Origin of the sequence: Amycolatopsis arida (assembly GCF_900115565.1) — a bacterium.
Taxonomy (GTDB): Bacteria; Actinomycetota; Actinomycetes; order Mycobacteriales; family Pseudonocardiaceae; genus Yuhushiella; species Yuhushiella arida.
Genome location: NZ_FOWW01000002.1, coordinates 691,875 through 746,868 on the forward strand (window position 1 = coordinate 691,875; position 54,994 = coordinate 746,868).

At 73.2% G+C, this 54,994-nt stretch carries 59 protein-coding genes and 1 pseudogene (2 of these 60 only partly in view); 30 read left to right on the forward strand and 30 right to left on the reverse strand.

What is annotated here, in order from left to right:
* From BM051_RS08040 to sepH, 4 genes are all read left to right on the forward strand, one after another.
* A protein-coding gene (locus BM051_RS08040) for an L-lactate permease (RefSeq protein WP_092529364.1) crosses the window boundary here: on the forward strand, positions 1 to 540 show its final stretch. The gene continues 1,233 nt to the left of window position 1, outside the view; the window shows 540 of its 1,773 coding nt (coding positions 1,234-1,773); the start codon falls outside the window, past its left edge; the stop codon is at positions 538 to 540.
* Between the two features lie 4 nt (positions 541 to 544).
* On the forward strand, positions 545 to 1,906 hold the full coding sequence (locus BM051_RS08045; RefSeq protein WP_092529365.1) for a serine hydrolase domain-containing protein: 1,362 nt from the start codon (positions 545 to 547) through the stop codon (positions 1,904 to 1,906).
* Between the two features lie 35 nt (positions 1,907 to 1,941).
* Positions 1,942 to 3,069 (forward strand): phosphoserine transaminase, encoded by a 1,128-nt coding sequence (gene serC / locus BM051_RS08050; RefSeq protein WP_092529366.1) that lies wholly within the window; start codon positions 1,942 to 1,944, stop codon positions 3,067 to 3,069.
* Between the two features lie 234 nt (positions 3,070 to 3,303).
* Positions 3,304 to 4,179 carry a septation protein SepH gene (gene sepH, locus BM051_RS08055; RefSeq protein WP_092529367.1) on the forward strand — a complete coding sequence of 292 codons (876 nt, stop codon included), beginning with the start codon at positions 3,304 to 3,306 and terminating at the stop codon, positions 4,177 to 4,179.
* A 129-nt stretch (positions 4,180 to 4,308) separates the two neighbouring features.
* Here sepH and BM051_RS08060 read toward each other — a convergent pair.
* The 3 genes and pseudogenes from BM051_RS08060 to BM051_RS08070 form a co-directional block, all read right to left on the reverse strand.
* Positions 4,309 to 4,659 (reverse strand): annotated as a pseudogene (locus BM051_RS08060) (MmcQ/YjbR family DNA-binding protein); the annotation flags it as partial.
* Between the two features lie 53 nt (positions 4,660 to 4,712).
* Positions 4,713 to 5,270: a DUF2537 domain-containing protein gene (locus BM051_RS08065; RefSeq protein ID WP_092529369.1), complete on the reverse strand. Its 558-nt coding sequence runs from the start codon at positions 5,268 to 5,270 to the stop codon at positions 4,713 to 4,715.
* A gap of 40 nt (positions 5,271 to 5,310) precedes the next feature.
* Positions 5,311 to 6,120 (reverse strand): TrmH family RNA methyltransferase, encoded by an 810-nt coding sequence (locus BM051_RS08070; RefSeq protein ID WP_092529370.1) that lies wholly within the window; start codon positions 6,118 to 6,120, stop codon positions 5,311 to 5,313.
* A 189-nt stretch (positions 6,121 to 6,309) separates the two neighbouring features.
* On the opposite strand from BM051_RS08070, the gene BM051_RS08075 reads away from it, so the two are divergent.
* The 6 genes from BM051_RS08075 (at position 6,310) to BM051_RS08100 (ending at position 11,674) form a co-directional block, all read left to right on the forward strand.
* A complete protein-coding gene (locus BM051_RS08075) occupies positions 6,310 to 7,809 on the forward strand; it encodes a glutamate-cysteine ligase family protein (RefSeq protein ID WP_092529371.1) in 1,500 nt (499 codons plus the stop codon).
* A gap of 149 nt (positions 7,810 to 7,958) precedes the next feature.
* Entirely contained in the window at positions 7,959 to 8,561 is a 603-nt protein-coding gene (locus BM051_RS08080) for a TetR/AcrR family transcriptional regulator (RefSeq protein WP_092529372.1), read from the forward strand.
* 78 nt (positions 8,562 to 8,639) lie between these two features.
* Positions 8,640 to 9,338 (forward strand): biliverdin-producing heme oxygenase, encoded by a 699-nt coding sequence (locus tag BM051_RS08085; RefSeq protein ID WP_092529373.1) that lies wholly within the window; start codon positions 8,640 to 8,642, stop codon positions 9,336 to 9,338.
* Between the two features lie 178 nt (positions 9,339 to 9,516).
* Positions 9,517 to 10,140 carry a superoxide dismutase gene (locus tag BM051_RS08090; protein WP_092529374.1) on the forward strand — a complete coding sequence of 208 codons (624 nt, stop codon included), beginning with the start codon at positions 9,517 to 9,519 and terminating at the stop codon, positions 10,138 to 10,140.
* A gap of 91 nt (positions 10,141 to 10,231) precedes the next feature.
* Positions 10,232 to 10,993: an arylamine N-acetyltransferase family protein gene (locus BM051_RS08095; protein ID WP_092529375.1), complete on the forward strand. Its 762-nt coding sequence runs from the start codon at positions 10,232 to 10,234 to the stop codon at positions 10,991 to 10,993.
* Between the two features lie 456 nt (positions 10,994 to 11,449).
* A complete protein-coding gene (locus BM051_RS08100; RefSeq protein ID WP_092529376.1) occupies positions 11,450 to 11,674 on the forward strand; it encodes a hypothetical protein in 225 nt (74 codons plus the stop codon).
* A 296-nt stretch (positions 11,675 to 11,970) separates the two neighbouring features.
* On the opposite strand, the gene BM051_RS08105 is transcribed toward BM051_RS08100, so the two are convergent.
* A complete protein-coding gene (locus tag BM051_RS08105; protein WP_092529377.1) occupies positions 11,971 to 13,233 on the reverse strand; it encodes an MFS transporter in 1,263 nt (420 codons plus the stop codon).
* Positions 13,234 to 13,367: 134 nt separating this feature from the next.
* Positions 13,368 to 13,799: a MarR family winged helix-turn-helix transcriptional regulator gene (locus BM051_RS08110; RefSeq protein WP_092529378.1), complete on the reverse strand. Its 432-nt coding sequence runs from the start codon at positions 13,797 to 13,799 to the stop codon at positions 13,368 to 13,370.
* Positions 13,800 to 13,949: 150 nt separating this feature from the next.
* Between BM051_RS08110 and BM051_RS08115 the strand changes: the two genes are divergently transcribed.
* Both BM051_RS08115 and BM051_RS08120 read left to right on the forward strand, forming a co-directional pair.
* Positions 13,950 to 14,543: an RNA polymerase sigma factor gene (locus BM051_RS08115; RefSeq protein ID WP_092529379.1), complete on the forward strand. Its 594-nt coding sequence runs from the start codon at positions 13,950 to 13,952 to the stop codon at positions 14,541 to 14,543.
* On the forward strand, positions 14,536 to 15,393 hold the full coding sequence (locus tag BM051_RS08120; RefSeq protein ID WP_092529380.1) for a CU044_5270 family protein: 858 nt from the start codon (positions 14,536 to 14,538) through the stop codon (positions 15,391 to 15,393). Before BM051_RS08115 ends, BM051_RS08120 begins: the two co-directional genes overlap by 8 nt.
* Positions 15,394 to 15,445: 52 nt before the next feature.
* Here BM051_RS08120 and BM051_RS08125 read toward each other — a convergent pair whose 3' ends face one another.
* Positions 15,446 to 16,906: an NCS2 family permease gene (locus tag BM051_RS08125; protein ID WP_092529381.1), complete on the reverse strand. Its 1,461-nt coding sequence runs from the start codon at positions 16,904 to 16,906 to the stop codon at positions 15,446 to 15,448.
* Positions 16,907 to 16,956: 50 nt separating this feature from the next.
* Here BM051_RS08125 and BM051_RS08130 point away from each other — a divergent pair, with 50 nt between their 5' ends.
* A complete protein-coding gene (locus BM051_RS08130) occupies positions 16,957 to 17,229 on the forward strand; it encodes a DUF2530 domain-containing protein (RefSeq protein ID WP_424923223.1) in 273 nt (90 codons plus the stop codon).
* Positions 17,230 to 17,332: 103 nt separating this feature from the next.
* On the opposite strand, the gene BM051_RS08135 is transcribed toward BM051_RS08130, so the two are convergent.
* Both BM051_RS08135 and BM051_RS08140 read right to left on the reverse strand, forming a co-directional pair.
* Positions 17,333 to 20,176 (reverse strand): sacsin N-terminal ATP-binding-like domain-containing protein, encoded by a 2,844-nt coding sequence (locus BM051_RS08135; protein WP_092529382.1) that lies wholly within the window; start codon positions 20,174 to 20,176, stop codon positions 17,333 to 17,335.
* Entirely contained in the window at positions 20,173 to 20,937 is a 765-nt protein-coding gene (locus BM051_RS08140) for a DUF3027 domain-containing protein (RefSeq protein WP_092529383.1), read from the reverse strand. Before BM051_RS08140 ends, BM051_RS08135 begins: the two co-directional genes overlap by 4 nt.
* Positions 20,938 to 21,004: 67 nt before the next feature.
* Here BM051_RS08140 and BM051_RS08145 point away from each other — a divergent pair, with 67 nt between their 5' ends.
* From BM051_RS08145 to BM051_RS08155, 3 genes are all read left to right on the forward strand, one after another.
* The gene (locus BM051_RS08145; RefSeq protein ID WP_424923233.1) at positions 21,005 to 21,808 is read left to right on the forward strand and encodes a glutaminyl-peptide cyclotransferase; all 804 of its coding nucleotides are present in this window, start codon (positions 21,005 to 21,007) and stop codon (positions 21,806 to 21,808) included.
* A 41-nt stretch (positions 21,809 to 21,849) separates the two neighbouring features.
* Positions 21,850 to 23,778 (forward strand): MFS transporter, encoded by a 1,929-nt coding sequence (locus tag BM051_RS08150; RefSeq protein WP_092529385.1) that lies wholly within the window; start codon positions 21,850 to 21,852, stop codon positions 23,776 to 23,778.
* A gap of 68 nt (positions 23,779 to 23,846) precedes the next feature.
* Positions 23,847 to 24,362, forward strand: a complete 516-nt coding sequence (locus BM051_RS08155) for a DUF2771 family protein (protein WP_092529386.1) — start codon at positions 23,847 to 23,849, stop codon at positions 24,360 to 24,362.
* A gap of 277 nt (positions 24,363 to 24,639) precedes the next feature.
* On the opposite strand, the gene BM051_RS08160 is transcribed toward BM051_RS08155, so the two are convergent.
* Positions 24,640 to 25,026 carry a cold-shock protein gene (locus BM051_RS08160; RefSeq protein ID WP_092529387.1) on the reverse strand — a complete coding sequence of 129 codons (387 nt, stop codon included), beginning with the start codon at positions 25,024 to 25,026 and terminating at the stop codon, positions 24,640 to 24,642.
* Between the two features lie 155 nt (positions 25,027 to 25,181).
* Between BM051_RS08160 and BM051_RS08165 the strand changes: the two genes are divergently transcribed.
* The gene (locus tag BM051_RS08165; protein ID WP_092529388.1) at positions 25,182 to 25,445 is read left to right on the forward strand and encodes a hypothetical protein; all 264 of its coding nucleotides are present in this window, start codon (positions 25,182 to 25,184) and stop codon (positions 25,443 to 25,445) included.
* Here BM051_RS08165 and BM051_RS08170 read toward each other — a convergent pair.
* Positions 25,442 to 26,017 (reverse strand): HAD family hydrolase, encoded by a 576-nt coding sequence (locus BM051_RS08170; protein WP_424923234.1) that lies wholly within the window; start codon positions 26,015 to 26,017, stop codon positions 25,442 to 25,444. The two genes, BM051_RS08165 and BM051_RS08170, sit on opposite strands and share 4 nt — an antisense overlap.
* Before the next feature lie 148 nt (positions 26,018 to 26,165).
* On the opposite strand from BM051_RS08170, the gene BM051_RS08175 reads away from it, so the two are divergent.
* From BM051_RS08175 to BM051_RS08185, 3 genes are all read left to right on the forward strand, one after another.
* Positions 26,166 to 26,819 carry a TetR/AcrR family transcriptional regulator gene (locus BM051_RS08175; protein ID WP_092529390.1) on the forward strand — a complete coding sequence of 218 codons (654 nt, stop codon included), beginning with the start codon at positions 26,166 to 26,168 and terminating at the stop codon, positions 26,817 to 26,819.
* Positions 26,816 to 27,787: a R2-like ligand-binding oxidase gene (locus tag BM051_RS08180; RefSeq protein ID WP_092529391.1), complete on the forward strand. Its 972-nt coding sequence runs from the start codon at positions 26,816 to 26,818 to the stop codon at positions 27,785 to 27,787. Before BM051_RS08175 ends, BM051_RS08180 begins: the two co-directional genes overlap by 4 nt.
* A 118-nt stretch (positions 27,788 to 27,905) precedes the next feature.
* Positions 27,906 to 28,931, forward strand: a complete 1,026-nt coding sequence (locus BM051_RS08185; RefSeq protein WP_092529392.1) for an ion channel — start codon at positions 27,906 to 27,908, stop codon at positions 28,929 to 28,931.
* Here the strand turns inward: BM051_RS08185 and BM051_RS08190 are convergent.
* Positions 28,912 to 30,132, reverse strand: coding sequence for an MFS transporter (locus BM051_RS08190; RefSeq protein ID WP_092529393.1), 1,221 nt, complete (start codon positions 30,130 to 30,132; stop codon positions 28,912 to 28,914). The genes BM051_RS08185 and BM051_RS08190 overlap by 20 nt on opposite strands.
* 54 nt (positions 30,133 to 30,186) lie before the next feature.
* On the opposite strand from BM051_RS08190, the gene BM051_RS08195 reads away from it, so the two are divergent.
* Positions 30,187 to 30,930: an AraC family transcriptional regulator gene (locus BM051_RS08195; RefSeq protein WP_092529394.1), complete on the forward strand. Its 744-nt coding sequence runs from the start codon at positions 30,187 to 30,189 to the stop codon at positions 30,928 to 30,930.
* 206 nt (positions 30,931 to 31,136) lie between these two features.
* Positions 31,137 to 32,180, forward strand: coding sequence for a right-handed parallel beta-helix repeat-containing protein (locus tag BM051_RS08200; RefSeq protein ID WP_092529395.1), 1,044 nt, complete (start codon positions 31,137 to 31,139; stop codon positions 32,178 to 32,180).
* An 88-nt stretch (positions 32,181 to 32,268) separates the two neighbouring features.
* Here BM051_RS08200 and BM051_RS08205 read toward each other — a convergent pair whose 3' ends face one another.
* Entirely contained in the window at positions 32,269 to 33,927 is a 1,659-nt protein-coding gene (locus BM051_RS08205) for an AMP-binding protein (RefSeq protein WP_092529396.1), read from the reverse strand.
* Between the two features lie 103 nt (positions 33,928 to 34,030).
* On the opposite strand from BM051_RS08205, the gene BM051_RS08210 reads away from it, so the two are divergent.
* Both BM051_RS08210 and BM051_RS08215 read left to right on the forward strand, forming a co-directional pair.
* The gene (locus BM051_RS08210) at positions 34,031 to 35,038 is read left to right on the forward strand and encodes a hypothetical protein (RefSeq protein ID WP_092529397.1); all 1,008 of its coding nucleotides are present in this window, start codon (positions 34,031 to 34,033) and stop codon (positions 35,036 to 35,038) included.
* 26 nt (positions 35,039 to 35,064) lie between these two features.
* Positions 35,065 to 35,442, forward strand: a complete 378-nt coding sequence (locus BM051_RS08215) for a YccF domain-containing protein (protein ID WP_092529398.1) — start codon at positions 35,065 to 35,067, stop codon at positions 35,440 to 35,442.
* Positions 35,443 to 35,448: 6 nt separating this feature from the next.
* On the opposite strand, the gene BM051_RS08220 is transcribed toward BM051_RS08215, so the two are convergent.
* Positions 35,449 to 35,889 (reverse strand): winged helix-turn-helix transcriptional regulator, encoded by a 441-nt coding sequence (locus BM051_RS08220; RefSeq protein WP_092529399.1) that lies wholly within the window; start codon positions 35,887 to 35,889, stop codon positions 35,449 to 35,451.
* A 612-nt stretch (positions 35,890 to 36,501) separates the two neighbouring features.
* On the opposite strand from BM051_RS08220, the gene BM051_RS30470 reads away from it, so the two are divergent.
* Positions 36,502 to 36,855, forward strand: coding sequence for a Rossmann-fold NAD(P)-binding domain-containing protein (locus tag BM051_RS30470; RefSeq protein ID WP_341770751.1), 354 nt, complete (start codon positions 36,502 to 36,504; stop codon positions 36,853 to 36,855).
* Here the strand turns inward: BM051_RS30470 and BM051_RS08230 are convergent.
* The 9 genes from BM051_RS08230 to BM051_RS08270 form a co-directional block, all read right to left on the reverse strand.
* Positions 36,852 to 37,430 (reverse strand): snapalysin family zinc-dependent metalloprotease, encoded by a 579-nt coding sequence (locus BM051_RS08230; protein WP_092529400.1) that lies wholly within the window; start codon positions 37,428 to 37,430, stop codon positions 36,852 to 36,854. The two genes, BM051_RS30470 and BM051_RS08230, sit on opposite strands and share 4 nt — an antisense overlap.
* Positions 37,431 to 37,547: 117 nt before the next feature.
* Positions 37,548 to 38,363 carry a metallophosphoesterase gene (locus BM051_RS08235; RefSeq protein WP_092529401.1) on the reverse strand — a complete coding sequence of 272 codons (816 nt, stop codon included), beginning with the start codon at positions 38,361 to 38,363 and terminating at the stop codon, positions 37,548 to 37,550.
* Between the two features lie 21 nt (positions 38,364 to 38,384).
* Positions 38,385 to 39,194 (reverse strand): HAD-IIA family hydrolase, encoded by an 810-nt coding sequence (locus tag BM051_RS08240; protein WP_092529402.1) that lies wholly within the window; start codon positions 39,192 to 39,194, stop codon positions 38,385 to 38,387.
* Positions 39,195 to 39,239: 45 nt separating this feature from the next.
* Positions 39,240 to 39,644 (reverse strand): type II toxin-antitoxin system VapC family toxin, encoded by a 405-nt coding sequence (locus BM051_RS08245; RefSeq protein ID WP_166677570.1) that lies wholly within the window; start codon positions 39,642 to 39,644, stop codon positions 39,240 to 39,242.
* Entirely contained in the window at positions 39,641 to 39,931 is a 291-nt protein-coding gene (locus BM051_RS08250; protein WP_092529404.1) for a type II toxin-antitoxin system Phd/YefM family antitoxin, read from the reverse strand. The genes BM051_RS08245 and BM051_RS08250 overlap by 4 nt, the downstream gene beginning before the upstream one ends.
* A gap of 42 nt (positions 39,932 to 39,973) precedes the next feature.
* A complete protein-coding gene (locus BM051_RS08255; RefSeq protein WP_092529405.1) occupies positions 39,974 to 41,155 on the reverse strand; it encodes a sulfate/molybdate ABC transporter ATP-binding protein in 1,182 nt (393 codons plus the stop codon).
* Positions 41,146 to 41,943, reverse strand: a complete 798-nt coding sequence (locus BM051_RS08260; RefSeq protein WP_092529679.1) for an ABC transporter permease — start codon at positions 41,941 to 41,943, stop codon at positions 41,146 to 41,148. Before BM051_RS08260 ends, BM051_RS08255 begins: the two co-directional genes overlap by 10 nt.
* A 20-nt stretch (positions 41,944 to 41,963) precedes the next feature.
* Complete coding sequence (gene modA, locus BM051_RS08265) at positions 41,964 to 42,698, reverse strand: molybdate ABC transporter substrate-binding protein (RefSeq protein ID WP_092529406.1); 735 nt, start codon at positions 42,696 to 42,698, stop codon at positions 41,964 to 41,966.
* Positions 42,695 to 43,099, reverse strand: coding sequence for a TOBE domain-containing protein (locus BM051_RS08270; RefSeq protein ID WP_092529407.1), 405 nt, complete (start codon positions 43,097 to 43,099; stop codon positions 42,695 to 42,697). The genes modA and BM051_RS08270 overlap by 4 nt, the downstream gene beginning before the upstream one ends.
* Before the next feature lie 130 nt (positions 43,100 to 43,229).
* Between BM051_RS08270 and moaA the strand changes: the two genes are divergently transcribed.
* From moaA to BM051_RS08290, 4 genes are all read left to right on the forward strand, one after another.
* Positions 43,230 to 44,288, forward strand: a complete 1,059-nt coding sequence (gene moaA / locus BM051_RS08275; protein ID WP_092529680.1) for a GTP 3',8-cyclase MoaA — start codon at positions 43,230 to 43,232, stop codon at positions 44,286 to 44,288.
* A 1-nt stretch (position 44,289) separates the two neighbouring features.
* Positions 44,290 to 44,544, forward strand: coding sequence for a MoaD/ThiS family protein (locus BM051_RS08280; protein ID WP_092529408.1), 255 nt, complete (start codon positions 44,290 to 44,292; stop codon positions 44,542 to 44,544).
* Between the two features lie 87 nt (positions 44,545 to 44,631).
* Complete coding sequence (locus BM051_RS08285) at positions 44,632 to 45,540, forward strand: phosphatidylinositol-specific phospholipase C/glycerophosphodiester phosphodiesterase family protein (protein ID WP_092529409.1); 909 nt, start codon at positions 44,632 to 44,634, stop codon at positions 45,538 to 45,540.
* 400 nt (positions 45,541 to 45,940) lie between these two features.
* Complete coding sequence (locus BM051_RS08290; RefSeq protein ID WP_092529410.1) at positions 45,941 to 46,585, forward strand: LysM peptidoglycan-binding domain-containing protein; 645 nt, start codon at positions 45,941 to 45,943, stop codon at positions 46,583 to 46,585.
* A gap of 379 nt (positions 46,586 to 46,964) precedes the next feature.
* Here BM051_RS08290 and BM051_RS08295 read toward each other — a convergent pair whose 3' ends face one another.
* From BM051_RS08295 to BM051_RS08310, 4 genes are all read right to left on the reverse strand, one after another.
* Entirely contained in the window at positions 46,965 to 47,996 is a 1,032-nt protein-coding gene (locus BM051_RS08295) for a molybdenum cofactor biosynthesis protein MoaE (RefSeq protein ID WP_092529411.1), read from the reverse strand.
* Positions 47,993 to 48,481, reverse strand: a complete 489-nt coding sequence (gene moaC, locus BM051_RS08300; protein ID WP_092529412.1) for a cyclic pyranopterin monophosphate synthase MoaC — start codon at positions 48,479 to 48,481, stop codon at positions 47,993 to 47,995. The genes BM051_RS08295 and moaC overlap by 4 nt, the downstream gene beginning before the upstream one ends.
* Positions 48,478 to 49,884: an NAD-dependent malic enzyme gene (locus BM051_RS08305; protein WP_092529413.1), complete on the reverse strand. Its 1,407-nt coding sequence runs from the start codon at positions 49,882 to 49,884 to the stop codon at positions 48,478 to 48,480. The genes moaC and BM051_RS08305 overlap by 4 nt, the downstream gene beginning before the upstream one ends.
* Positions 49,885 to 49,981: 97 nt before the next feature.
* Positions 49,982 to 50,173 (reverse strand): hypothetical protein, encoded by a 192-nt coding sequence (locus BM051_RS08310; RefSeq protein WP_092529414.1) that lies wholly within the window; start codon positions 50,171 to 50,173, stop codon positions 49,982 to 49,984.
* 120 nt (positions 50,174 to 50,293) lie between these two features.
* On the opposite strand from BM051_RS08310, the gene BM051_RS08315 reads away from it, so the two are divergent.
* Positions 50,294 to 52,561, forward strand: coding sequence for a helicase-associated domain-containing protein (locus BM051_RS08315; protein WP_092529681.1), 2,268 nt, complete (start codon positions 50,294 to 50,296; stop codon positions 52,559 to 52,561).
* A gap of 384 nt (positions 52,562 to 52,945) precedes the next feature.
* Here the strand turns inward: BM051_RS08315 and BM051_RS08320 are convergent, their stop codons facing one another.
* The 4 genes from BM051_RS08320 to BM051_RS08335 form a co-directional block, all read right to left on the reverse strand.
* Positions 52,946 to 53,284: a DUF742 domain-containing protein gene (locus BM051_RS08320; RefSeq protein ID WP_243859227.1), complete on the reverse strand. Its 339-nt coding sequence runs from the start codon at positions 53,282 to 53,284 to the stop codon at positions 52,946 to 52,948.
* A 27-nt stretch (positions 53,285 to 53,311) separates the two neighbouring features.
* Positions 53,312 to 53,734 (reverse strand): roadblock/LC7 domain-containing protein, encoded by a 423-nt coding sequence (locus BM051_RS08325; protein ID WP_092529416.1) that lies wholly within the window; start codon positions 53,732 to 53,734, stop codon positions 53,312 to 53,314.
* A gap of 370 nt (positions 53,735 to 54,104) precedes the next feature.
* Positions 54,105 to 54,713: a GTP-binding protein gene (locus tag BM051_RS08330; protein WP_092529417.1), complete on the reverse strand. Its 609-nt coding sequence runs from the start codon at positions 54,711 to 54,713 to the stop codon at positions 54,105 to 54,107.
* Positions 54,694 to 54,994: the 3' portion of a DUF742 domain-containing protein gene (locus BM051_RS08335; protein ID WP_092529418.1), read on the reverse strand. Its footprint extends 446 nt past the window's final position; the window shows 301 of its 747 coding nt (coding positions 447-747); the start codon falls outside the window, past its right edge; its stop codon occupies positions 54,694 to 54,696. The genes BM051_RS08330 and BM051_RS08335 overlap by 20 nt, the downstream gene beginning before the upstream one ends.

Here is a 54,994-nt window from a genome sequence, read left to right on the forward strand (position 1 = left end):
GCCGTCGCGCTGCTGTTCGCGCTTCCGCTGGTGCGGATCTTCATCAACTCCGAGCTCAACGACGCCGGCTTCCCGAGCATGCCGCTGGCGCTGGCCGACGGCGCCGCCACGCTCGCCGGGGACGCGTGGCCGCTGCTGGCACCCTGGATCGGCGCGCTGGGCGCGTTCGTCGCGGGCAGCAACACGGTGAGCAACCTGATGTTCTCGCTGTTCCAGTTCTCCACCGCCGAGCAGATCGGGGTGCCGCCGGAGACCGTGGTGGCCGGGCAGGCGGTCGGCGGCGCCGCCGGCAACATGATCACCGTGCACAACGTCGTGGCCGCCTCGGCCACCGTCGGCCTGCTCGGCCGGGAGGGCGACCTCATCCGGAAGACGGTCTTCCCGATGACGTACTACTGCCTCACCGCCGGCGCGCTGACCTACGTGCTGGCGAACGGGTTCGCACCGAACGCCGGAACGGCCCTGCTGGCGGTGATCGTGGTCGCGCTCGGCATGATCGTGTGGTGGCTGCGCCGGCGCGCGCCGGCGGCGGCAGAATGACGGCATGCTGCCGACCACCCAGCTCGCCCTGCTCCGCCGCATCGCCACCGAACAGTCGACCAACCGCGCGCCGTCCCTGGTCGCCGGCGTCGTCCGGGACGGCGAGCTGGTCTGGTCGGGCAGCCGCGGCTTCCTCGACGGCACCACCGGCGAGACCCCGGACGACGACACCCAGTACCGGCTCGGGTCGATCACCAAGTCCCTGGTCGCCGCGATGGTCCTGCGGCTGCGGGACGAGGGCGGGGTCGACCTGAACGACCCGGTGGGCGAGCACGTGCCGGGCACCGCACTCGGCGACTGCACGGTCGCCCAGCTCCTGGCGCACACCGGCGGGATCACCGCCGAGTCGCCGGGCTCGTGGTGGGAGCGCAGCCCCGGCGGCGACTGGGACGCGCTGGCCGCCACCCTCACCGCGGAGCAGCGCAAGCACCGGCCCGGCCGGCGGTTCCACTACTCCAACGTCGGCTACGGCGTGCTCGGCGAGCTGGTGGCCCGGCACCGCGGCACCGGCTGGCTGGAGGCGCTGCGGGCGGAGGTGCTCGAACCGCTCGGCATGTCCAGGACGAGCCCGCACCCGCGGGGCCGGCACGCGCCCGGCTGGGCGGTGCACCCGTTCGCCGACGTGCTGCTGCCGGAGCCGTCGCCCGACGCCGGCGCGATGGCCCCCGCCGGGCAGCTGTGGTCGACCGTGCGCGACCTCGCCCGCTGGACCGCGTTCGTCGGCGGGCACACCGGCGAGGTGCTGAACCCGGACACCGTCGCGGAGATGCGCGAGGTCATCATCGTGGAGGACGGCCCCCAGTGGACCGCCGGGTACGGGCTCGGCCTCCAACTCGTCCGCGCGGGCGGGCGGATGCTCGCCGGGCACACCGGCTCGATGCCCGGCTTCCTCGCCTGCAACCTGGTCGACACCGGCACCGGGACGGGCGCGCTGGCGATGACCAACACCACGTCCGGGGTGGCGATCCTCGGGCTGGTGGTGGACCTGATCTCGATCGTCGACGACTACGAGCCGAAGCTGCCCGAGGAGTGGCGGCCGAGCGCGGTCGACCCGGCGCTGCTGCCGCTGACCGGGCTCTGGCACTGGGGACCGGCGCCGTTCCACCTGCGGCTGCTGCCCGGCGGCTGGCTGCACCTCGGCCCGGTGAGCGGCAACGGGCGGGCGTCCCGGTTCCAGCCGGCGGGCACCGACGAGTGGGTCGGTCTGGACGGCTACTACGCCGGCGAGACGCTGCGCGTGGTCCGCGCCGCGGACGGCACGCCGAGTCACCTCGACCTGGCGACCTTCGTCTTCACCCGCACCCCGTACGACCCGGCCGCGCCGATCCCCGGCGGGGTGGACGAGGACGGGTGGCGCACCGGATGAGCGCCACGAGCGGCGCACCTGAGAGACTGCGCCCCATGACCGACGCCGCTGAGTTGACCATCCCCGCCGAGCTCAAGCCCGCCGACGGGCGGTTCGGCTGCGGACCGTCGAAGGTCCGCCCCGAGCAGATCGCGAACCTGGCGAAGGACGGTGCCGCGCTGATGGGCACCTCTCACCGGCAGCAGCCGGTGAGGTCCCTGGTCGGCCGGGTGCGCGAGGGGCTGGGCGCGCTGTTCTCCCTGCCCGACGGCTACGAGGTCGTGCTGGGCAACGGTGGCACGACGGCGTTCTGGGACGCGGCGGCGTTCGGCCTGGTCCGGGAGCGGGCCCAGCACTTCACCTACGGGGAGTTCTCCGCGAAGTTCGCCGCGGTGACCGCCGGCGCGCCGTTCCTCGCCGACCCCATCGTGGTGAAGGCCGAGCCGGGCAGCGCGCCGGAGATCACCTACCAGCGGGACGCCGACCTGGTGGGGTGGGCGCACAACGAGACGTCGACCGGGGTGGCCGTTCCGGTGCGCCGGCCGGCCGGCAGCGAGGGCGCGCTGGTGGCCATCGACGCCACGTCCGGCGCCGGCGGTCTCCCGGTGCGCGCCGAGGACTTCGACGTGTACTACTTCGCGCCGCAGAAGTCGTTCGCCTCCGACGGCGGGCTGTGGCTGGCGCTGATGTCGCCCGCGGCGCTCGACCGGGTCACCGAGATCGGTGCGTCCGACCGCTGGGTGCCGGAGTTCCTGTCGCTGAGCACCGCGCTGGACAACTCGCGCAAGAACCAGACCTACAACACGCCCGCGGTGGCGACGCTGTTCCTGCTGGCCGACCAGATCGAGTGGATGCTCGGCAACGGCGGCCTGGACTGGGCCACCCGGCGGACCGCGGAGAGCTCGGCCCGGCTGTACGAGTGGGCGGAGAAGACGAGCTACACCACCCCGTTCGTCCGCGACCCCGAGCTGCGCTCCCAGGTGGTCGGCACGGTCGACTTCGCCGAGGAGGTGGACGCCGCCGCGGTGGCGAAGGTGCTGCGCGCGAACGGGATCGTCGACGTGGAGCCCTACCGCAAGCTCGGCCGCAACCAGCTGCGGGTGGGCCTGTTCCCGGCGATCGACCCGGACGACGTGACCGCGCTGACCCGCTGCGTGGAGTGGGCCGTCGAGCGGCTGGGCTGAGTCCACCCCGGCAACGCCACTCCCAGCGACGGCACACCCAGCGACGGCACACCCGGCGGTGCCGCCGGGCGCGCCGCCCGACCGGGCGACGTCCGCCGTGTCGGCGTGCGTGTTCCCCGCCCCGTCCGTCATGATCACATCGGATGGGTGAAGGCTCGGCGCGCCTCGGACGTCAAGGCGACGCGCCGTCCTAACGTAGACACCCACAAAGGTGAAGTAACCGGGAGGACGGGCATGCGGACGCTACGGGTGGTCGGGCTGCACGAGGACGGCAAGTCCATCGTGTGCGAAGACCCGGCGCGCCGCGAGCGGTTCCTCCTGCCCGCCGACGAGCGTTTGCGCGCGGCCGCCCGCGGTGACGTGACTCGCCTCGGCCAGATCGAAATCGAGCTGGAGAGCCAGATGCGCCCACGCGAGATCCAGGCCCGCATCCGGGCGGGGGAGTCCGTCGAGCAGGTCGCCACGTCGTCCGGGGTGCCGATGCCCCGCGTCGAGCGGTTCGCCTACCCCGTGCTGCTCGAACGGTCCCGTACCGCGGAGCTGGCCCAGCAGGCGCACCCGGTGCGCGAGGACGGCCCCGACGTGCAGACCCTCGGCGAGGTCGTCGCCTACGCGTTCGGCGTGCGTGGCCAGGACTACTCGCAGGCCGAGTGGGACGCCTGGCGCGGCGACGACGGCCGGTGGGTGGTCGCGCTGCGCTGGCGCGCCGGCCGGTCGGACCTGCGCGCGCACTGGTGCTTCTCCCCCGGTGCGCATGGCGGCACCGTGACTCCGCTGGACGAGCACGCCGAGGCGCTGCTCGACCCGCACGCCCAGCGCCCGCGGACACTGCGGGCCATCGGAGGGGCCACTGGAGGGGCCACTGGAGCCCCGGCCTCGGCGCAGCCCACGCTGGAGGAGGGCGCCGAACCCGACGGCGACGGGACGGTGATCGAGGCGCCGCTGCGGGAACCCGCCGAGGACGACACCACCGAGTTCCCGAAGGTGCCGAGCGAGGACCGCGGCACGGCGCCGGAGCAGCCAGGCCGTCCGGTGAAGGGCAGGAAGGGTCACCCGGTGGTGCCCGCGTGGGAGGACGTCCTGCTCGGGGTGCGCTCCCAGCGCGGCTGACCCGCCGGCTCGGCCGGCACCCCACACCGGTCACCGCGCCTCCCCCGCCCGACCACCCCGCCGAGCGTCCGGTGGCGCGCTGTCCGGGTGGACGCTCTCCGGATGGGCACTGTCCGGATGGGCGCTCTTTAGCTGCGCGACCAGGCGCTTCGGCGCGACCTGCCGGTAGGCGTCGGTGATGATCTCGGCGACCTCGGTCCAGTCGACGTCCACGTCGAGCCGCACCCCCAGCCACCCTCGGTACCCCACATAGGGCGGGCGGAAGAACCGCTCCGGGTCCTCGGCCACCATCTCCTCCTGCACCCCCGGCGGTGCGGCGCACCAGAAGCCCAGCCGGTCGTCGTGATGGTGGTCGGCGTACATCACGAACGTCTTCTTGCCGCGGACGAACCACGTCGGCTCGCCGTGGCTGATCCGCTCCGTCGTCTCGGGCAGCGCCAGGCAGACGCGCCGCAGCGCCTCCAGTGGGTCCTCGGCCATGCCGGCATTGTCCCGCGGGGTCCGACAGTTCCGGGGTACGCGACCGATCCCGCTCACCAGGCGATGGTGAGCACCCCGATCCACGACAGCGCGACCCCGGCGGTCGCGCCGAGCACGATCCAGCGCACCACCGGCAGCCCGCGCGCCAACCACAGCGACGGCGCCATGCCCGCGGTGACCACCGCGGTCGCGACGATCGCCACCCACCCGCTGGTCGAGGCGGCCAGGGTGTGCGCCAGCGCGAGCACGGCCACCACGACCACGACGCCGGCGAACCCCGCGACGACCAGCCCGGTGGCCCACGGCGTCGGCTCCGGCGAGCCCGCGGTGCCGCCGGCGGCCGGCGGCACCGTGGAGGGCCGATCGGTCACCGGGTCCCGGTAGCGCACCGGCTGGCCCAGTGCCGTGGCGACCCGAGCGGCCAGCTGCCGGCCACGCCGGGACACCACCGCGGCGGCCTCGACGTCCGGTCCCGCGCCGGACCTGCGCACCGCGGCGGCGACCCGCGCCCACTCGTGCAGCGCCTCAACCAGCTCCCGGTCGAGCCGGCGGCCGGTGGACCGGACCGCGCCGGACAGCACCGCCCGCTCGCCCTGCACCCGCAGCTCCACCGCGCCGGCTCCCGCCCTTCGACCTACCTTTCCGGACAACTTACCCACGCCCGGTCAGCTCGTGGAACGCGATCGCCGCCGCGGTCGCGACGTTGAGCGAGTCCACGCCCGCGGCCATCGGGATCCGCACCGCGACATCGGCGGCGGCCAGCGCCGCCGGGGACAGCCCGGGGCCCTCCGCGCCGAGCAGCAATGCCACCCGGTCCGGTGCGGACCGCCGGAACGCGCGCAGGTCCAGCGCGTCCGGCCGCGGGGTGAGCGCGGCGAGCCGGACGCCGTCCGCGCGCAACCGGTCGAGCCCGCCCGGCCACTCGCGCACCGGCGCGAACGGCACCCGCAGCACGTTGCCCATCGAGACCCGCACGCTGCGCCGGTAGAGCGGGTCGGAGCAGCCGGGCCCGAGCAGCACCCCGCCCACACCGAGCGCGGCGGCGTTGCGGAACAGCGCGCCGAGGTTCTCGTGGTCGCCGACGCCTTCGAGCACGGCGAGCACCCGCGCGCCCGCGGCCACCTGGTCGGCGGTGAGCGGTTCCGGCCGGCCGGCCACCGCCAGCACGCCCCGGTTGAGGTGGAAGCCCACGACCCGCGCCATCGTGTCGGCCGAGGTGACGTAGGCGGGCACCGCCATGTCGGCCAGGTCGGCGGCGAGCTCGTCGATGCGCCGCCGCACGCCCAGCACCGCCCGGACCGGGTAGCGCGAGGCCAGCAGCCGGCGCACCACCACGGTGCCCTCGGCGATCACCAGTCCCCGCCCGCCCGGCCGATCGGGCCGGCGGTCGGCCGTGGTCAGGTCGCGAAAGTCGGTCAGCCGCGGGTCGCCGGCGTCGTCGGTGAAGATCAGCTCGGCCACGCGACGAGTCTGCCACCCGCCCTGCCCGCCGCCACACGGGTCGGCATTGCTCAGAGTTAGGTGCGAGTGACACAGAGCACCAGTTTGGCCGCTAGCCCCATGGGCATCACTGTGTAACCGTTGTCCGCCGGGCAACGCAGCGCCAAGGCCCTCCGGTGAGCCGAGGCCGACGAGAAGCGGGGATGCGCCGTGGGCAAAGACGTGTCGTCGTCGGATCCGATCGAGCCGCGGGACCGAGGCCGGTACCGCCGCAAGGTGCAGCGCTGCCTGGACACGCTGGCCAGGATGCTGGCCGATGGCAGCTTCTCCTTCCCGCGCAAGCACATCGGCCTCGAGCTGGAGCTGAACCTCGTCGACACGTCGATGCGCCCGTCGATGACCAACGCGATCGTGCTGGAGGCGCTGGACAACCCGTCGTTCACCACCGAGCTCAGCCAGCACAACATCGAACTGAACGTGCCACCCCGGCCGCTGGACGGCGACTCCGCGCTCGAGCTGGAACGGGAGCTGCACCGTTACCTGGACGAGGCCGGCGCCAAGGCGCGGGAGACCGGTTCGACGCTGGCGATGATCGGCATCCTGCCGACGCTCACCGAGGACCACTTCGACCAGAAGTGGCTGACCAACAGCGCCCGCTACTCCCTGCTCAACGACCAGATCTTCGCCGCCCGCGGCGAGCAGACCGTGCTGTCCATGGAGGGCACGGCACTGCCGGGGCGCAAGCCCGAGCGGTTGCGCGCGCTCGCCGAGTCGATCCTGCCGGAGGCGGCGTGCACCTCCGTGCAGCTGCACCTGCAGGTGGCGCCCGAGGAGTTCGCCCCACACTGGAACGCCGCGCAGTGCCTGGCCGGCGTGCAGGTGGCGCTGGGCGCGAACTCGCCGTTCCTGCTGCGCAGGGCGCTGTGGCACGAGACCCGCATCCCGCTGTTCCTGCAGGCCACCGACACCCGGCCCGAGGAGCTGAAGAACCAGGGGGTGCGGCCACGGGTGTGGTTCGGCGAGCGGTGGATCACCTCGATCTTCGACCTGTTCGAGGAGAACGTCCGGTACTTCCCCGGGCTGCTGCCGGAGACCGACTCGGAGGACCCGATCGAGGCGCTGGACGCCGGCAAGGCGCCGAAGCTCACCGAGCTGCGGCTGCACAACGGCACGGTGTGGCGGTGGAACCGGCCGGTGTACGACGTGGTGGACGACCAGCCGCACCTGCGGGTGGAGAACCGGGTGCTGCCGGCCGGCCCGACCGTGGTGGACATCATGGCCAACGCGGCGTTCTTCTACGGCGCGCAGCGCGCGCTGGCCGATGCCGAACGTCCGTTGTGGACACAGATGTCGTTCCAGGCGGCCGAGGAGAACCTCTACGCCGGCGCGCGCAACGGGTTCGACGCGCAGCTCTACTGGCCGGGCATCGGCTGGATCCCGCCGGACGAGCTGGTGCTGCGGGTGCTGCTGCCGCTCGCCCACGAGGGACTCCGGCAGTCCGATGTGTCCGACGCGGCGCGCGAGCGCTACCTCGGGGTCATCGAGCAGCGCTGCCTCACCAAGCGCACCGGCGCGGCCTGGCAGCGCGAGGTGGTGGCCGCGGAGGAGGACCGCGGCGCCGACCGGGAGGCCGCGCTCACCCGGATGCTCGCCCGCTACCTCGAGCTGTCCCGCACCGGCGACCCGGTCCACACCTGGCCACTCGACTGACGCGAGATCGACGTTCGGTACCGCGAGTTCCACGCTCGGCGTGCCCTGCCGGCCCCTCCGGGGACGCGCTCGACATCCCGAACGTGGATCTCGTCGTCTCGAGCGTAGATTTCGTGGTCTCGGACGTAGATCTCGCGAGGGGTGCGCACATGCCGAAGATCATCGGCGGCTCGCTGGCCGGACACCGGGAGGAGGTGCGCGCGCGGGTGTTCGCCGCGCTGCGGCGCCAGCTCTACGAGCGCGGGTTCGACGCGGTGACACTGGCCGGCGTGGCGGCCGAGGCGGGGGTGGGCCGCACCGCGATCTACAACCACTTCACCGACAAGGAACACCTGCTGGTGGCGTTCGTGGAGGAGGAGGCCGACCGGTACGTGCGGCGGCTGCGGGAGGCGGTGGCGGCGGTCGGCGACCCGGTGGAACGGCTGGCGACGTTCGTCCGGCTGCAGCTGCGCGCGCTCGCCGAGCACCACCTGCCCCCCGGCGGCGCGCTGGCCGGCACGCTCGCGCCGGCCGCCTACCAGCGGGTGGCCGCGCACGGCGACCCGATCGCCGAGCAGCTACGGGAGATCGTCGTCGCCGCCATCAGGGCAGGGCGGATCGAGCCGGAGGACCCGGACGTCCTGGTACCGATGATCACCGCGGCGTTGGCCGTCCGGCAGGTCGTCGACGTGCCACCCGACCGGCTCGACCAGGTGGTGGAGGCCGCGGTGCGGTTCGTGCTCCGCGCCGTCGGGGTGAAATCCTCGAATTAGGGTAGCCTTACTCAAGGATCTGGCCTACGCTCTTTCTGACAGGCTGTCATATCCACGGCAGGTCAGGGAGGCGGCGCAATGGCGGCACCCACGACGAACCCGGCACTCGACCAGGTCCCGTTCTCCCAGGCGTTGCGGGAGTCGACCCGCGAGGCGCACGACCGGGCCCACCACTCGGCGTACATGGAGGCCCTGCTCGCCGGGTCGCTCACCCTCGCCGAGTACGCCCGGCTGGCCACCCAGTACTACTTCATCTACGAGGCGATTGAGCGGGCCAGCGACGCGATGGTCGACGACCCGGTCGGCGGGCCGTTCGTCATCGACGAGCTGCGCCGGCTGCCCGCGCTCACCCGCGACCTGGAGTTCCTGCTCGGCCCCGACTGGCGGGCCGAGCTGCGCCCGGTGCCGGCCACCGAGGAGTACGTGCGGCGGATCCAGGCCGCGGCGTTCGACTGGCCCGGCGGGTACGTGGCGCACCACTACACGCGCTATCTCGGCGACCTCGCCGGTGGCCAGGTCGTCCGGTCGCTGCTCGCCCGCACGTACGGCATCACCGGACCGGGTGCCCTGTTCTACGACTTCGGCGCGCTCGGCAGCCCGTCCGCGTTCCGCAGGCGCTACCGGTCGCGACTGGACAACGCCGACTGGGACGCCGCCGAGCGGGTGCGGATCGTGGCCGAGGTGCTGCTGGCGTTCGAGCTGAACATCGCGGTGCTCGCCGACCTCGCGGCCACACTGGACGGCCGATCGGGTGTGGGGCGGCTTACACCGCGTTGACTTCGACCAAGCTCCAACTTGCAGGATGATCATGTGACACCGGGCCGATCCTCGCCGGACTTACGGAAGACCTCATTCGGTTTTTCGGCTCGGCGAAATCTCTCCCGGGTTCGCCCGGGTGTGCCGGTGCGACTAAGTTTGGTCCCGCAAGACTTGCGTCGAAAAAGAGGGAAGGCTGATGGCCCGCTACGAGCTTCCGGATCTCGACTACGACTACGGCGCGCTCGCCCCGCACATTTCGGGGGAGATCAACGAGCTGCACCACAGCAAGCACCACGCGACCTACGTGAAGGGCGCGAACGACACGCTGGAGAAGCTCGCCGCCGCGCGTGACGCGAACGACTTCGGCAGCATCGTCGGCCTGGAGACCACGCTGGCCTTCAACCTGGCCGGGCACGCCAACCACGTGGTCTGGTGGAAGATCCTCTCGCCCAACGGCGGGGACAAGCCGACCGGTGAGCTGGCGGCCGCGATCGACGAGGCGTTCGGCTCCTTCGACAAGTTCAAGGCGCAGTTCACCGCGGTCGCGACGACCATCCAGGGCAACGGCTGGGCGGCGCTGTCCTGGGACCCGATCGGCAGGACGCTGATCACCCAGCAGCTGCGCGACCACCACAACAACCTGATCCTGCCGACCACCCCGATCCTGCTGGTGGACGTCTGGGAGCACGCGTTCTACCTGGACTACAAGAACGTCAAGGCGGACTACGTCAAGGCGCTGTGGAACGTCTTCAACTGGGACGAGGTCGCCAAGCGCTTCGACAACGCCCGGTCGGGCGGCAACGGCCTGCTGCTGTCCTGACTCCTCGTGCCGTCGATCGGGGCCTCCCACCGCGGGAGGCCCCGATTTTTCGTGTTGACCTCCAGTTCGCTGGAGGTGGCATGGTCGGGGGATGGACGTGGACGCCTACCTCGCGCGCATCGGCGCGACCCGACCCGCGGCGCCCGACGCGGCGGCGCTGCGCGAGCTGCACGCCCGGCACCTGGAGTCGGTGCCGTTCGAGAACCTGAGCATCCACCTCGGCGAGCCGATCGTGCTGGAGTCAGAGGCGCTGGTGGACAAGATCGTGCGCCGGCGCCGGGGCGGCTTCTGCTACGAGCTGAACGGCGCGTTCGCGGAGCTGCTGCGGGCGCTGGGGTTCCGGGTGACGCTGCTCGCCGCACGGGCGTACGGCGACGAGGGGTGGGGGCCGCCCTTCGACCACCTGGCGTTGCGGGTGGACCTGGCGGAGCCGTGGCTGGTGGACGTCGGGTTCGGCCGGCACGCGCGGTACCCGTTGCGGATGACGGCCGTCGAGTCGCAGCACGACCCGGAGGGTGAGTTCCTGGTGCTGGACGCGCCGGGCGGGGACCTGGAGGTGCGCCGCGACGGGCGACCGGTGTGCCTGCTGGAGGCGCGGCCGCGGGAGCTGGCGGACTTCCGGCCGACGTGCTGGTACCACGCGACGTCGCCGGAGTCGCACTTCACGCGGCGCCTCACGTGCTCGCTGCCGGTGCCCGGCGGCCGGGTGACGCTGTCGGGAGACCGGCTGATCGAGACCACCGGCGACGCGCGCACCGAGCGCACCCTGTCCCCGGACGAGATCCTGCCGGCGTACCGGAAGCACTTCGGCATCGAACTGGACCGTGTCCCCGAGCTCCGACCTCGGGCCTGAGCGCGGGCTGGGAGCCGGCCGTCGAGATTCCCCGGGTTCAGCCGACCGAACCAGGACGGCGGGTGCGAGTGGTGCCACCTCGTCCGGGTGAAGTTGAGACCCAGGTGCCCTGTCGGTCGCGCCTGCCCCGGCGAGTTGTCCACAGATTTCCGCATCCCCTTCCGGAGGCCCACCCTCGGGATACGCTGGAAATCGGGGGACGATCCCCGGGTTGGTGGTGGCCCCCTGGGAGGGTGGGCTCTGCCCGGGCCGCTCTGCTCCAACCCGGTGACAGTCCAGCCCGGTGACAGTCCAGCCCGGTGACAGTGCAGCCGGTGACAGTGCAGCCGGTGACAGTACGGGAAGGGAACTGGACGAGGCGGGCGTCTTTCGAAACCGACGGCCGACCCGCGTCGTGATGAGCATGGACGAGGAACGCGTCGGGATCGGCGGTCACGTGCGTGCCGCTCGCACACCGTGGTTCCCGCGCTGCGGCGCGAGTTCGCGGCCTACCGGCTGCCACCCGTCGAGGGCGCACCGCCGCGCCCGGTGCCCGAGTTGACCGCCGCCGTGGCGCGAGCCTCGCGGTTACGGCACTCGGCGACGCTGGACACCCTCGGTGCCGAGCTGCCCGGCCTGCTCGCCGAGCTGCGCGCGGCCACCCACCACCAGACCGGCCACGACCGGGAGCGGGTGTTCTGACTCCTCGCCGAGGCCCACGTCGCCGCTGCAGACCCGCTACCACCCCCAGGTGCGCGAGACCGTGGTGACGCTCGCGGAGCAGGACCGCCACCGGGACGGCACCCTCGCCGGCTTCGCCCGGTGGGCGGGCATCCGCATCTGATCGAGCCCCGACAGCCCTCGGTGCCATCAAGTGAACGGGGCCCCGCATCGGTTGCCGATGCGGGGCCCCGTCCGTTCCCGAACTGACTGCCGCTCCCACCACGAAGCGGACAGGTATTAAGTTAGCCTAACCTCAGTTGGAGCGCAAGGCCGCCTCACCCTTCTGAGCTAGGGGCCCGCAGGACGCGGAGCTGGCCGCGCGGCCGCCGGGCCAGCCGAACACCACCTCGCCGGGCCAGGACCACCGCGCACACCACCACGGCCAGCGCCGAGAGCGCACCCCCGATGTAGAACGGCGACCGGCCGCCGAACAGGTCGGCCATCCACCCGGTCATCGGCCCGCCGATCGGGTTGCCACCGATCAGCACCAGCACGTACAGCCCCATCACCCTGCCCCGCATCTCCGGGCTCACCGCGGTCTGCACCAGCGCGTTGGCCGTGTTCAGGAACGTGATCGTGGCGAACCCCAGCGGCACCAGCGCGATCCCGAACGCCAGGTAGGTCGGCATGAACGCGGTCACGAACTCGAGCGCGCCGAGCCCGAACCCGGACACCAGCAACACCCGCAGCCGCGGCCGCCCGCGCGACCCTCGCCGCGCCGCCATCAACGCGCCGGTGAACGTTCCCACCGCGAGCATCGTGGACAGCAACCCGTACCCGTCCGCCCTGGTGCCGAACACGTTCCCGGCCACGATCGCCAGCGACGTGAAGAACGTGATCCCGAACGTGCTCACGAAGAAGACCAGCACCATCAGCACCGACAGGTCCGCTCGGCACCGCACGTACCGCAGTCCCTCGCGCAGCTGCCCCTTGGCCCGTCCCACCGCGGGCGCCCGGAACAACCGCTCCGGGTCCATCAGCGCGAGCCCGACCAGCACCGCCACCGTGCTCGCCGCGTTGGCCAGGAACAGCCAGCCGGTGCCCACCCAGGTGATCACGAACCCGGCCACCGCCGGCCCGACGATGCGCGCCATGTTGAAGATCGACGAGTTGAGCGCGACCGCGTTGGCCACCTGGTCCCTGCCGACCATCTCCGCCACGAACGACTGTCGCGTGGGCACCTCCAACGCGGACAGACAGCCGAGCGCGAAGCACAGCAGGTAGACGTGCCACAGGGTGACCACGCCGGTGACGTCGAGCAGCCCCAGCACCACCGCCTGCCCGGCCACCCCGCTCTGGATGGCGATCAGCAGCCGCCGCTTGTCCACCCGGTCGGCGAGCACCCCCGCCCACAGCGACAGCAGCAGGGTCGGGGTGAACTGCAACGCCACCGCGACGCCGAGTGCCACCGGGTCGTAGCCGCTGAGCGTGAACACCAGCCAGTCCTGGGCGATCCGCTGCATCCAGGTGCCGATGTTCGAGACGACCTGGCCGGAGAAGAACAGCCGGTAGTTGCGCACCCGCAGCGAGGAGAACATGCCGCGCCGGGTCGTCGCACCGGTGTCGCGGGCAGGCTCGGCCGGGGGTGCCGGTGTCCGGGTTGCGGTCGGTCGTGGTGTCCCTCTCGCGTCGCTGCCCGGTTTCGTCGGCATCCCCCGTTACCGCCTCCTCGTCAGCTCTCCGCCATCCGGTCGATGATCTCCGCGGCGCGGGAGAGCACCGCGCGCTCGTCGTCGGTCAGCTCCGCCAACCGCTTGTCCAACCACGCCTCGCGCGCGGAGATCGTGGCGTGGATGTAGTCCAGCCCCCGCCCGGACAGCTCCACGATGGCCTGCCGGCCGTCGGTGGGATGCGGCCGCCGCTCCACGTACCCCAGCTCCTCGAGCGCGGCGATCACCCGCGTCATCGACGGCGGCTGCACGCCCTCCTTCGCAGCGAGCTGCCCCGGCGTCATCGCCCCACATTTGTGCAATGTGGACATCGCCGAGATCTGCGTCAACGAGACGTCCGAGCTGGTGCGCTGTGCCCGCAACCGGCGGTTGAGCCGCACCACGGCGAGCCGCAACCGGCTCGCCAGCGATCGCTCGTGCGCACAGTCGGACACATCGTTAGCATAACTTACGATCTGCCATCCTCGCGGGTGAACTTCACCACCGCTCGAGCTCGGTTCGAGTCAAGATCCACGAAGCCGCGTGAACCCGATTCCCGCCAGTCGCGGACAACAGGGTGTACGACCCCAGTCGAAAGGTGGTCAATGAACCCGTCCGAACCCGACGACGACGCGGCGGTGATCGCGCAGTCGCTGCGCGATCCCGACCGTTTCGCCGTCCTCTTCGACCGGCACGGCCCGCACATCCAGCGTTACCTGGTGCGCAGGCTGGGCCGGGACACCGCCGACGACCTGCTGGCGGAGACCTTCCTCACGGCGTTCGCCAAGCGGCGGCAGTACGACCCACGCCGACCGCACGCCCGGCCGTGGCTCTACGGCATCGCCACCAACCTTGTCAGCCGGCACCGGCGGGCCGAGGCCCGCGAGGGCACGCTGCTCGGCACGCTGACCGCCGTCGGGCACGAGGACGGCCACGCCGACCGGGTGGCCGCGCGGGTCACCGCCGAGGCGATGGGCCGGCTGCTCGGCACCGCGCTGGCCGAGCTGGCCGACGGTGACCGCGACGTCCTGCTGCTCATCGCCTGGGAGGGGCTCGCCTACGACGAGGTCGCCGAGGCGCTGGACATCCCGATCGGCACCGTCCGCTCCCGACTCAACCGCGCCCGCCGCAAGGTCCGGCAGGCCCTCGACACCCCGCACCCCACCACCCTCCGGGAAGGAGTTCACCACCATGGATGAGCTGCAGCTGGTTCGCGAGCTGACCAAGGACACCCCGCTGCCCGAGCCCACCGAGATCGCCCCGGCCCGGGAACGGCTGCTCGCCGCGGCCAGCGCCGAGGCCCGCGACGAGCTGGCCCCGCGCCGGCGGTTCACCCGGCTCGGCCTGGTCGGCGCGGGCGTCGCCGCCGCGGCGGTGGCCGCCGTGGCGATCATCAGCCCGTTCGGCGGGTCGGCACCGAGCGCGCACGCCGAGGCCGTCCGGGTGCTGCACCAGGCCGCCGACGCCGCCCGCACCCTGCCCGCGGTCGACCCGCGACCCGACCAGTTCCTCTTCATCAAGGAGCGGTACCCGACGACGGTGTCCGAGGAGTGGCTGTCGGTCGACGGCACCCGGGACGGCCTGATCCGCCGGGACGGCGAGGAGATTCGATGGCCGGGCTGCCGGGACGGGCGGCGGGAGATGGTCAAGGGCGACGAGGTGCTCGGCACCGAGGAATGCGAGCCGCAGCCGGCGGTGCGCACCGACCTGCCCACCGACGCCGACGCCATGTACCGCTACCTCACCGAGGGCCGGGACGACGTCAACGCGATCGCCAAGGAGGCGAACGTCGTCCTCCAGGAGGCGGCGACCAGCCCCGAGGCGCGTGCCGCGGTGTTCGAGGCACTGGCGAAGGTGGACGGCGTCGAGCTGGTGGACGGCGTCAGGGACGCCGCGGGCCGCACGGGGGTCGGGGTCGCCTGGGCCCACGCCGGTGAGCCGGCGGCCGTGAAGTTGATCTTCGACCCGGAGACGCACGCCTACCTCGGCTCGCCGGAGACCAGCCTGGTCGAGCTGGCCCTGGTCGACGAGGTCGGCCAGCGTCCCTGAGTGCGGACAGGGTGGGGCGGGCGTGCTCGGGGGCGCCCGCCCCACCGACGTGTCAGCCGAGCAGTGACTCCAGCGGGCCCACCACGAAGTACGCGACGAACGCCACCGCGACCGCCCACATCAGCGGGTGCACCTGCCGGGCCCGCCCGGTCGCCAGCCGAATCAGCACGTAGCTGATGAAGCCGACGCCGATGCCGTTGGCGATCGAGAAGGTGAACGGCATGACGATGATGGTCAGGAACGCCGGAAGGGCGATCGAGAAGTCGGCGAAGTCGATCTCGGTGATCTGCCGGATCATCAGCGCCCCGACCACCACCAGCGCCGGCGCGGCGGCCTCCACCGGCACCACCTCGTACAGCGGGGTGAAGAACATCGCCGCCAGGAACAGCAGGCCGGTGACCACGTTCGCCAGCCCGGTCCGCGCGCCCTCGGCGATCCCGGCCGCCGACTCGATGTACACCGTGTTGGAGCTGGCCGAGGCCGCCCCACCGGCGACCGCGCCGACCCCGTCGACGAACAGCGTCCTGCCGACGTTCGGCAGCTGGCCGTCCCTGCCGATCAGCCCGGCCTCCTTGCCCAGTCCGGTCATCGTGCCGATGGTGTCGAAGAAGTCGGTGAGCACCAGGGTGAACACGAGCAGCGCCGCGGTGATCGCCGGCACCTGCGTCCACGCGTCGAACGACACCTGCCCGAGCAGCGAGAGGTCGGGCAGGTCGGCCACGTCGTCGGGCAGCGCCGGGTAACCGAGGTTCCAGCCGCGCGGGTTCACCCCCTGCGAGGGGCCGACCCCGACGATCGCCTCGACCACGATCGACAGGACCGTGGTGGCCAGCACCCCGATGAGGATCGCGCCCTTGACGTTCCGCGCGACCAGTACGGCCATGATGATCAGCCCGGCGACGAACACCGCCGTGGGCCACGAGGCGATGGAGCCGTTGATCCCGAGGCTGACCGGCACGGTCGTGTTCGCCGCGTCCGGCACCCGCCGGACGAACCCGGCGTCGACGAGGCCGATCAGCGCGATGAACAGTCCGATGCCCACCGCGATCGCCGCCTTGAGCTGGGGTGGCACCGCGTTGAACACCATCGTGCGTACCCCGGTGACCACGAGGATCAGCACCACGATCCCGTTGACCAGCACCAGGCCCATCGCCGCGGGCCAGGTCATCTGCGGGGCGATGGTCACCGCCACCAGCGCGTTGATGCCCAGCCCGGCGGCCATCGCGAACGGGTAGTTCGCGACGACTCCCATGAGGATGGTCATCACCCCGGCGACCAGCGCGGTGACCGCGGCCACCTGGCCGACCGGGAGGATGTCGCCCAGCGCGTCCCGCTTGGCGCCGGTGTCGTCGGCCGAGAAGCTGCCGAGGATCAGCGGGTTGAGCACGACGATGTAGGCCATGGTCACGAACGTGACCAGCCCGCCGCGCACCTCCCTGGACACGCTCGACCCGCGCTCGCTGATCCGGAAGTACCGGTCGATCCCGCTCCGCTCACCGGTCCGCTCCGCCATCGTCACCCGCCTTCTCGCTCCTCGCTTCGGCCGGGGGTAGCCTCCCTGACGTGGTCGAACCGAGCAACGACGGGTCCGGATCGGACGGGCTGCGGCCCCCGCCGCCACTGCCGAGGTCGCTGCTCGACATGTGGCCGGTGGTGGTCGTCGGCACCGCGGTGTGGTTCGCCGCGTTCGTGGTGCTGCTGCTCGTCGGCGTCGACGGCGTGTGGCGGTGGACCGCACTGGCCGGCGGAGCGCTCGGGGTGATCGGGATGGGCGTCCTGGCCTGGCAGGGCGCCGCCGCCCGGCGCGGCTCCCGCGGCGCCCAGGACGGCCTGTAGCCCCACCCCAGGGTCCACTGCTTGCCATGAAGGCCACCTTGATTGCGCTCACGCAATGAAGGTGGCCTTCATGGCGTGAACCGGGTGGGGTCAGGCGAGGTGGTCAGGCGAGGTAGATGGTGGGGTCCGGGTCGTCGAGGAGGGCGGCGATCTCGTGCCGGCGCGGCCACACGCCGGCGACCCACGCGAACGCCCTCGCCAGGCCCGCCGCGCTGTCCTCGGCGTGCACCCGGTCCGCCGACCACCAGCTCACCCGGTGGGTCCGCGCGTTCACCCTGACGGTCAGCCGCTCGTGCACCTCCACCCCGCCGGCCGGCAGCGGCACGTCCAGCAACTCGGCCACCAGCCGCACCGCGCCCAGCTCGGCCCACGGCACGTACTCGCCGGCGCCGGTCACCTCGCCCGCGGTGCGCTCCCCGGCCAGCGGCAGGTCGAGCACCGCGGCCAGCGCGGGTGCCCTCGCGATGTCGGGCACGGCCACCACCCGGTCGGCCGGCCACACCCCGAGCAGCCACGGCGCGTCCAACACCACGGCGTCCTCGGCGTCGGCCACCCCGGCGAGGGTGCGCACCCGTGCCGGCGGCTCCGGCTCGGCGCCGGTGCCGGCGAGCGCGGTGTACGCCCGGTTGAGCAGCCCCGGCGGCACGTTCCGCCGGTCGTCGGCGAGCCGGTCGAGCAGGTCGGCGACGTCCTCGGCATCCAGCACGGCCAGCTCCGCGCGGACACCGGCGGCCCGCAGCACCGGCTCCGGCAGGCCGCCGAGGAGATGGCCGGGTACCGGATCGTACAGGCCGGCCAGCCCCTCGGCGGCGGGCAGCCGCCATTCCAGCGGCGGCCGGCCGGCGAGCAGCGCGTACCGGGCCACCCACCACCCGGTGTGCCCGCCCGGCTCGGTGAGCGCGCGCCAGGTCCGCGGGTCGCCGGCGAGCAGCCGCAGCGCGCCCGGCCACGCGTCGTCGGCCACCAGGTCGAGGTCGCGCACCGCGTGCACCCGGCGCGGCGGCTCGGGCCCGGCTTCCCACCACTCCGCCTCGTCCGGAAGGTCGTGGTCGGGCTCGGCAGGGTCGTCGTCGACCACCACGGCGAACCCGGCGAGCACGCCGACCCGCTCCAGCACCGTCGCCGGCCACCGCTCGGCGACGTCCGCGGCGAGCACGTCCAGCGGCGCGTCCTCGCCCAGCGCCTCGGGGTCGAGCACGTCGAGCAGCACGGCGCCGGGCAGCACCAGCTCGTCGGCGCGCCGCCAGCCGTGCTCGCCCGGCAGGGCCAGCGCCCCGAGCCCGGGGTCGGCGCCGACCTCGGGAACCAGCCGCAGCACGACCTCGGCCAGCGGCCGCACGTCCACCCCGGCGTGCGCGTCGGCGACGCTGCTCCGCACCGCCTCCCGCAGCTCGGGGGCGTCGAGCAGGGCGGTCCCCTCGGCCCGGACGGCGCCCAGCCGCTCCAGCAGCGGGTGCGCCGCCGCGGGGTGCACCAGCCGCAGGCCGGAGACGTCCAGCTCGGTCAGCCGGTCGGCCAGCTCGGGGTCCAGGTCGGCGAGCAGCAGCGCGCCGCGCGGCCCGGGCATGGTGCGCCCGTCCAGCAGCGGCACCGGCAGGGCGCCCAGCTCGCCGGCGGCGAACCCGTGCGCCTCGACGACGTCCAGCAGCGCGGTGTAGAGCCGGTGCCACCACTCCGGCGGGCGGTCCAGCCCGGTCACCGCGTCCACCAGCTCCGCGGCCCCGACGACCCTGGCGCCGAGCGGCGCGAGCGCGCGGGTCGCCCGCGGACCGCACAGCGGTGCGGCGAGCAGTCCGGGCAGCACGCCGGCGAGTTGCTCGACCAGCTCCGGCGCGTCCACGGCCAGCACACCGGCGCCGCCGGCGGGCACCTCCCCGCCGTCCGCCGCCGGCAGCCACGCGGCGGTCTCCAGCGCGCGGCGCACCAGCTCGCGCAGCTGCTCGTCCACGTCGGACAGTGGGAAGTCGGCGGTGGGGACCATGGCCAGCCGGTGCGCCGGGGCGAGCCGGGTGGCCAGCTCGGGGTAGCCGGCGGCGGCGCGCTCGAGCACCCTGGTCAGCTCCGGCCCCGGCAGCGCCCTGCGGCGGGTCGGCTCGACCGGCACCGCGGCGAGCAGCCGAGCCGGCAACGACAGCCGCTCGTCGGTCGGCGTCGGGGTGTGCAGCACGTCGGCGGTCCGGGGCCGGGGCTCGCCGCCGTCGTCCACCGGCACGGCCCACACCCCGCCCTCGGGCAGCTCGGCGGTCAGCCACCGCTGCCGGTCGCCATCGGGGCCGGCGAGCTCCACCACCCCGCCGGCCTCGGTGCGCGTCCACACCGCCCCGGCGACCTCCACGCGGCCCAGCCAGCGCAGCGCGAGCAGCAGGTCGGGCACCTCGCGGGCGACCTCGGCGAGCAGGTCCGCCGGGTCCACCCCGGCGCCGAGCGGGAGCCGCACCTCGCTGTCGTACCCGTCGGGCACGGGCGCCTCACCCGGCGGCAGCGGCCAGGGCAACCGCAGCACCGGCACGTTACCGCCACGCCCGACGGCCTCGGCGGTGCGCTCCGCGGAGAACGCCACGCCGCCGGTGCCGGACACGATCCTCGGCGCGCTGGTCACGGTGAGCACGGCGGCGAAGCCGACCCCGAACCGGCCCACCGTGCCGCCCCGCTTGGCGGACGCGCGCAGCGAGGCCAGCGAGGCGACCCCCGCGGCGTCGAGCGGCGCGCCGGTGTTGGCCACCCGCAGCTCGCCGTCGACCACCGTCACCCGCAACCGGCCGGGCACGCCGGCCAGCGCCGCGGCGTCGGCTGCGTTCTGCGCCAGCTCGACGAAGAGCCGGTCCCGGTAGCCACCGACCCGCAGGTCGCGCTCGGCGTTGGTGTCCTCGGTGAACCGGGTCGGCGAGTCCCGCCAGGCCCGCAGCGTCGCGGCGCGCAGGGCGTCGGCGCCGAACGGCTCGCTCACCCTTCGATCGGGACCATGTCGAGCAGGGAGTCGTCGTAGACCAGCTCGGCCACCGGCACCGAGGACGACACCTCGACCTCGATCTCCGAGTGCGCGCCGCAGCCGTACTCCACGTGCACGACGTGACCGTCGGCGGGCGCGATCTCGTTGCCGCACACCCCGAACGCCGCGCGCAGCGAGCCGGCGAGCTGCAGGTAGAAGCCGCAGGTGCCGCAGACGTCCGGTGCGGCGCGGGCCATGTCCGACCGCGGGCCGTACTCGCCCGCCCGCCACCTGGCCGCCGCGTCGAGCCGGCCGTAGCGGGACATGACCCGCTGCCGGCCGAGGCCGACCTCGTGCGCGGCCTCCTCCACCTGCGGGTCGTCGGACATCAGGTACGCCGGCGCCAGCCGCAGGTCGTCCTCCTCCGCCGGGAAGATGTCCCCCACGCCGAGGTCGCCGGCGCGCACCCGACGCTCCCACGGCACCCACCTCGGCGCCACCACGGCGTCCGGGCCGGGCAGCAGCACGACCTCGCTGACCGTCACCGGGTGGTCCCGCCCGGCCGTGGCGACCGTGACCGACCAGCACCAGCCGCGGTAGCCGGGAACGCGCGCCTCGAACAGGTGACTGACCGTGACGGCGTCCTCGGGCACGACGCCGACGTGGTCGCCGACCTGCCCCGGCTCGGCGTCCTCCATGGCGGCCGCCCGGGCGATCTCGACCGCGCCGAGCAGCGCCTCCCGGGTGGCGCCGTCGTCGAGGGTAAGCAGCAGGGTCATGACTAGTGATTGTGCCCCACCATGCCGCGCCGCAGCAGGCCGGTCGTGCCAGGCTGGACGGGTGCGCGTGCTCACCGGACTGCTCGCCGTGGCCGCCGTGCTGGCCGGCTGCGGCGCCGTCCCGGGCCAGGACGCCGTGCTCGGCGCGGAGGCCGGCACGGTCGAGCGGCTCGGGGTGGAGGTGCTCGAGGTGCTGGCGCACGACCCCGCGGCGTTCACCCAGGGCCTCGAGCTGGCCGACGGTGTGCTGTACGAGGGCACCGGCCTGGTCGGCCGCTCGTCGGTGCGCGCCGGTCCGCCCGGCGGGGAGCCCACGGTCCGGGTGGACCTGCCGCCGCCGCTGTTCGGCGAGGGCATCACGGTCGTCGGATCGAGCGTGTGGCAGCTCACCTGGAAGGCCGGCATCGCGATCGAGCGCGACCGTGCCACGCTCGCCGAGCGCCGCCGGGCGACCTACCGGGGCGAGGGCTGGGGGCTGTGCCACCAGCCGCACCGCGACCGCCTGGTGATGAGCGACGGCAGTGCCCGGCTGACCTTCCGCGACCCGCGGACGTTCGCCGAGGTCGGCGCGGTGACCGTCGCCAGTCCTGACGATGGAGCCGGCAGGGAGCGGCGCGGGCTGAACGAGCTGGAGTGCGTCGGCGACACGGTGTACGCCAACGTCTGGCAGAGCGACCGGATCCTGCGGATCGACCCCGACCGCGGCGCGGTGACCGCGGAGATCGACGCGTCCGGTCTGCTCACCCCCGACGAGCGCGCCGAGGCGGACGTGCTCAACGGGATCGCCGCCGTGCCCGGCACCGACCAGTTCCTGCTCACCGGCAAGCTGTGGCCCTCGATGTTCCGGGTGAAACTCGTCCCGTCCGGCTGAGCGGCCAGCGGGAACCAGGTGCGGTACGGCAGGATTGACGCATGATGCGCTCGGGTTCACGGTCGGAACCGGACGGCCCCCGGTTCGGCCGGCTGGGGAAGGGGCGTGCCGGCCGGAAGGGCAAGCGGAAGTGGACACCCGAGCCCGGCGCGCACCCGCACCCGACGCGCAGGTTCGGCGGGCCGCCTCCGGATGGTGCCGGCGGGCGCGGCCCCGAGTCGCACCGGCAGCCCGCTCCGCCCGAGCCACCGCCCCGGTACCCGCCCGGGGTGCCCACCGCGGACGAGGCGCCCACCGGTGCCGCGCCGATCCCGCCCCGCCAGGGTGCCCGGCCCTACCCGCCGGGATCGGACCAGTGGCGGACCCAGCCGGTGCGCCGCGAGCCGGCCGGCGAGGACCGGGCCGGGTACGAGCGCTACGACACCGGCGGCTACGTCAACACCGACCAGCGAAGGCTCTTCGAGGGCACGGAGGCCGACGCCGAGTCGGCCACGCGGTTCGAGTCCCCGCCCTCGCCGCGGGGCGGGGTGCCGAAGCTGCCGAAGAAGCTCACCGTCACCAGGGTCGCCGCGCTGCGCGGGCGGCAGCTCACCGGGCAGGCGGTGGACGCCTTCCACCGCGCCACCAAGGCCGACGGCGCGGACAAGTCCGGGCTGACCTCGCTCACCTACGCGACGATGCTGAACTACGCCAGCGACGCGGCGATGGCCGTGGCACTGGCCAACACGCTGTTCTTCGCCGCGACCAGCGGGGAGAGCCGCGGCAGGGTCGCGCTGTACCTGCTCATCACGATCGCGCCGTTCGCGCTGGTGGCGCCGGTGATCGGGCCGGCGCTGGACCGGATCCAGCGGGGCCGGCGGCTGGCGATGTGCGTGGCGTCGGCGGGCCAGGCGTTGATGTGCGTATTCATGGCGTTGCACTTCGACGACTGGGGGCTGTACCCGGCGGCGCTCGGCAAGATGGTGCTGTCCCGGTCGTTCATGGTGTTGAAGGCGGCGGTCACGCCGAGAGTGGTGCCACCGGAGATCACCCTGTCCAAGACCAACGCGCGGCTGACCGTGTTCGGCCTCGCCGCCGGCGGCGTGTTCGGGGTGTTCGCCAGCGGGTTCAACTGGGCCTTCGGCTCGGCCGGCGCGCTGTGGTTCGCCGCGGCGATCTGCGTGACCGGCGCGGTGCAGGCGATGCGGATCCCGTCCTGGGTGGAGGTGACCGAGGGCGAGGTGCCGGCGTCGCTGTCGGCGCACCCCGAGCGGGGGATGAAGCGCCGCCGGCAGCCGATGGGGCGGCACGTGGTCGTGGGGTTGTGGGGCAACGGCACGGTCCGGGTGCTCACCGGCTTCCTGATGATGTTCGCCGCGTTCGCGGTGAAGGCGCACACGGAGAGCGCGGGGCAGAGCCCGTTCGTGCAGTTGCTGATGCTCGGCGCGATCGGGGGCGCGGCCGGGGCCGGCGGGTTCCTCGGCAACGCGCTCGGGTCGCGGCTGCACTTCGGCCGGCCCGACCAGGTGATCCTCGGTTGCCTCGCCGGCGCGCTGGTGGCCACGGTGGTGGCCGCCGTCCTGGCCGGGTTGGCCACGGCCGCGCTCGTCGGCCTGGTCGGCGCCACCGCGAGCGCACTGTCGAAGGTGAGCCTGGACGCGCTGATTCAGCAGGACCTGCCGGAGGAGTCGCGGGCGTCGGCGTTCGGCCGTTCGGAGACCGTGCTGCAGATGTCGTGGTGCTTCGGCGGAGCGGTCGGGCTGCTGCTGCCGCCGACGTACTGGATCGGGTTCCTGGTGGTGTCGGTGCTGCTGGCGCTCGGGCTGGCGCAGACGTGGTTGGTGCGCAAGGGCGGGTCGCTGATCCCGGGGCTCGGTGGGGACCGTCCGCTGCGGCCCGGCCCGGTGGGCGCGGCCGCGGCGGAGCCGGCTGGCTCCCGCTTCCGGGCCCGCTCGTACAGTGCCGGTCGATACCAATCCGACGGGAAGTAGACCGTTTCGGCAGGTCAGCACCTCGCCGTTGGCGGCCTACCTCCAGTCTCCTTGGTATGTTTGCCGGCATGCCCTCGCGCCCGCTCGCCCGTGTTCGCCCGCGGCTGCTCGCCGTTCTCGGGGTCGCCGCGTTCGCCGTGGTCGGTTGCTCCGCTCCGCCCGAGCCGGCGGTGACCTTCTACGCCGACGGCGACACCGTCCGGACCGAGCCGCTGATCCACTGCGACGCGCTGGTGCGGCAGTGCGAGCAGGGCGGCGAGCCGGCGCGGCTGGCGGTGCGACCCGGCCGGCCGGTGCAGATCTCGGTGCCGGCCGACGTCGCGGAGGCGCCGTGGGTGGTGAACGTCCAGTACCTGGACGCGGCCGGCGAGCCGCGGCCGGTGCGGCAGGAGTTCTTCTCCCCCGGCACCCAGCACGCCCACACCGTGACCGCCGGCCCCGGCGACCAGCTGCTGGTGGTGGAGGTGCAGCAGCTCGGCGCGGCCTTCGCCGGTGACGAGGAGGGCAATCCCATCGTCGACGAGGAGGGCAACCCCCAGCTGGTGGCCAGGGCCATCTGGTCCCTCCAGGTGGAGCCGGCCTGACCGTCCCGGCTCGGGGACGGTCAGGCGGTGTGCCGCTGGTCGTCCAGAAGTGCCTCGTCCTCCAACTCGTCCGGCAGGCGAGTGAACCCGGTTGGATCGAGCCCGGGTCGCACGGCTGACTGGTGTGGCGTCAGCCGGTAGGGCCACTGGCGACTCATCCGAGGAGCCAGGGCATGCCGAGACGCGTCGTTACCGATGGGTTTCACGGGATCGGTGCTCTCGAATCCGGGCGCGGTGAGCCGGGCCACGGTCCTCCCGACTCACCGCGGACAACGGTTCACGGGTCGAGGTCGCGGGCGACGGCGCGCATGACCTCCGCGATCCGCTTGGTGTGCTTGCGGTCCGGGTAGCGGCCCCGGCGCAGGTCGGGCTGCACCCGCATCTCCAGCAGCTTGATCATGTCCTCGATGAGGCCGTGCAGCTCCTCGGCGGGCCGGCGCCGCGCCTCGGCGACCGACGGCGGCGGGTCGATCAGGCGGACGGACAGCGCCTGCGGCCCGCGGCGGCCGTCGGCGACCCCGAACTCCAGCCGCTGGCCGGCCTTCAGCCCCTCCACTCCCCGGGGTAGCGCGGCCTTGCGGATGTAGACGTCCTCGCCGTCGTCCTGGGTGACGAAGCCGAAGCCCTTCTCCGCGTCGTACCACTTGACCTTGCCGGTCGGCACTGCCCTCACCGTTCCTTCACTGTGCCCATGTCGGTGGCCCGCCGGGCCCCGCACGACGAACGCGCCCCAGGGCGTACCCAGGACGCGCGTCCACCAAGCCTATCTCCCTCGAGGTCGTGACGAGAAGCAGATACCGCGCGACCTAGAATGACCGCATGGGATCCGCCGTCCACGAGCGCGCCGGCAGGGCCGCGCGCAAGTCCGTGCTGATGCGCCTCGGCATCGCGCTGTTCGCCGTGGGGATGCTCGCCGTGGTCGCGGTGTTCGTCCTGTTCGCCGCCGGTTTCCAGGACCTGCCCGTCTGGCTGAGCGCCGTCGCCGGGGTGGTCACGCCCGCCGGCCTCGCCCTCGGCCTGATCGCGCTGGTGCGGGAAGCCCGCCGCGCCGGCGACACCGAGGCCAAGGGCGGCACCGCCTAGCCGAGCTCCACGGCCAACCAGTCCGGGAACTCCTCCAGCGACGCCAGCACCACGTCCGCGCCCGCGGCGAGCAGCTCCGCCCGGCCGCACGGCCCGGTGGTCACCCCCACGGCGAGCGCACCCGCGGCCTTCGCGCCCAGCATGTCCCCGCGGTGGTCGCCGACGTACACCACCGCGCCGTGCCGCCGCAACGCCTGCGCTTTCCCCGCCGCCCACAGCTCACCCACCAGGGAGTCGACCTCGAGGCCCAGCGTACTCAGGTGCAGCGCCGCGTTCGGCGCGTACTTCCCGGTGACCACCAGCGCCCCGCCGCCGGCCCGCGCGGCGCGCACCGCGGCGTCGGCACCGGGCAGCGCGACGGTCCGCGGAACGACGAGCTCGGGGTAGATGGCCCGGAACCGGTCGACCAGCGCGGGGATCCGCGCCTCGGGCGCGCCGAAGTCGCGCAGCACGTGGTCCAGCGGCGGCCCCAGGTTGGCCGCGAAGTGCTCGCCGTCGAGCACGAGCCCGCTCTCCACGGCGAGCGCGTCCATCGCCGCGACCATCCCCGGCCGCGGATCGATCAACGTCATGTCCAGGTCGAACCCGATGGTGATCCGCACGTCAGCCACGGTAGCCGCGGCCAGTGGCGGCCGTCCCGAATGGCGAACGCGCTCTGTACACGAGACGTCCACTCGTCCAGGTGGTTGACACAAGACCGCCCTGTGTCAAGCTGGTCGTGTGGCCGAGATCACCACCCGCACCTCGTTCCAGCAGCGGGCGCGAGCGTCGCTGCGCGAGGAGCTGCTGGACGCCGCCACCGAGCTGCTGGCGGACCACGGCTACGCCGGGCTGCGCATGGCCGACGTGGCGGCCAGGGTGGGGGTGAGCCGGCAGACCGTCTACAACGAGTTCGGCGGCAAGGCCGCCCTCGTCCAGGCGGTCAGCCTGCGCACGGCCGCCGAGTTCCTCGACGGTGTCCACCAGCGCCTCGACGACGCCTCCGACCTCGTCGAGGGCATTCGCGCCGCGGTGCGCTACACGGTCGAGCACGCCAGGGAGAACCGGTTGGTGGCCGCCGTGCTGGGCACCGAGGCCGGTGCGGACCTGCTGCCGCTGCTCACCACCCGGGGCGAGCCGATCCTGCGGGCGGCCAGCGAGCAGGCCGCCACCCGGTACCGCGCCCGCCTTCCCGTCCTCGACCGAAAGACGGCGGACCTGCTCGCCGAGACCGTCGTGCGGCTCACGCTCAGCCACCTCCTGCTGCGCACCCATACCGCCGCCGAGGCCGCCGACGCCGTCTGCGCGGTGATCGGCCCCGCCATCGTCCACTTTGCGTCCACTCCGGACAGTGAGGTCCGGGGTACGGAGCCGACCGGAGAGGCACGCCGATGACCGCCATCACCACACCGCACCGCACCGGCTTCCACTCGCTGCGCCACGGCGGGCTGAACTGGGACTCGTTCCCGCTGCGGCTGTTCGTCAAGGGCAACCGGAAGTTCTGGAACCCCGCGGACATCGACTTCGACCGCGACGCCGAGGACTGGGCCACCCTCGACGCCGAGGAGCAGCGCTCGGCCACGTTCCTCTGCGCCCAGTTCATCGCGGGCGAGGAGGCGGTCACCGAGGACATCCAGCCGTTCATGCGGGCGATGGCCGCCGAGAGCCGGCTGGCCGACGAGATGTACCTGACCCAGTTCTGCTTCGAGGAGGCCAAGCACACCGAGGTGTTCCGGCGGTGGATGGACGCGGTGGGGCTGACCGGCGACCTGCACCCGTTCGTCGCGGAGAACCCGCACTATCGCACCCTGTTCTACGAGGAGCTGCCCGAGTCGCTCGGCGTGCTGGCCGACGACCCGAGCCCGGTCAACCAGGTGCGCGCCAGCGTGACCTACAACCACGTGATCGAGGGCAGCCTCGCGCTCACCGGGTACTACGCGTGGCAGAAGATCTGCACGAAGCGCGGGATCCTGCCGGGGATGCAGGAGCTGGTCCGGCGGATCGGCGACGACGAGCGCCGGCACATGGCGTGGGGCACCTTCACCTGCCGCCGGCACATCGCCGCCGACGACTCGCTGTGGGAGGTGGTCCAGCAGCGGATGGGTGAGCTGCTCCCGCACGCGCTGGGCATGATCGAGTGGGTCAACGCGCAGTTCGAGGAGCCACCGTTCGGGGTGGACAACGCCGAGTTCGTACAGTACGCCGCCGACCGCGCGCGGCGCCGGCTCGGCGCGATCGAGTCGGCCCGCGGCATGCCGGTGGAGAAGATCGACCTGGACTACTCGCCCGAACAGTTGGAGGAGACCTTCGGCGAGGAAGACGCCAGGGCGTTCGCCGAGGCCGGGGCCCAACCCGAGCGCTGATCCCTCCGCGCCCAGCCAGCGACCAGCCACGCCCCGAGCCGGGTGACCCGGGGATGCGGCCGGCCGGCGGGCACTAGTCTGACCGCTGCCGTGTCACCGTGTCGCGTGAGGAGGGACAGTGCCGATCTTCCTCGCCCGGCTGCTCGCCCGCCTGACGGTCCTGCGGAGCTGGGCGACGCCGGTGCTGGTGATCGTGTTCGTGTTCGTCACCAGTTGGCCGCTGATGGCACTGGCCGAGCCGCCGGGCAGCGAGCTCGTCGAGCCGGAGAACTACTGGTGGTACTTCGTGGTCACCGCGGCGACCGTCGGCTACGGCGACTTCTTCCCGGAGACCGGCGGCGGGCACGTCGTCGGCGCGTACGTGATCGTCGGCGGGATCGCGACGCTCACGACGCTGTTCACCAAGCTGGCCAGCGTGCTCGAGCAGGCGAAGGGACGACGGATGCAGGGTGGGATCACCGTGGACGCCAGTGACCACGTCGTGTTGCTCGGCTACACCCCGGGCCGGACGGAGCGGATCGTCGGGGAGCTGCTCGCCGACGGAGGCTGCCGGGTGGTGCTGTGCGGCTGGGAGGACGTCGCCGCGCACCCGATGCCCGACCAGCCGGTCGACTTCGTCCGGGGCAACCTCACCGAGCACGACGTGCTGCGCAGGGCGGCGGTGCACCGGGCGCGCAGCGTGCTGGTCGACGCCCGCGACGACAACGAGGCGCTCGCGCTGGCGGTCACCGTGGACCACATCGTCGAGGGCGCGCACGTCGTGGTGACGCTGCGGGACATGGCGCAGGCGACATTGGTCGGCTACGTCAACGAGCGGATCCGCTGCGTGCAGTGGCACACCCCACGGATGATCACCGAGGAGCTGAAGTCGCCGGGGATCGCGGAGGTCTACGCCGAGCTGATGACCCACGGCGGCACCAACACCTACTCGGCACCGCTGCCGGAGTCGGTCGGGCCGGTCCGGGTGGGCGACTGCCAGTCCGCGCTGGGCCGCTCGCACGGCGCCACGCTGCTCGCCGCCCGCGCCGGCGGCCGGCTGCTGGTCAACCCGAGCTGGGACACCGAACTGCCCGCGGGCGCGGTGCTGTACTACCTCAGCCCCCGCCGGCTCACCCCCGCCCAGATCACCCAGGCCCTCGACTAGGCGCCGCTCGCCAGCGCCGGCTCGGCCGCGGGGCCGGCGGGCTGGGTGAATCCAGCGGGAGGTTCGGCGTGGCCGGCTCGGACAGTGTGCGGATCACGAGCCAGCTCAGGGCGGGCAGGACGATCAGTGGGACGAGTGCGACCCGCAGGGAGGTGTGGTCGGCGAGGGTGCCGATGAGCGGGCTGGCGATGCCGCCGACGCTGACGGCCAGGCCGAGGGTCACGCCGCTGGCGGTGCCGACCCGCGTGGGCAGGTAGTCCTGGGCGAGGGTGACCTGCAACGAGAACGGGACGTAGAGGCCGACGGAGGTCAGCACGACGAACGGGTAGAGGGCTGGACCGGGGACGAACACGACACCGGCGAGGGCGCCGGTGGCGGCCAGGTACGACCAGCGCACGATCGAAACCCGGTCCCAGCGGATGGCCAGCCTGCTGCCCAGGACGGTGCCCACGGCCCCACCGAGGTAGAGCAGGAACAGCGCGGCGCCGCCCGCCGCGGTGCCGCCGGCGGTCCGCTGCTGGGCGTGCAGCGCGATGAACGCGCTCAGGCCGACGAACACCACGGACCGGAAGACCACGGCGAGGGACAGCCTCAGGAACGATGCCGTGTCGTCGCCGCCGTGGGTGCCGGCCGTGGTGGAGGCGGTGCGCACACGCGTGGCGAGCGCGCGCAGGACGGGCAGGCACAGCACGCTGCCGGCGAGGGCCGGCACGAGGAGCAGCGGGGACAGCCGAAGCCCGCCGGCGGCCATCACGCCGGTGACCATGATGGGCGCGGCGACGTAACCGAGGTTGCCGCCGAGGGAGAACCAGCCCATCGCGGTGTGCCGGTGGCCACTGACGAGTCGGGCGACCCGGGCGGACTCGGGGTGGTAGGCGGCGACGCCGAGGCCGGACAGCGCCACGAAGGCCAGCGTCAGCGCGTAGGATCCGCTGATGCCGCTAAGCGCGATGCCGAGCCCGCCGAGAACCGTGCTCACCGGCAGCAGCCACGGCATGGCCCGCCGGTCGGTCAGCGCGCCGAACAGCGGCTGTGCCACCGAGGACAGCAGCGACGCGGCGAGCACGATGCCCGACGCCGCGGCGTAGCCGTAGGCGCGCTCGGCGACGAAGAACGGCACGAGCGCGGCCACCGCGCCCTGGTAGACGTCCACGCAGGCGTGCGAGACCGACAGCAGGATGATCGACTTGTTCCGCGACACCAGGCCATGCTCGCGACCCGACGACGTGTCGCGCTTCCGATAAAAGGCCATTCGATGACGAAGATCCGCCACGAACCGGCCGCGCCGACCCGGGTTCGGACCCTGCCCTCCGGCGCGGGCATCGACGCGCACCGGCACGACGACCACCAGATCGTCTACGCCGCGCGGGGAGTGCTGGCGATCACGACCGACCGTGGTTCCTGGGTCGCCCCGGCCACCCGTGCCATCTGGGTACCGGCCGGGACGGCGCACGCGCACCAGGCACACGGTGAGCTCGAACTCCACCTGGTGGGCCTGCCCGTCGGCGACAACCCGCTGCGGTTGGCCGAACCGAGCGTGCTGGCCGTGGGGCCGCTGCTGCGCGAACTGATCCTCGCCTACACCCGCGCCCCGCGCGACGAGACCCCCGAACGGCGCCGGCTCCGCGCCGTCCTGCTCGACCAGTTGCGCGCCGCACCACAGCAGCCCGTGCACCTGCCCACACCGACCGATCCCCGGCTCCGGGCGCTGTGCGCGATCCTGCACGCCGAGCCGGCCGACAACCGCACCCTCGCGGCCCTCGGCGCGCGGGTCGGCGCGAGCGACCGCACCCTGAGCCGGCTCTTCAAGACCGACCTCGGGATGACGTTCCCGCAGTGGCGCACCCAGCTACGGCTCTACCACGCCCTCGTCCTGCTGGCCGAGAACGTGCCGGTGACCACCGTGGCCCACTCCTGCGGCTGGTCGTCCACCAGCGCGTTCATCGACGTCTTCCGCCGCGCGTTCGGGCACACGCCGGGAGCTCACCACCACCGGTGAACCGAGTGCGGTGCCGCCAGGCCGCGGCGGCCCGCCGCGGCATGGCTCGCGGTGACCGCTGTCCCAGACGGGTGACAGACACCGGTGACAGGCACGGCGCCGAAACCGCACAGCCCCGAACGAATCTTGGAAGGACTTCTTGAACAATCTTCCGATATTCGCGTAGCGCCCCGTTCCGCTTCCCCCCAACGGCACTGGAGCCACCGATGCGCCCGCACACCCCCGTCCCGCTCACCCTCGCGGTGCTGTGTGCCGCCACGCTGGCCGGTCCCGCGGCGGCCGCCGAACCGGCCGCCGCGGGCGAGGTCGTGTACACCGTGGACAGCACGGCCGACCTGCCGGCGGCCCGGCGGGGCAGCGGTGAGTGCCGCACCGCCGCGGGCACCTGCACGCTGCGCGCCGCCGTGCAGGCCAGCAACGTCCGGCCCGGCCGGATCGCGCTGCCGGAAGGCCGCTTCGTGCTCACCGTCCGGCCCAACCCGGCGCTCGCGATCACCCCGATCCCCGACGCGTCCGCCGGCAACCTGGCCGTCGTCCGGCCGACCACGATCACCGGCGCCGGTGCCGGCCGGACGGTCGTCGACGCGAACGGCATCGACCGCGCCTTCACCACCACGGCGAACACCACGATCAGCGACCTCACCATCACCGGCGGAGTCACCCGCAAACGCGAGCTGCTGTTCATCACCGCCGGCGGCGGCGTGCTGAACTCCGCCCGGTTGACGTTGCGCCGGGTCGAGGTCCGCGGCAACAGGGCCGACTACGGCGGCGGGATCTTCAACCTGCCCGGCTCGGACCTGACCATCGAGGACAGCGTCGTCGCCGGCAACGAGGCCGGCGAGGCGGGCGGCATCCGGTTCGACTGGTCGGGCACCGTGCGCGGCACCCGGATCGAGGGCAACCGCGCGGTCAACCCGCACCGGATCACCCATCCGGCCTCGCTCGGCGGTCGCGGCGGCGGCATCGACCTGCGCGGGCCGGGGCCGCTGACGATCGTCGGCTCCACGATCACCGGCAACAGCGCCACCGACGGCGGCGCGGGGATCAACGCCGCACCGGCCTACCTGGACTCGGTGGCCCCGCCGAACGGCGGGTTCCCGCTGAGCCTGGTGGTCCTGCGGGACAGCACGGTCACCGGCAACACGGGCTCGACCGACTGCGCGCGGGCGTTCTCGTGGTTCCAGGTCAGCGGCGGCGACGTCGACCGGAGTTGCCGTGCCGGAACGTCCGGCGCGGCGCGGCCGGGCTGAGCTCGCCGTCTCGGCGCCGGTGTCGACCAGGGCCTTGGTCGACACCGCCCAGCCCGGCCACGCCTGACCCGCACCCCCAGCCCGCGGGTCAGGCGTGCCGCGCTCTCACCAGATCCCGCAGCCCGAGCAGCTCGATGGCCTTCTCCCGCATCTCCACCTTGCGCACCTTGCCGGTGACGGTCATCGGGAACTCGTCGACCACGTGCACGTACCGCGGGATCTTGTGGTGGGCCAACGTGCCGGTGCAGAACTCGCGGAGCCGCTCGGCGGTGAGCGGCTCGGCGCCCTCGCGCATCCGGATCCACGCCATGAGCTCCTCGCCGTACCTGGCGTCCGGCACCCCGACCACCTGTGCGTCCACGATGTCCGGGTGGGTGTGGAGGAACTCCTCGATCTCCCGCGGGTAGAGGTTCTCGCCCCCGCGGATGACCATGTCCTTGATCCGGCCGGTGATGGTGACGTAGCCCTCGGTGTCCATCACCCCGAGATCGCCGGTGTGCATCCACCGCGCCCGGTCGATTGCCTCGGTTGTCTTGTCCGGCTGCTCCCAGTACCCGAGCATCACCGAGTACCCGCGGGTGCACAGCTCCCCGGGCTCGCCGCGGGGCACGGTCAGCCCGGTTTCCGGGTCGACGATCTTGACCTCGAGGTGCGGGTGCACCCTGCCGACGGTGGACACCCGCCGGTCGATCGAGTCGTCCGCCCGGGTCTGGGTGGACACGGGTGAGGTCTCGGTCATGCCGTAGCAGATGGTCACCTCGGCCATCCCCATCCGCTCGACCACCTGCTTCATCACCTCCACCGGGCACGGCGAGCCGGCCATGATGCCGGTGCGGAGGCTGGACAGGTCGTAGTCGGCGAAGTCGGGCTCGGCCAGCTCGGCGATGAACATGGTCGGCACCCCGTACAGCGAGGTGCACCGTTCCTCCTGCACCGCCGACAGGGTGGCCTTCGGGTCGAACGCCGGCGCCGGGATCACCATGCACGCGCCATGGCTGGTGCACGCCAGGTTGCCCATCACCATCCCGAAGCAGTGGTAGAAGGGCACCGGGATGCACACCCGGTCGGCCTCGGTGTAGCCGCACAGCTCACCGACGAAGAACCCGTTGTTCAGGATGTTGTGGTGACTCAACGTGGCACCCTTCGGGAACCCCGTGGTGCCCGAGGTGTACTGGATGTTGATCGGGTCGTCGGCACTCAGCCCGGCCCGCGCCCGGCGCAACGCCCCCGGATCGGCCGCCCTCCCGGCCTCCAGCAGGCCGGCCCAGGCGTCGCCGCCGAGCAGCACCACGTGCTCCAGCGCGGCGCACTTCGGCCGCGCCCGCTCGATCACCGCCGCGTAGTCGGAGGTCTTGAACCGCTCCGCGGCCACCAGCATCCGGATGCCCGCCTGGTCGAGCACGTACTCCAGCTCGTGCGAGCGGTAGGCCGGGTTGATGTTGACCAGGATGGCGCCGATCTTGGCGGTGGCGTACTGGGTGAACGTCCACTCGGCGCAGTTGGGCGCCCAGATCCCGACCCGGTCGCCCCTGCCGATGCCGAGGTCGAGCAGGCCCAGCGCGAGCGCGTCGACCTCAGCGGCGAGCTCACGGTAGGTCCACCGCCGGCCGGTGGCCCAGTCCACCAGCGCCTCCCGGTCCGGGTAGGTCGCCACCGTCCGGTCGAGGTTGTCGCCGATGGTGTCGCCGAGCAGCGGGGTGGCGGAGATCCCCGACGCGTAGCTGGGCGGCGCCGGCGCGTCCAGCATGACTCCTCCTCGCGGTGAAGTGACCAGGGTCACGGCATCGCGAGTCTAGGAAGTTGGTCCGGACCAACGACATCTGCAGATGGAGGGGATCTAGCCTTCGGGCATGACTTCTGGGGACGAGCCGCCGGTCGCGTTCGCCCGGTCCGGAGCCGACGCCTTCCTCGCCACGCCCCTGCTCCGCTTCGTGGGTGAGCCGGGCCGGCGCCGGCTCGTCGTCGGGCAGGCCCAGGTGTCCGCGCGCGTGGGCGCGGAGCCGGAGCTGACCGTGGCCGTGTGGGCCACCTGGTCGGAGGCGGCCGGCTGGCACCAGGAGGCGGAGCCGTCCGAGGTCGCCGGTTCCGACGTGTTCGCCGGCCTGCCGCTGAGCGGCCGCCCGCCGGTCGACGACCCGCACGCGGCCGTGGTGCTGTTGACCAAGGCGATCGCGGAGTCCTCCCGCAACGAGGTGTACCGGCTGCGCGACCTGCGCTACGAGTTCGAGCAGCGCCTCGCCGCCCTGCTGACCAACCGGCGCCACGACTCGTTGCGGCCGCTGCTCGCGCAGATCATCGAGATCTCGGTGGCCGCGGGGCGGGCCCGCGACCAGGCACAGGCGGCCGTGCGCGACGGCCTGTGGATCTGGCTGTGGGACTCCGGGGCCTACCAGCGGACCCGACCCGACCGCGACGAGCGGCCGGTGGACGGCCCTGGCTGGCTCGGGACGCAGCGGGCCGCGATCCGGCACTGCCAGGCGATGGACGCGCAGCTCGCGGAGGAGGTCGACCGGCTGCACTCCCTGCTCACCAGCATGTCGGCCTTCGCCGTTGCACAGGACAGCGAGGCGCAGGACCGGTTCAACGTGCTCGCGGCCACCGCGGCCGCCGGGCTCGGCGTCCCGGCGCTGATCCTGTCGCTGTACGGCGCGGACTCCTTCCTGCCGCTGGACACGTTCGACCGGGCCTGGCGCGCGCTGGTGCCGATCGGGCTCGCCGTGCTGGCCGTGGCGTTCGCCGCGTTGCGCTGGCTTCCCGGCATGTCCCGCGCCCGGCACTACACCGCCGCCACCGCGCTGGTGGCGGCACTGGTCTCGATCCTGCTGTTCGCGGGCGCGCTCGCGCCGGACGAGGGCTGAGCCCCGCGTACCGGCACAATGGACCGGTGAACGCGATCCTGAACGTGCTCTGGCTGGTGCTGTCCGGGCTGTGGCTGGCCATCGGCTACGTGGTGGCCGGGATCATCTGCTGCGTGCTGATCGTGACGATCCCGTTCGGGCTCGCGTCGTTCCGGATCGCCAACTACGCGCTCTGGCCGTTCGGGCGCACCCTGGTCGACCGGCCCGACGCGGGCGCGCCCTCGGTGATCGGCAACGTCATCTGGATCGTGGTCGCCGGCCTCTGGCTGGCGATCGGGCACGTCGTCACCGGGATCGCGCTGTGCGTCACGATCATCGGAATCCCGCTGGGCATCGCCAACTTCAAGATGGTCCCGGTGTCCCTGCTCCCGCTGGGCAGGGAGATCGTCCCCGTCCCCCGGTGAGCCGGGTCAGCGACCCTTCGCCCGGTCGTAGGACTCCTGGGCGGCCAGCACCTCCGGCATCCGCGTCTCGGTGAGCCGGATCAGCTCCACCAGCTTCTCGGCGACCTCCCGCCCGAGGTCGGTGAGGCTGTACTCGACGTGCGGCGGGATCGTCGGCCGCGCCTCGCGGCGGACGAAGCCGTCCCGTTCGAGCGCCTGCAGGGTCTGCGCCAGCATCTTCTCGCTCACCCCGGCCACCCGCCGGCGCAGCGCGTTGAACCGGTAGGTCCCGTCGAGCAGCGCGCTCAGCGCGAGGATGCCCCACCGGCCGGTGGCGTGCTCCAGCACCTGCCGCGAAGGGCACGCCTTGGCGAACACGTCGAACAGCAGCCGGTCGTGCTCCTCCTCGACGGTCTCCGCGGAGACCGCCGGCCGGTGCGGCGGCACTTCGAACGTTCGGGCGCTCATGCCCTCGACGATACCCCGCGCTCAGCACCACCTCCGGTGACGGTAGTTACTTAAGTACTGCACTTTCTCAAAGTTAGTACCTGATGGCCGTGCAGGTTTCCATACAGCGTGAACGAAGGAGAGCGAAATGATCGTCGTCACCGGAGCCACCGGGCAGCTCGGCCGGCTCGTGGTCGCGGGCCTGAAGGAGCGGCTCCCGGCCGAGCGGATCGTCGCGGCCGCGCCCCCATGGGAAGGCCGGCGACCTGGACGTCGTCGTGCGCGAGGCGGACTACGACCGGCCGGAGACCCTGCCGGCGGCGTTCGCCGGCGCGGAGAAGGTGCTGTTCGTGTCCGGCTCGGAGGTGGGTCGGCGGGTTCCACAGCACCGCGCCGCCGTCTCGGCCGCCCGCCAGGCCGGGGTCGGCCACCTCGTCTACACCAGCATCCTGCGCGCCGACACCAGTAGCCGCCACGCTGGCACCCGAGCACCGGGAGACCGAACGAATCATCCGCGACTCCGGGCTGCCGTTCACGTTCCTGCGCAACGGCTGGTACACGGAGAACTACGCCGACCCGGTCCGGCGGGCCGCGCGCACCGGCGGCATCGTCGGCAGCGCCGGCGCCGGCCGGGTGGCCAGCGCCGCGCGGGCCGACTACGCCGCGGCCGCCGTCGCGGTGCTCACCGGCACCGGGCACGAGGGCAGGGCCTACGAGCTGTCCGGCGACGTCGCGTGGAGCTACCCGGAGCTGGCCGCCGTGGTCGCCGAGATCACCGGCACCGAGGTGCGCTACCAGGACCTGCCCGCCGACGAGCACCGGGCGGCGCTCACCGGGGCCGGACTGCCGGCCGAGGTGGCCGACCTGCTCGTCGCGATCGACGCCGACGTCGCCGCGGGGCGCCTCGCGGACACCCCGGGCGAGCTGGCGACGCTGCTCGGCAGGCCGACCACCCCGCTGGCCGACACCGTGCGGGCCCTGCTCTAGTGAGCGGCCAGCATCCGCCGGGAGTCCTCGACGAAGACGCCGCCGAAGGTCTCGGCCGCGCTGCCGCCGCCGAAGTTGCGCTCAACCTGGGCGCGCTCCGTCGCGTTCGGGTAGGGGTTGGTGCAGCTGGTGCCGGCGCTGGCCCCGGACATCAGGTCCTCGCACCGGCCGGTGCGGCGGTCGGGAAGGCCGAGGATGTGGCCGAACTCGTGCGCGGCGATCCGCACCACGTGGTGGCCCTGGTTCACCGCCTGCCGGCCCATGTAGATCGTGCCGGAGCCGAGCCGGGGAACGTAGGCCCGCGGCCAGCCGTTGTCCGCGACCACCCGGATCGACGCGGGCGAGCCCTTCACCAGGCGGACGTTGCGGACGCTCTCGTTCCAGATCTGGGCCCCCTGGTCGACCGCGTCCTTGAACTCCGCGGCGCCACTGGAGTCGTAGTACAGGGTGCGCACCGCGACGGTGCCCCGGTCGGCCCGGTCGTCCGTGGCGCCGAGCGCGGCCGGGCCGCCGACGACCTGGACCAGGCCCAGCGTCAGCGCCAGGACGAACGTGGCGACAATCCTTCGCGGCATGGCGAGCTCCTCTCGGTGAGAGTGGTCACGTGCCGCGAGGAAAGCAGCGCGGACGGAAAGCCCGACACCGCCGAAAGTCGCGGTGGGCCGGAACTGCCGACTTCAGTCGGGTGCGCCTCAGTCCTCCGGCTGCCAGGGAAGCTCGACGACGAGACACGGGCCGCCGACGAACAACCCGCCGTCGATGCCGAGCACCCGGCCGCCGGCGTAGAGGTAGGGCCGCTCGATCTGGATCGGGTGGATGCCGAGCTGGTCGGCGATCACGCTGTGGCCGTGCACGATCCGCTCGCCGCCGAACTGGTCCAGCACCGCCTCGGCGGCCTCCGGCCCGCGCGGCCCGCGGAACGCGTAGCGGGTGGTCATCCGCCGCCACACGTCCCACCACTGCTCGAGATCGTCCGCGGCGAGGATCTCCGCCACCGTCGCGTTGACCTCCGCGACGTCCTCGCCCCAGTGCAGGTACTCCAGGGTGTCGGAGTGCATCAGCAGGTGGTCGGCGGCGTGGGCGAGCAACGGGCGAGTGGTGAGCCACTCGACGTGCTCGTCGGTGAGGGCCTCCTGGTCGGCCGGCTGGCCGCCGTTGATCTCCCAACTGCGCGCGAAGCTGCGCGGCCCGAAGTCGGACGGCACGTCGGTGTCGCCGAAGCGGTGGGTGCCGAGCAGCAGGATCTCGTGGTTGCCGAGCAGGGTGTGCACGCCGCCACCGGCGTCGGCGGCCTGCCGCTGCAGCCGCATCACCAGGTCGATCGCGCCGACGCCGTCCGGGCCGCGGTCCACGAAGTCGCCGAGGAACCACAGGTGCGCGGCGTCGCCGGTCCAGTCGTCGGACTCGTCGAGCAGCCCGCGCTCGCGCAGGGCGTCGGCGAGCTCATCCCGGTGCCCGTGCACGTCGCCGACGACGTACGCGGGCCCGGCGGGCGCGGTGTCACTCACGGTTACGACGATAACCCCAGCTCAGGACAGCGGTGGCGGCGGATCGGTGGCGAACGGGTCACCCGTGCGGCCCAGCAGGTCGGCGACCGAGTCGATCACCAGGGTGGGGCGGTACGGGTAGCGCTCCGCCGACTCTCGAGTGGAGATGCCGGTGAGCACCAGCACGGTCTGCAGGCCGGCCTCGATGCCGGCGTGGACGTCGGTGTCCATCCGGTCGCCGATCATCACGGTGTGCTCGGAGTGCGTGCCGAGCGCGCGCAGCGCCGAGCGCATCATCAGCGGGTTGGGCTTGCCGACGAAGTAGGGCGAGCGCCCGGTGGCCCGCTCGATCAGTGCGGCGATCGAGCCGGTGGCCGGCAACACCCCCTCGACGCTGGGCCCGGTGGGGTCGGGGTTGGTCGCGATGAACTTCGCGCCGGCCTCGATCAGCCGGATGGCCTTGGTGATCGCGGTGAAGCTGTAGGTGCGGGTCTCGCCGAGCACGACGTAGTCCGGGTCGCGGTCGGTGAGGACGTACCCGGCCTCGTGCAGCGCGGTGGTGAGCCCCGCCTCGCCGATGACGAACGCCGAGCCGTTGGGCCGCTGCGAGTCGAGGAACTTCGCGGTGGCCAGCGCCGAGGTCCAGATCGCCTCCTCCGGCACGTCCAGCCCGGTGCGCAGCAGCCGAGCCCGCAGGTCACGGGGGGTGTAGATGGAGTTGTTGGTCAGGACGAGGAACTTGATCCCGTTGTCCCGCAGCTCGGCGAGAAAGTCGTCGGCACCCTTGATCAGGTGCTCCTCGCGCACCAGGACGCCGTCCATGTCGGTCAGGTAGCTCCACCGCGCGCTCATGCCGCCCAGCGTATGGGCTACCGGCGCCCTACGCCGCCGGATGCCTCACGCCTCCCGAGGTGTCACGATCGGCAGCCCCGCCTCCTCCGCCGCGGTCATCAACCGGTCGTCATAGGTGACCAACCCGGTCAGCTCGGTGGCGAGCACTCGTGCCGTCGCCAAATGGATGGCATCGAGTGAGCGAAGCGTGCGGTTGGGCTCGTTCATCGCGGCGTCCACGATGTCGTCGTCCATCGCGATGAGGTCGAACGCGGTGAGCAGGTCGCGCGCGTCCGGCGCCAGCATCGGCGCTGCCCGGTGTACCGCACGCATGACCTCGATCTTCAGCAGGGCGGAACTGACCCACCCGGCCGCGGCGCCCGCGTCGTAGAAGTCGGCGAACGCTGTCGAGTGCCGTTCCTTCCACAACAGTTTGATCGCCGCCGAGGTGTCCACGTAGTAGACGGTCACCAGCGTTCCTCGGCGCGAAGCTCGGCAAGGGCATCAGTCAAGAGATCGGTGCCGTCGCCAGGATGCATCCGGGGCCGGTACCCAGGACGCTTCGCTCGCTGGAGTCGACCGGCGTCGGCCAGCCGGGTGAGGATCGGCGCCGGTTGACGGTCCCGCACCGGCACGATTCGGGCGATCAGCTTTCCGTGCTCGGTGACGTCGATGGTCTCGCCGTGCCGCACCCGCGCGAGCACTTCCCCGGTGCTGTGCCGCAACTCCCGCAGCCCCACCACGTGATCGTCCGCCATACCACGTAATGTATCACATTTTTGTGGCCACATTTTCGTGGTTCAGCCGTCGCCGTCCGCTGGTCTCGTGTCCTCGGCGGGCGCCGGGTGCACGGTGACCATGGTGGCCTTGATCGCCAGTCGGATCTGGCGACCGGGCTCGAGCGCCAGCTCGGCGACCGCGGCGGAGGTGAGGTCGGCGGTGAGGCCGGCCGTCCACTCGGCACCGTCCACCCGTTCCTCCGTTCCGGCTCGTTCCGTCGTTCCAGCACAGTGCAGCCGAACCAGTGAGCCCTGCGGCTCCAGCGCGCCGACCACGGCCGGCGCGGTGTTGCGCGGGCTGCCGGCCGGCACCGGATCCGGCGGGTAGACGGCGACCGCGGCCGGCGCGAAGACCGCGACGGCCGGCTCGCCGAGCACGGCGTCCTCCGCGAGCAGCCCGCGCACCAGCTCACCGCGGCCGGTGCGCAACCCCTCGGCCACGGCCGTGCCGGGCACGAGGTTCAGCCCGGCGACCCGCGCGGTGAACGGGGTGCGCGGCGCGGCGAGCACCTCCCGGGTCGGCCCGCGTTCCACCACTTTGCCGGCGTTGAGCACGAGCACCTCGTCGGCCAGCGCGAGCGCGTCGAGCGGGTCGTGGGTGACCAGGACCACGACCGGCGGTGCCGGCGCGGCGCGGCCAGGTGACGGCCGCAGCACCCGGCGGAGCAGCCCGCGGACGGCCGGCGCGGTGTGCGCGTCGAGGGCGGCGAGCGGCTCGTCGAGCAGCAGCAGACCGGGGTCGCCGGCGAGCGCCCTGGCGATCGCCACCCGCTGCGCCTGCCCGCCGGACAGCTGCGCCGGCCGGCGGTCGGCGAACGCGGCGGCGTCCACCTCGGCAAGCCACCGGCGGGCCACCGCACTGGCCGCCGCCCGGCCCGCACCCCGCGACCGCGGTCCGAACGCGACGTTGTCCAGCACCGACAGGTGCGGGAACAGCAGCGGGTCCTGGGCCAGCAGGCCGACGCCGCGGGCCTCCGGCGGCAGCCGGACGCCCGGCCCGTCCAGCACCCGCCCGCCGAGCGCGATCTCCGCCCGGTCCGGCGCGAGCAGCCCGGCGAGGCAACCGAGCACCGTGGACTTGCCGGCGCCGTTCGGGCCGAGGATCGCCAGCACCCCGCCGGCCGGCACGGCGAGCGCGACGGAGAGCCGGAACTCGCCGCCGGCGTGCCGTCGGGTCAGTTCGATCTCCGCGGTCAACCCCATGCCCGCTCCCCCCGACCCCGTCCGCCGTCCAGCACCCGCGGCCGCGCGACGACGACCACCAGCACGGCCACCACGACCAGCAGCAGCGACAGCGCCACCGCGCTGTCCACATCGGACTCGGCCTGCGCGTACACCTCCAGCGGCAGGGTGCGGGTGACGCCCTCGAGGCTGCCGGCGAAGGTGATCGTGGCGCCGAACTCGCCGAGCGCGCGGGCGAAGCTGAGCACCGTGCCCGAGCCCAGCGCCGGCAGCAGCAGCGGCACGGTCACCCTGCGGAACACCGTCCACGGCCGGGCACCGAGCGTCGCGGCCACCCGCTCGTAGCGGTCGCCCGCGCCACGCAGCGCGCCCTCCAGGCTCACCACCAGGAACGGCATCGCGACGAACGTCTGCGCGACGACCACGGCGGCCGTGGTGAACGGCACCCGCACCCCGGCCACCACGTCGAGCAGGTAACCGAGGAAGCCGTTGCGACCGAGCAGGTAGAGCAGCGCCAGCCCGCCGACCACCGGCGGCAGCACCAGCGGCAGCAGCACGACCGAGCGGACCAACCGCACGCCGCGGAACCGGGCCCGCGCCAGCACCACCGCCAGCGGCACGCCGAGCAGCACGCAGCACAGCGTGGACAGGGTCGCGGTGAGCAGCGACAGCTCGAGCGCGTTGCGCGCCACCGGCGCGGTGAGCAGTGCGGGCAGCCCGGTCAGGTCGGTGCGCAGCACCAGGCCCAGCACCGGCAGCACCACGAGCGCGAGCGCGAGCGCCGCCGGCACCCACAGCACCCACGGCAGACGGGACCGGCGCGCGTCGCTCACGGCGTGCCGAAGCCCCGCGCGGCGAGCTCCTCCCGGCCGACCGGGCCGAGCACCAGGTCGACGAACGCCCTGGCGAGCTCCCCCGCCGGGGCGTCCCGGAGCACCGCGATCGGGTAGTCGTTGACCACCCGCTCGGCGGCGGGGATCTCGACGGTGTCCACGGCGCCGGCGGCCACGGGCGCGTCGGTGACGTACACCAACCCCGCGTCGGCGGCGCCGACCCTGACCTTGTTCAGCACGGCCTTGACGTCCTGCTCCTCGCTGGCCGGGCGCAGCGGTGCGCCGGCCAGCGCGGCCAGCCGCTGGGCGGCGGCACCGCACGGCACCCGCGGCGCGCAGACGACCGTGGTCACGTCCGGCCGGGCGAGGTCGGCGAGCCCGGTGACGCCCAGCGGGTTGCCCGGGGCGACCACGACGGTGAGCCGGTTGGTGGCGAACACCGCGGGCTCAGCCACCCGCTCCCCGGCCCGCCGCATCGCCTCCGGGTCGGCGGCGGCGAACACGTCGGCCGGCGCGCCCTCCGCGATCTGCTGGGCGAGGCGGGCCGAGCCGCCCAGGTTCAGCCGCACGTCCACCCCGGGGTGGTCGGCCTCGAAGCGGTGCTCCAGCGCGCCGAACGACTCGGTCAGCGAGGCGGCGGCGAACACGGTCAGCGTGGTGCCGCCCGCGGCGCCGGCGCAGCCGGTGGCGACCAGCACGGCGGCGAGCAGGACCGCGGCCGGTCGCCTCATCGGGCGCCTCCCGGCGTCTCCACCACGACGTGCGTGGCCTTCACCACGGCCACGGCGAGGACACCGGGCCGCAGATCCAGCTCGGTCACCGCGTCCGCGGTCATCAGCGACGTCACCCGGTGCGGCCCGCACTGCAGCTCCACCTTGGCCATCACGGTGTCCGCGACCACCTCGGTGACCAGCCCGACGAAGCGGTTGCGGGCGGATCGTCCCACGCCGGAAGGGTCGGGGGCGTCCTCGGCGAAGCCGCGGGCGAACCCAGCCAGCTCCGCGCCGTCGACCACCTGACGCCCCGCGGCGTCGGCGGCGACGGACAGGCGGCCGGCCCGCACCCAGCGGCGCACGGTGTCGTCGCTGACCCCGAGCAGCCGAGCGGCCTCCGACAACCGAAACTGCGGCATGATCCGGGAGCCTAACTCCGCGAACGCGGAACTGGCCAGGTCTCCCGCGTGTTCCCGCGACGCGAACGGGACCGGCGTCACGGCACGCCGGCGGTGTTCGGCCGTGACCTACCGCACTACGCTGGTGAAGGTGACCTCCGTCGACCTCGGGATACCCCGGATCCCTCGCGCGCCCCACCGGGTCCCGCGGCCGGACGACCCCGCGCTCATCGACACCTACGGGCGGGTGGCGACCGACCTGCGGGTGTCCCTCACCGACCGGTGCAACCTGCGCTGCACCTACTGCATGCCGGCCGAGGGTCTGGAGTGGACGCCCGGCGAGCAGTTGCTCTCCGACGCCGAGCTGCTCCGGCTGCTCCGCGTCGCGGTGCAGCGGCTCGGCGTCACCGACATCCGGCTCACCGGCGGTGAGCCGCTCCTGCGCCCCGGCCTGGAGCGGCTGGTGGCCGACGTGGCGGCGCTGCGCCCGCGACCACGGCTGTCGATGACCACCAACGGCATCGGGCTGGCCAAGCGGGCCCGCGCGCTGGCCGGCGCCGGCCTGGACCGGATCAACGTCTCACTGGACGCGGTCGACGAGGAGACGTTCGTCCGGATCACCCGCCGCGAACGGCTCGACCACGTGCTGGCCGGGCTCGCCGCCGCCAGGGCAGCCGGGCTGGACCCGGTGAAGGTCAACGCGGTGCTGATCCGCGGGCTCAACGAGGACCAGGCCGTGCCCCTGCTGCGGTTCTGCCTCGAGCACGGCTACCACCTGCGGTTCATCGAGCAGATGCCACTGGACGCCCAGCACGGCTGGAACCGTGCGGAGATGATCACCGCGGCGGAGATCCTCGAACTGCTCGGCACGGAGTTCACCCTGACGCCGAGCCCGGCCGAGCGGGGTGGCGCGCCGGCCGAGCGGTGGCTGGTGGACGGCGGGCCGCACGAGGTGGGCGTGATCGCGTCGGTCACCCGACCGTTCTGCGCCGCCTGCGAGCGGACCCGGCTCACCGCCGACGGCGCGGTGCGCTCCTGCCTGTTCAGCACGGACGAGACGGACCTGCGGTCGCTGCTGCGCTCCGGCGCCGAGGACGAGGAGATCGCCGACGCGTGGCGCGCCACGATGTGGGCCAAGCTGCCCGGCCACGAGATCAACGAGGCCGGGTTCGCCCAGCCGATCCGGCCGATGAGCGCGATCGGCGGCTGAGGTGACGACCGTGACGGTGCGGTTCTTCGCGTCGGCAAGAGCCGCGGCGGGGACCGAGCAGGAGGCACTCCGACTGCCGGCCGGGATCACCGTGGCCGACGTGGTGGCCGAGCTGCGCCGGCGCCACCCGGACCGGCTCCCGCGCATCCTCGACGCGGCGAGCTTCCTGCTGGACGGCGTCGCGGTGCGCGACCCCGCCCTGGCGGTGCCGGACGGCGCCGAGCTCGACGTGCTGCCCCCGTTCGCCGGCGGATAGGAGACCACCCGTGAGTTCGCGTGCCGGTGACCGTGCCGCGAGGCGCCGTTCACGTCCCGTCCGCCCGCGCGGCACAGGCTGGCCGGCATGACCGCCCCGCGCCGCGTCTCGGCGCTCCTGCTCGCGCTGCTGACCGCGCTGGGCGCCCTCGTGGCGCCCGCCACGGCGGAGACCCGTCCTCCTGGCACCGTCCGACCGCTGGAGCGGGCCCACGCGCACAACGACTACGAGCACGAGCGACCGCTGCTGGACGCGCTCGACCACGGGTTCACCAGCGTCGAGGCCGACATCCACCTGGTCGGTGACCAGCTGCTCGTCGGGCACGACCCGGAGGACCTGACGCCGGAGCGCACGCTGGAGGCGCTGTACCTGGAGCCGCTGCGTCAGCGGGTGCTGGCCCACCACGGGCGGGTGTACCGGCGACCGGCGGAGTTCCAGCTGCTGGTCGACGTCAAGACCGAGGCGGTGAGCACCTACGCCGCGCTGCGGCAGCGGCTGCGCCACCCGCGGTACGCCTTCCTGTTCACCGCCTACGTCCACGGTCTCGTGCGGGAGCGTGCGGTGACCGTGGTGCTGTCCGGGAACCGGCCGCGGGAGGTGCTGGCCGCCGAGCGGTACCGGCTGGCGTTCTACGACGGCCGGATCGTCGACCCGACCGACCTCGGACCCGGGGCCGACGCCCGGCTGGTGCCGCTGGTGTCGGACAACTGGACCCGGCTGTTCTCGTGGACCGGCGAGGGGCCGTTCCCGCCGGCCGAGCGGGAGCGGCTGCGGGAGATCGTGCGCACCGCCCACGCGGCCGGTCAGCGGGTGCGGTTCTGGGCGACGCCCGACACCCCGGGGCCGGCCAGGACGGCCCTGTGGCGGGAGCTCGTCGCGGCCGAGGTCGACCACGTCAACACCGACGATCTGGCCGGTTTGGCGGCGTTCCTCCGCGCGGGCAGTCACGCCCGCAAGGTAGCGCACCGATGGAGCAGTCGCGCGTTTACGACGTGACTCAGACCTCACTTTGGGTGATTTATCTCGAGAAGGAAACAGCCCGATAACGGCCGGCTGACCTGCGAAAACAGCCGGATCGTTCCAGGTTGCGCGCTGTTACTGTGATGTAGGTCACGCCGCTCAAAATTTCCGATCACGCCCTTCGTTACGTACCGTCGCTTCTCGGTTGGCCCCGACCGACCAGAGCAAGACCCGGGATTCCGTTGCGCCGAGCCCTGTCCGGCGGAGTCCCGGACCCAAACCCCGAGCGAGAAAACTTCTGGACAGGGACACGAGGGGCGCGGCCGACGCGCGAGCGGCGGTCACGTCCGCCGGCCCACAAGGCCGGTCCGGTCTCGCGTTCCGGCGCGGTCCGGCTCAGTTCCTCCGTAGGCGCGGAAGGAGAGACTGAGTCGCAATGACTTATCGTGGCAAGCATCGCAAGACCTCCGCTGCTACTCGGCACATCGCCCGCGTCGCTGTCGCGGGCCTGGCCGTGGGCGCCCCGTTGGCCATCGCCGCGACCCCCGCGCAGGCGCAGAGCGTCAACTGGGATGCCATCGCGCAGTGCGAGAGCGGTGGCAACTGGAGCATCAACACCGGCAACGGGTACTACGGCGGTCTCCAGTTCAAGGACAGCACCTGGAAGGCCTACGGCGGTTCCGGCAAGGCCCACAACGCCTCCCGCGACGAGCAGATCCGGGTCGCCGAGCGGGTCCTGCAGGGCCAGGGCATCGGCGCCTGGCCGGTGTGCGGCAAGAAGGCCGGCGCCTCGGGCAGCTACAAGGCCAAGAACACCCAGGGCTCGGCCAAGGTCGAGCGGAAGAGCAGCACCCCGAAGCGGAAGAGCGCCCCGGCGCCCAAGGTCTCCGCTCCGACGCTGTCGGGTGTGGCCAAGTCGAACCCGAACGGTGACTACACCGTCGAGGCCGGCGACACGCTGACCGAGATCGCCAAGAAGTTCAACGTCGAGGGCGGCTACCAGAAGCTGCACGAGTTGAACAAGGAGTACATCTCCAACCCCAACTACATCGTGGTCGGCCAGAAGATCGCCACCAAGTGATCTTCGCCTGAGGCCGGCGAGGGGCCCCACCGCATATCCCCCGGGTGGTGGGGCCCCTCACCCATTCCCGAGATCGACGTTCCGAACGCAGAGATCGCCGTTCGGAACGTCGAGATCTACCGCTGAGCCTTCGAGAGCGCGTTCGGGATCGTGCGTTCGGCGCGCGGCGCGAAACGGCGCGCATTCCGGTACGGCGTGCCGGAACTCGGTCAAGGCGGTTTCGGCCCGACTCGGGTCGACTTCCGTCGCACGTCGGACCAGCACGACTGTGACCAGCCGCCCGGGTCCTGCGATTCCGACCCTGCGGTTCTCGCGATCAGCGCGGTAGGTCACGGTCCGAATGCGGAACTCACGGTTCCGAACGTAGATTTCGCGAGCGTCAGGGGGAGTTGACCCACTCGTCGGTGCCGTCGGTGAACTGCTGGTGCTTCCACACCGGCAGCCGCGCCTTGACCTCGTCCACCAGGGCCGCGCAGGCGGTGAACGCCGCGCCCCGGTGGTCCGCGGCCACGGCGCAGGCGAGGGCGGTGTCGCCGATCTCCAGCGCACCGACCCGGTGGCTCACCGCCACCGCACGCAGCCCCGCGTGCCGCGCGGTCACGTCGGCCACCACCGTGGCCAGGACCTCACCGGCGCTCGGGTGCCCCTCGTAGTACAGCGACCGCACCGACCGGCCGCCATCGTGGTCGCGGACCACCCCGGCGAAAGTCACCACCGCACCCGCGGCCCGGTCCTCCACCAGCGCGGCGTGCTCCTCCACCGACAGCGGCTCCTCGGTCACCCACGCCCGCAGCACCCGCACCGCCCCCGCCGGCTCCGAGCACACCGGCTCAGCGCCCACGGTCTCCGAGACCGCTGGCTCCGAGAACGCTGGCTCGCCGCTGGCCGAGGGCTCGGCCTCGGTGGCCGTCCGCTCCGGGCGGGAGTGGTCGGCCCTGGGGTGGTCGGCACCGGCGAGTTGGTCCACCGCGTGGTCCAGCACCCCGGCCAGCACGGCCAGCCCGTCGGCGACCCCGCCGCGGGAGCCGGGGAGGTTCACCACCAGCGTCCGGCCGGCCACCCCGGCCAGCCCGCGGGACAGCACGGCGGTCGGCACCTTGTCCCGGCCCGCGTTCCGCACGGCGTCGGCGAGGCCGGGCAGCTCCACGTCCAGCAGCGGGGCGGTGACGTCCGGCGTCCGGTCGGTCGGCGAGATACCGGTGCCCCCGGTGGTGATCACCACGTCCGGCCGGGCGGCGAGGCACTCGCGCAGCGCCCGCGCCACCGGCTCCCCGTCGCCGACCACGATCGGCTCGGGCACCTCGTACCCGCGCTCGGCCAGCCAGGCCGCGATGACCGGGCCGGTGCGGTCGGGGTAGACGCCGGCGGCGGCCCGGTTGGACGCCACGACGACGCGTGCGGTGCGGTTCACGCCCGTCCTCCCGCCTCGGGGCGGCGCCAGGACCCCGCCTTGCCACCCTCCTTGCGCTCCAGCCGCACCCCGTCCAGCGTCGCGGCCGGGTCCACCGCCTTGATCATGTCGTGCACGGTCAGCCCGGCGACCGCGACGGCGGTCAGCGCCTCCATCTCCACCCCGGTGCGGTCGGTGGTCCGCGCCGTCGCGGTGATCCGCACCTCGCGCTTCCCCAGCGCGAACTCGACGTCCACTCCGGACAGTGCGATCTGGTGGCACAGCGGGATCAGCTCGGAAGTGCGCTTGGCGCCCATGATCCCGGCGATCCGCGCCGTGGCCAGCGCGTCACCCTTGGGCAGGCCGCCGTCGGAGAGCAGGCCGATCACCTCGGCCGTGGTGCGCACGACGCCGGTGGCCACGGCCTCCCGCCTGGTCGCGCCCTTGCCGGAGACGTCGACCATGCGGGCCGCGCCCGCCTCGTCGAGGTGGCTCAGTTCGGTCACGCACCCACACTAGTGGCCTGCTCGCGCAGTGCCACCGACTTCACCGCCTCGGCCACCGCGGGTGCCACGGCGGAGTCGAACACGCTGGGCACGATGAACGAGGCGTTGAGCCGGTCGCCGTCCACCACGTCGGCGATCGCGTTGGCCGCCGCCAGCAGCATCTCGTCGTCGATGTCGTGCGCGTGCGCGTCGAGCAGCCCGCGGAACACGCCGGGAAAGGCGAGCACGTTGTTGATCTGGTTCGGGTAGTCGCTGCGCCCGGTGGCGACCACGGCGGCGTGCTTCTGCGCCTCCAGCGGATCGATCTCCGGGTCGGGGTTGGCCAGCGCGAACACCACCGGGTCCTCGGCCATGGTGGCCACGTGCTCGGCGCCGAGCAGGTTCGGCGCGGACACCCCGATGAACACGTCGGCGCCGACCAGCGCCTCGTGCAGCGTGCCGGCCAGGTTGTCCCGGTTAGTCTGCTCGGCCACCCAGCGCAGGTTGTCGTCGAGGTCCGACCGGCCGGGGTGCACCGTGCCGTTGATGTCCACGGCCACGATGTCGGTCGGGTTCTTCCGCAGCAGCAACCGGATGATCGCCGAGCCGGCGGCGCCCACCCCGCTCACCACGATCTTGCACCGCTCGATGGGCTTGCCCACCACGCGCAGCGCGTTGCGCAGCGCGCCGACCACCACGATCGCGGTGCCGTGCTGGTCGTCGTGGAACACCGGGATGTCCAGCGACTCACGCAGCCGGGCCTCGATCTCGAAGCAACGCGGCGCGGCGATGTCCTCCAGGTTGATGCCCGCGTAGACCGGCGCGAGCGCGCGCACCGTGCGGATGATCTCCTCGGTGTCCTGGGTGTCCAGGCACACCGGCCAGGCGTCCACGCCGGCGAACTTCTTGAACAGCGCGGCCTTGCCCTCCATCACCGGCAGCGCCGCGGCCGGGCCGATGTTGCCGAGGCCCAGCACGGCCGAGCCGTCGGTGACCACGGCGACGGTGTTGCGCTTGATGGTCAGCCGCCGGGCGTCCTCGGGGTTCGCCGCGATCGCCTGGCAGACCCTGGCCACGCCGGGGGTGTAGGCGCGGGAGAGGTCGTCGCGGTTGCGCAGGGCGATCTTCGGCGCGACCTCGAGCTTGCCGCCGAGGTGGATCAGGAAGGTCCGGTCGGAGACCTTGCGGACCCGCACACCCGGGAGGTCGTTCAGCGCCTTCGTGATGTCGTCGGCGTGCTCGGCGGAGAGCACGTTGGCGCTGAGGTCGACGACGATCGCGTCGGGGTGGGACTCCACGACGTCGAACGCCGTGAGCACGCCGCCGACCCGGCCGACCGCCGAGGTGAGGTCCCCGGCGGCGGTCGACGACGGTGGCGCGTCGACCCGCACGGTGATCGAGTAACCGGGACCGGGAACCGGCATGGCACTACCCCCGCATCGAACACGGACTCCTGACGGGGGAGAACACTATCTCCGTGACGGGCGCCACCGGCCGCCTGGCGGAGAACTCGCCAGTAACCTACTCGGTCTCCGGCTGCCAGTTGATCTCGGTCTTCGGGTGCACGTAGGGCACGTCCCGCAGCGGGAAGGTGACCTCGCCGTACGGGGACAGCGCGCCCTGCCGGTCGGCGGCCAGTTCCGAGACCGGGTGCTCGCCGTCGGGCCAGCTGGGGTCGATCCGGTCCCGCTTACCGTTGTCGGCCTTGGCCACGTCGTCCTCCGCAAGTTCCCGCGAGTGTCGCTGTCAGTGCCTGTGTCCTGACCGGCCCCTAGTGTGCCTGATCGGCGGAGGGCGCCGGACAGGCAGGTATCGTGAGACTTCGTGGGATCACTGCCCGCGACCTCCCTCGCTGACTGGCTGCGCACGGCCTCGGACGAGGCGCTGGCCACGCTGCTGCACGCGCGGCGCGACCTGGCCACGCCGCCACCCGCCGACTCGACCGTCCTGGCCACGCGCGCCGGCACGCCCGGCTCCATCGCCCGCGCGTGCGAGCCGCTGGACACCGTCACCCTCGCGGTGCTCGAGTCGTTGCTGGTCGCCGGCGCCGACGCCGAACCGGTGCCGGCGGGCGCGGTGGCCGAGCTGGTGGGTGTCGACCAGGCCGCGGCCCGCGCCGCGCTGGACACGCTCCGGTCCAGGGCGCTGGTGTGGGGCGACGACGACGCGCTCAGCGTCCCGCCGGGGGCCAGGGAGGTGTTCGGGCCGTTCCCCGCGGGCCTCGGCGCCCCGGGGAGGGACCTCGCCGGGGCCGACGTGCCCGCGCTGCTGGCCGAGCTCGACCCCGACGAGCGCGCGCTGCTGGACAAGCTCGCCGCGGGGCCGCCGATCGGCCGTACCCGGGACGCCTCGGATGTTGCGGACATCCCGAACAGCCCGGACACCGACGCGCCCAGCCCGGTGCGCCGGCTGCTGGCCTGCGGGCTGCTGCTCCGTCGGGACGACCAGACCGTGGAGCTGCCCCGCGAGGTGGGGCTCGCGCTGCGTGGCGGGCACGCCTTCCCGCCGGCCGTCCGGCGGGAGCCGCCGCTGCCCACCCATCCGCACCAGCAGTCGACGGTCGACGCCGCGGCCGCCGGGGAGGCCATGGAGTTCCTGCGGCGCACCGAGTCGTTGTTGCGGATGTGGTCCGCGCAGCCACCACCGGTGCTGAAGTCCGGCGGGCTGGGGGTGCGCGAGGTGCGCCGGCTGGCCAAGGAGTTGGAGGTCACCGAGGACCACGCCGTGCTGCTGGTGGAGCTGGCCGCCGGGGCCGGGCTGGTGGCCGACAGCCAGGAGACCTCGCCGGAGTGGGTGCCCACCACGCTGACCGACTCGTGGCTGGCCTCCGCGCCGGCCCAGCGCTGGGTGACGCTGGCGCGGGCGTGGCTGGACCTGCCGCGGTTGCCGGGGCTGGCCGGCGCCAGGGACCCGAGGGACAAACCGCTCGCGCCGCTGGCCGACGACCTGCGCCGGCCGCTGGCGCCGGCCGGGCGGCGGCGGGTGTTGCGGGCGTTGGCCGACCTCGACCCCGGCACGGGAGTCCGCGGGGTCGAGGAGCTGGTGGCCGTGCTGGCGTGGCGGGCGCCGCGGCGCGGGGGCCGGCTGCGCGACGATGTGGTGCGCTGGACCATGGCCGAGGGCGCCGCGCTGGGCGCGGTGGCGCTCGGCGCGGCGAGCTCGGCGACCAGGGCGCTGCTGGCCGACGACCGGCCGGGCGCGGTGGAGGCGATGATCGACGCGCTGCCGGCGCCGGTCGACCACGTGCTGGTGCAGGCCGACCTGACCGTCGTCGCGCCGGGGCCGCTGGAGCCGGGGCTGGCTGCCGAGGTCGCCGCGGTCGCGGACGTCGAGTCGGCCGGGCACGCGACGGTGTACCGGGTGACCGAGACGTCGGTGCGGCGGGCGCTGGACGGCGGGCGCACCGCCGACGAGCTGCACGAGCTGTTCCGCACGCGGTCGGCCACCCCGGTGCCGCAGTCGCTGAGCTACCTGATCGACGACGTCGCGCGGCGGCACGGGCGGCTGCGTGGTGGTGCCGCGGGGTCGTTCCTGCGGTGTGACGACGAGGTGCTGCTGGCCGAGGTGCTGGCCAACCCGGCCGCGGCGGAGCTCGACCTGCGCCGGATCGCGCCGACCGTGCTGGTGAGCCCCTACCCGCTGGCCGAGGTGCTCGACGGCCTGCGGGCGGCCGGGTTCGCGCCGGCCGCGGAGGGACCGGACGGGCAGGTGGTGGATCTGCGGCCGAGCGGACGGCGGATCCCACCGCGAGCGCGGAGCCGGGCCCGGCCGGTGGTGGCGGGGCAGCGCCCGATCGGCGAGGAGCAACTGGCGGCGGTGCTGACGCACCTGCGGGCCGGTGACCGGGCGGCCCGCGCGCGGCGCGGGGCGACCGCGCGGTTGCCCGCCGGCGGCGGACCGGACACCTCGGCGACGTTGGCGTTGCTCAGCGAAGCGACCAGGGAGCAGCGGGAGGTGTGGATCGGGTTCGTCGACGCGCACGGGACGGCGAGCCAGCGGATCGTGACACCCGTCCGGGTCGGCGGTGGTGTGCTGGAGAGCACCGACAACGAACGCTATCCCCTGCACCGCATCACGTCGGCCGCCCTGGTCGAGGACTGAGTCCCGCCGGTCGTCCCTCCCTCGGGGCCGCGAACCGCACCCCGCCCTCACCCGGGATCGAGCCATCCCGGCCGCCCAGCAGGCCGACCCGCACCGCGGCCGCCCCCGCGGACCGGCCATGCTCACCGCCCTCGCGCGGAGCCACGTCGGGCCGCCTCAGGCGGAGGAGCGCAGGGCACCAACGGGCCACTCACGGCGCGAACTCGGCCCAGTTGTCCACGGATTCCCACCACACCCGCCAGACGGCCTCACCAGCGACAAGCTGGGCGCCGAGCAACTTCCAGGGGCGGGCGGCTCGGCACGGGCTCGGACCCGAGGCGCGGCTCGGGGCGCACAACGTCTTCGAGCGATCGGCCGGCGGGCCACTACGGGCACTCACTACGGCTACAGGGCGCGCAGGCCGTTCAGGACGCGTTCCATGAACTCTCGCGACGTGCGGTCCCCCAGCACCAGGCCCGGCTCGTGGATTTGCACCATGCCGGCGTCGGCGAGGTCGCCCACCAACACCTTCACCACGGCCAGCGGCAGCCCCAGGTGTGCCGCCACCTCCGCCACGGACCGGGTCTCCGCGCACAGGTCACAGATCCGCCGCTGCGCCACCGACGCCGCCCGCCCGTGCCGGCCGCGCTCGCTGGTCGAGATCAACGTCTCCAGCTCCAGCTTCCGGCACGGCGTGGTCCGTCCCCTGGTGCGGGCGTACGGCCGCACCAGGGACCGGCGCATCTCACGTCCCGGCGTCCTCATCCGCGGCTACCCACGCACGCCGCCCTGGAGCTGCGCCCGCAGCTCCGGCGTCATCTGCTCACCAACCCGGTCCACCAGCAACGTCATCTCGTAGGCCACCGTCCCGATGTCACACGACGGCGCGGCCAGTACCGCGAGGCACGAGCCGTCACTGATCGACATCAGGAACAGGTACCCCCGCTCCATCTCCACCACTGTCTGGTTGACCCTGCCGGCCTCGAAGCAGCGCGCCGCGCCCTGGGTCAGGCTGACCAACCCGGACGCCACCGCGGAGAGCTGCTCCGCGCGGTCCTGGGGTAGCCCGTCCGACCCGGCGAGCAAGAGACCGTCGGCCGACACCACCACCGCGTGCGCGGCACCGGGAACCCTGCGCACGAAGTCCGTGATGAGCCAGCCGAAATTCCCCGACTGCTGGGCGGAAGCCGTCACTGTCCCTCCTGCTGCCTGGTGGGATCCCTTGGCGCAAGACTATTCACCATGCGGCCGCTGTCGACCCTGCTCCCCAACCGGTTTCGCCACTGTCCGTGCGCGCAACCGCGCCCATCGCGGCGCCTCCCCGCGGCCCCGCGCGCGGCCGATCGCCGCGCCCCCGCCGCACGCGAAGGGGTTTGACCAGCTCAGCAATGCTGCTAGGGTCGGTTCCGGGAATTCTGTTGAAAATGCGACGACCGTCTCGCACCGGGCGAAAAGCCCGGTTTCGCCGGGTGATCCCGCTTCCGTATGAACCTGCCGGAGTTCACCCCAACGGCCGCACCCAGATGGAGACCCCGCCCACCCAAACGGAGACCCCGCGGCGCCGTCAGCCGGCCCGCAACGCGGTGTCGTGCGCGATGGCGTGCTGCACGACGGTGATCAACACCTGCTTGGCGGACTCGCGGTCGCGCGCGTCGCACGCCATGATCGGCACCGACGGCGCGATGGTGAGCGCGTGCCGGACGTCCTCGATCTGGTGGTGCAGCAGCCGGTCGAAGCAGTTGATCGCCACGATGTAGGGCAGCTTGCGGTTCTCGAAGAAGTCGATCGAAGGGAAGGCGTCGGCCAACCGGCGGGTGTCGACGAGCACCACCGCGCCGATCGCGCCCAGCGCCAGGTCGTCCCACATGAACCAGAACCGGTGCTGCCCCGGCGTGCCGAAGACGTAGAGCACCAGGTCGGCGTCCAGGGTGATCCGGCCGAAGTCCATGGCCACCGTGGTGGTCACCTTGTTCGGCGTCGCCGAGATGTCGTCCACCGACACGGACGCCTCGGTCATCGAAGCCTCCGTGGTCAACGGGTCGATCTCCGACACCGCCCCGACGAGCGTCGTCTTGCCCACACCGAACCCGCCGGCGACCACGATCTTGGCCGAGGAGGTCGGTCCCGCGGCCGCCGGCGTGTTCGCGTCGGAGTCAAATTCTCCGAAGCCCACTGAGCACCCTCTCCATGAACTCGATACTCGGCCGGTCGCCCACCGCGGATTGCGCGGAGTGCACGAGCACCAGCCCGAGGCCAGCAACATCTCCCACCAGGACCCGCACCACGCCGAGCGGCAGCCGCAGCAACGCGGCGACCTCGGCGACCGAACGGGTGTCCAGGCACAGGTCGCAGATCGACCGGTGCTCGGGCACCCGGACCCGGTCGAGATCCCTGCCCCGCTCACTGGTCGACACCAGCGCCTCCAGCGCCAGGTCGTAGGTCGGCCGGGTCCGA

Bases quoted from the DNA above. Each gene is read 5' to 3' on its own strand.
- BM051_RS08045 (WP_092529365.1), top strand. From the start codon at position 545: ATGCTGCCGACCACCCAGCTCGCCCTGCTCCGCCGCATCGCCACCGAA.
- serC (WP_092529366.1), top strand. From the start codon at position 1,942: ATGACCGACGCCGCTGAGTTGACCATCCCCGCCGAGCTCAAGCCCGCC.
- sepH (WP_092529367.1), top strand. From the start codon at position 3,304: ATGCGGACGCTACGGGTGGTCGGGCTGCACGAGGACGGCAAGTCCATC.
- BM051_RS08080 (WP_092529372.1), top strand. From the start codon at position 7,959: ATGCCGAAGATCATCGGCGGCTCGCTGGCCGGACACCGGGAGGAGGTG.
- BM051_RS08085 (WP_092529373.1), top strand. From the start codon at position 8,640: ATGGCGGCACCCACGACGAACCCGGCACTCGACCAGGTCCCGTTCTCC.
- BM051_RS08090 (WP_092529374.1), top strand. From the start codon at position 9,517: ATGGCCCGCTACGAGCTTCCGGATCTCGACTACGACTACGGCGCGCTC.
- BM051_RS08095 (WP_092529375.1), top strand. From the start codon at position 10,232: ATGGACGTGGACGCCTACCTCGCGCGCATCGGCGCGACCCGACCCGCG.
- BM051_RS08105 (WP_092529377.1), bottom strand. From the start codon at position 13,233: ATGTTCTCCTCGCTGCGGGTGCGCAACTACCGGCTGTTCTTCTCCGGC.
- BM051_RS08115 (WP_092529379.1), top strand. From the start codon at position 13,950: ATGAACCCGTCCGAACCCGACGACGACGCGGCGGTGATCGCGCAGTCG.
- BM051_RS08120 (WP_092529380.1), top strand. From the start codon at position 14,536: ATGGATGAGCTGCAGCTGGTTCGCGAGCTGACCAAGGACACCCCGCTG.
- BM051_RS08125 (WP_092529381.1), bottom strand. From the start codon at position 16,906: ATGGCGGAGCGGACCGGTGAGCGGAGCGGGATCGACCGGTACTTCCGG.
- BM051_RS08140 (WP_092529383.1), bottom strand. From the start codon at position 20,937: ATGACCCTGCTGCTTACCCTCGACGACGGCGCCACCCGGGAGGCGCTG.
- BM051_RS08150 (WP_092529385.1), top strand. From the start codon at position 21,850: ATGATGCGCTCGGGTTCACGGTCGGAACCGGACGGCCCCCGGTTCGGC.
- BM051_RS08155 (WP_092529386.1), top strand. From the start codon at position 23,847: ATGCCCTCGCGCCCGCTCGCCCGTGTTCGCCCGCGGCTGCTCGCCGTT.
- BM051_RS08165 (WP_092529388.1), top strand. From the start codon at position 25,182: ATGGGATCCGCCGTCCACGAGCGCGCCGGCAGGGCCGCGCGCAAGTCC.
- BM051_RS08170 (WP_424923234.1), bottom strand. From the start codon at position 26,017: ATGACGTTGATCGATCCGCGGCCGGGGATGGTCGCGGCGATGGACGCG.
- BM051_RS08180 (WP_092529391.1), top strand. From the start codon at position 26,816: ATGACCGCCATCACCACACCGCACCGCACCGGCTTCCACTCGCTGCGC.
- BM051_RS08195 (WP_092529394.1), top strand. From the start codon at position 30,187: ATGACGAAGATCCGCCACGAACCGGCCGCGCCGACCCGGGTTCGGACC.
- BM051_RS08200 (WP_092529395.1), top strand. From the start codon at position 31,137: ATGCGCCCGCACACCCCCGTCCCGCTCACCCTCGCGGTGCTGTGTGCC.
- BM051_RS08205 (WP_092529396.1), bottom strand. From the start codon at position 33,927: ATGCTGGACGCGCCGGCGCCGCCCAGCTACGCGTCGGGGATCTCCGCC.
- BM051_RS08210 (WP_092529397.1), top strand. From the start codon at position 34,031: ATGACTTCTGGGGACGAGCCGCCGGTCGCGTTCGCCCGGTCCGGAGCC.
- BM051_RS08220 (WP_092529399.1), bottom strand. From the start codon at position 35,889: ATGAGCGCCCGAACGTTCGAAGTGCCGCCGCACCGGCCGGCGGTCTCC.
- BM051_RS08230 (WP_092529400.1), bottom strand. From the start codon at position 37,430: ATGCCGCGAAGGATTGTCGCCACGTTCGTCCTGGCGCTGACGCTGGGC.
- BM051_RS08240 (WP_092529402.1), bottom strand. From the start codon at position 39,194: ATGAGCGCGCGGTGGAGCTACCTGACCGACATGGACGGCGTCCTGGTG.
- BM051_RS08250 (WP_092529404.1), bottom strand. From the start codon at position 39,931: ATGGCGGACGATCACGTGGTGGGGCTGCGGGAGTTGCGGCACAGCACC.
- BM051_RS08255 (WP_092529405.1), bottom strand. From the start codon at position 41,155: ATGGGGTTGACCGCGGAGATCGAACTGACCCGACGGCACGCCGGCGGC.
- modA (WP_092529406.1), bottom strand. From the start codon at position 42,698: ATGAGGCGACCGGCCGCGGTCCTGCTCGCCGCCGTGCTGGTCGCCACC.
- BM051_RS08270 (WP_092529407.1), bottom strand. From the start codon at position 43,099: ATGCCGCAGTTTCGGTTGTCGGAGGCCGCTCGGCTGCTCGGGGTCAGC.
- BM051_RS08285 (WP_092529409.1), top strand. From the start codon at position 44,632: ATGACCGCCCCGCGCCGCGTCTCGGCGCTCCTGCTCGCGCTGCTGACC.
- BM051_RS08290 (WP_092529410.1), top strand. From the start codon at position 45,941: ATGACTTATCGTGGCAAGCATCGCAAGACCTCCGCTGCTACTCGGCAC.
- BM051_RS08305 (WP_092529413.1), bottom strand. From the start codon at position 49,884: ATGCCGGTTCCCGGTCCCGGTTACTCGATCACCGTGCGGGTCGACGCG.
- BM051_RS08320 (WP_243859227.1), bottom strand. From the start codon at position 53,284: ATGCGCCGGTCCCTGGTGCGGCCGTACGCCCGCACCAGGGGACGGACC.